The organism is Sphaerospermopsis sp. LEGE 00249 (assembly GCF_014299995.1).
Taxonomy (GTDB): domain Bacteria; phylum Cyanobacteriota; class Cyanobacteriia; order Cyanobacteriales; family Nostocaceae; genus Sphaerospermopsis; species Sphaerospermopsis kisseleviana.
The window spans coordinates 1-53,521 of the sequence record NZ_JACJUZ010000033.1; the positions used below are offsets into that span (position 1 = coordinate 1).

The following is a 53,521-nucleotide window of genomic DNA, read 5'->3' on the forward strand; positions in this document are numbered from 1 at the left end:
AACTAACACGAATAACTTTCTTCCTTAACATGATCTCGACCTCAATACTATAATCATAGCATACCACGAGGAGATTTGTGGAGGTTTTACCAGAAATGTTTAGGTATATAGCCTACAGTCCCAACCCTCGCTTTTTAAGCAGAAATTGGCCACCAGCATTTACAGAATGGAGTACCAAAGCTGTCCGCGATGCTTTTTTTGCATCTCCATTATTTCCCAGACTGTTGAATAGTGATGCTGTCAAAGAGGCCATCTCTCGCGGTGTTAAAGATGGAACTTTAGCTTATGTTGGTAAAACCAGCAATGGTTATGAACCATTTTACCACCAATGCACCTTTACCTCTGCGGAGGTGGAAATTTCTGAGGATATGTTCATCATCACCCAAGAAACAGCAGCAGCTTACCAAACAGCTTTAGCTGCAAGTGTAACAGTTTCTGAAACCCCATCAACGACACCGCAAACCGAGCCAACTGGTACTTACACCCCAGCTAATACTAACAGTGGTACTGCATCTGTTACAAACACTGTAGGAGAGAAACCTGCACCCTATGATAGTAATACGAAAAAATCACAAGATGAACCAGAACCAACAAAAGAACCTGAGATTATAACCCCAGTTGCATTACCCAAATTATTAAAGTGGAGTGGTGTAATTACACCGCAAAAATGGATGAACTTTTACACGAAAGTGCTGACCAAGTTTGCTACTAATAAAGACTTAAAATTAACATTAAAAGTGGAGGTTCTAGTAGAGGGAGAAATAGCTACCCAAAAGATTGAAGAAACAAAAGTAGCTCTGTCTGAGTTGGGGCTAAATAATGATGTTGAGACTGATATACACGAAAATCGCTAAAAGAATTTTACTGTTTACTTTCATATAATGGATATGCTACCAGATAGAAAAATTACTGAGATTAACCTCAGATTTCATAAATTAGGTTGGGATAAACAAAAAAGAGAGGAATATAATTAGGGCTTGCTAAATAAATACAAAAACTCCCCGCGTCGGGGAGAGGTTTGGAGAGGGGTTTATTTATACATTAAAAACTTTTCAAACATCCTCTTACAGGAAAATTTGCTACTTTAATGTAGTTACTCAATGTAGTAACTCTTCTACTTGATGCTGACTCCACAATTTTTGATATAATCCTGGTTGTTCCACAAGTTCTGAATGTTTACCAATTTGTACAATTTTACCATGATCCATAACCATGATTCTATCAGCAGTCGCCGCTGCTGAAAGTTGATGGGTAATGAAAATCACGGTTTTCTGTTTTGTACCGCTAGAGAGATTTTTCAGAATTTGGGTAGCAGTTTGATTATCCACACTAGAAAGGGCATCATCTAAAATTAAAACTGGAGCATCAATTAACATAGCTCTAGCTAAAGATGTACGTTGTCGCTGTCCACCGGAAAGGGTAATTCCTCTTTCACCAACAATTGTTTCATATTCCTGGGGGAAATTATTAATTTCAGCGGCTATTTGAGCAAGATTAGCAACAGCTTCTACCCTTTCTTGTTCACTAATGGGGTCGCCATAACGGATATTATTTTTAATGGTGGTACTAAACAAAAAACTATCTTGAGGAACGTAAGCGATCGCCCCTCGTAAATCATTTAATGCTATTTTTGTAACATCCAAACCATCTAAAAATAACTGTTCCTCCTGAATATCCAACAACCGTGGTAAAGCATTAGCTAAAGTAGATTTTCCCGAACCAATAGCCCCGACCACTGCTACCACTTCCCCTGGTTTAATAGTAAAGTTAATATCATCTAAAGCCGGGGTATTAGCACCAGGGTAGGTGTAACTAAAATTTTTGGCTGTAACTTCACCTTTAACTGTATTTGTGGGTAGAGAAATAGCATCAGGTGGATCTTGAATTTTGGGAATGATACTAAAAATTGATTCTAACCGATCAATACTAACTTCACCTCTTTGGTAAGCAGTAATGGTAAAACCTAATAAAGCCGTGGGGAAAACTAAACGCTCTACATAAATCAATAAAGCCAAAAAATCACCCACAGCCAGATTACCAGAAGATATCCGCATAGTTCCCAACCAAATAATAATTAGGGAACTAATATTAGCTAAACCACCAATCAGAGGAAACAGAGTACTGCGGGTTTTAGCTAATGTCAAGTTGGCTGTTAATAAAGCCTGATTTTTCTTTTGAAAAGCTCGACGCTCATTTTCTTCTTGAGCGTAAATTTTAATCAAAGAAATACCACTGATATCTTCTTGGATCAGTTCGCTAATATCCGAAAGTTGTTCTTGGACAGCAGCTTGTTGTGTGCGTAGGCGATCGCTAAAAAAATGCACCAACAAAAACATAAACGGATAAACTGCCAGAGAAGCTAAAGTCAGATCCACACTAATTGATAGCATTACTGGCAGCGTCAGAGTATAAGCAAAAAAAGTATTTGCTAAACTCAATACCGCAAAACCCAACAACCGCCTGATATTGTCCACATCGCTAGTAGCCCGACTAATAAGATCACCAGAAGTATTACTGGAAAAATAAGACGGTTCTAGTTGAAGTAAATGCTCAAAAATTCGCTGTTTCAGTTCAAATTCTACCTGACGACCCACACCAAAAATCCAGATGCGGGAAGCCATACGCATCATCCACATTGCGGAACTGAGGGCAATAATGATTACTACATAACGTAGTACCTGATCCAATCTAAAAGTTGTGGAAAGTGTATCCACCCCAGAGCGAATCAGCAAAGGGATATAAACGCCCAACCCATTGACAGACAATAAGGCAATAATGCCCAAAACAGTATCCTGCCAATGGGGACGTAAGTAACTACCGAGTTTAGCAAGCCGTCGAGATTGTGCCATTTAAGCAATTTTACACTTTGTCATCCTAAATCGCAAAAGTCAAGAGGCAAGAAGCAAGAGGTTAATTTCTTCTGACTGCTGACTCCTGACTCCTGTACGGGCGAAGTAGGGGCGAAGCATTCGGAAAATAACCTGTGATAAAAATTGATAATTAGTTGCCCGAATGCTTCGCCCTTACAGGAAAATAGCCTTTTCATAAAATTGATAATTGGTCACCCGAATGCTTCGCCACTAGGACTCCTGACTCCTTGCAGTCCTGACTCCTTGCTCTCCTGATCACGAGCGCCCACGCAAGAAAACGTAAATTTGATTAAGATAACTTTCCCAAACTTGGGTTGTGAGTTGCAGAGTTTCCGCATTAGGTACAAAATCTTCTACACGCAACCCCCTTGTACTGATAGCTTGAGGATTTTGTAGTAGATAAGATGGGATGTTCACATCACCCACAGGTAAGATGCCAGCAGTCATCACATCGGAGATGGTATTGGCACTGTTAATAGTTTGGTTAATAGCTGGTACTGTTGCTACCAATGTAGGAGGAGGCAATATAGCTGCAACTGGTGATCTAACTAAAAAGTAAGCAATAGCGGGTGTACTCGACAATAACAAAATTGTCAACGCCCAACCTAACAAATATCCCCCTGGTTTTTCTATGCCACCGCCTTTAATTTTTTGGGCAGCAAGCATCAACATTAAAGTGGCTGCGCCCAGAGGTTTGAGAGGAAACGAGATAAACCGCCACAGGGATGCCACCGCAGGTTCACCAGGATTAAAAAATGCCAAAGCTAAAACAACCAGTACAATCCCTAACACAAATCGGCCAACAAAGCTTACTGTTGGGTAGAATCTTTGGAACAAAGAATAGGCAACAACGCCAATTAATAGCCACAATAAGACCCGGCTGAGTAATTGAAACATAGATTAACTCTCTAATTTTCTTGTGCGGCTAGTCTATGAGGATCAGGTATAGCAACCACCAAGGCGGTTAAAACCTCAGTGTAGTAATGGAAGTCTGGCTAAAACAGGGTGTTACTCCTGAACGGCAGTTGCTTCACTTGGGGAGACCCCAAGACCGCACTGCCTCCTCCTGACTCCTTTACGGGCGAAGCATTCGGGCGACCAATTATCAATTTTATGAAAAGGCTATTTTCTGAATGCTTCGCCCCTACGACTTCTGACTCCCGCTATAAATGGGTTTATTTTATCGTCAAACTGCAATTTATCACTGACTTAAAAATAACTCTCACCTCACGCACACAGACTACCGTCGTAGTGATTTTAGAGCAAATTTTTGACACTGAGTGTATTATTTGGAATTTTTCAAAAGACTAACCTAACACCAGTGGCATAAATTAATTGAGTAGTCGTCGTCAACTCGTTAAAAGGAACAACTATGTCAACGCAAAAACCCACCATTTTGGTAACAGGGGGAGCAGGATACATTGGTTCTCATGCTGTGAAAGCCTTACTGCAAGCGGGTTATCAAGTGTTAATCTTGGATAATCTGGTCTATGGCCATCGAGATTTGGTAGAACAGGTTTTGCAGGTAAAACTCATTGAAGGTGATATAGAAGATCGTCCCCTGTTGGATCATCTGTTTCAAACCCACAAAATTGAAGCAGTTATGCACTTTTCTGCTTATGCCTATGTGGGTGAATCCGTAACTGACCCGGACAAATATTACCGTAATAATGTTGTGGCAACTTTGACGTTATTGGAAGCGATGCTGGCAGCGTCTATTAAAAAATTTGTCTTTTCTTCTACCTGTGCCACTTACGGAGTCCCAAAATTTATCCCTATCACTGAAGATCATCCCCAAAATCCCATTAACCCCTATGGTGCTACTAAGTTAATGGTGGAAAGGATACTCTCGGATTTTGATGTTGCTTACGGTTTAAAATCTGTATGTTTCCGCTATTTTAATGCTGCTGGTGCTGATCCTAGTGGTTTATTAGGAGAGGATCATAATCCCGAAACTCATTTAATTCCTTTAGTATTACAGACAGCTTTAGGTCAACGCCAATCAATTTCTATTTTTGGTACTGATTATCCCACCCCTGATGGTACTTGTATTCGTGATTATATTCACGTTTCTGATTTAGCAGATGCCCATATTTTAGGTTTGGAATATCTGCTTAAAGGTGGTGAAAGTAATGTTTTCAATTTAGGTAATGGTAATGGTTTTTCTGTGAGAGAAGTTATTGCTGCTGCCCAGGAAGTGACAGGAATAAATATATCAGTTCAAGAATGCGATCGCCGTCCCGGTGATCCTCCTTCTCTCATTGGTAGTAGCGAAAAAGCCAGAAAAATCTTAGGTTGGCAACCTATATATCCTAATATCAAAGATATTGTCACTCACGCCTGGAACTGGCATCAAAAAAGGCATAAATAGGAGATTGGTGATTGGTGATTGGTGATTGGTGATTGGTGACAGAAAAAGGCAAAAGGCAAGAGTTTATTCTTACCAATTATCAATTATCAATTATCAATTATCAATTATCAATTATCAATTATCAATTACCCATTACCCTCTTTTCAGTGTTTTCACTACAAAAACTAAAATTCCTATAGATAAAAGTAAAATTGCCACGATAATTATAGGTTGTACAAAACCTATAACCGCATTTTGTTGTTGATTATTCTGTTGATTATCTTCAATTACATTTTCTACTACTTGTGGTGTTGCTATTGCTTTACCTGCGGCCACAGTAACTTGAAACTTTAACTCAAAAGGTCGAAAACTCTCTGCTGTTGCTGGTTTTCCACTCAGTTGCAGTTCATAAACTCCTGGTTTGGGAAAAATTATGTCTGCTCCTGGTATGCCTTGATACCGTTCAGCATCAACGGATTTTAAAGGAGGTTCAAGCAGTGCCGGTTCTTCTGGTGCATGGGGTTCTGCATAAATAGCCAACTCACAATCACACTCTTTTAAAGGTAGAACTTTACCACCTTTACGAGTCAAAGCAAACCAAGTTGCCGCAGGTTCACCAGCACGGGGATTATCATTAGGTTCAATGTGGATAGTACCGCCAATATCACCTGATATTTTGACCGTATGGGCAGAAGCAACAGGAAGAGATGTAAATGTTATAAATAGCAAAAGTAGGAATAATTTGTAATTCATAATTGAAGGCAGGAGGCAGGAGTTTTCAATTTTCAATTTTCAATTTTCAATTGATTTGTCACCTTTCTTTGGAGGAACATAGAATTTTTCTAATTTTAAAATTGACCAAAAAAAGTGCGATCGCACTAACAAAACACCCAAAGTAATTATTACCAATAACAAAGCTGCTAATCTATTACCCCAAGTTAATCTTAAAGCACCCAAGTAATGAGAACCAATTAAGACTACATGAATAGTAGCCAACAGCAAAGCAGGAACGCTCAACAGATGGATTTGTCGCCAACGCTTACCTAATGACTTTTGCAGAAAATCAAAACTTGTGCAAGCTGCTGGACTCATCAATACTAAAGCTACAGCACCCGCACCCATCGCCCATTGAAATTCTAGCGGTAAGAACCAAACAGCAGCAAAATTCCATTCTAAAGAGTGTTCTATATTATGAATGGTATGTACCGCTGATAGCACAAACGCCCCTACTCCTAAAGCGCGACGGTAGCGCATAGATGATGGACAAAAACCACTGAGAGGACGAGCAACTAAGGCCAAAATTAAGCAAATTAGGGCAGCGTGTCCACTGTAGTCTACCATTGTATCACCCGTTCGCAATAGGGTAATGATGCCAATGATTAATGTCACCCAACCACCCAAGCGAAATAACTGACTGCGCCTATCTTTACTCATCAAGGAAGTGGAAACACCTACTCCTAACATCGTCGGCAAAGTTCCCAAACCAAAAGCTAACATGGTAATTGCACCTTGCCATAAATTACCCGTAGCAGCAGCTTTGATTTGAGCAGCATATAAAAATCCACAAGGCATTAAACCCCAGGTCATACCCAAAAGTGCTGGTGTCCACCATTTTGTATGTAAAGATAGTTTCACCATTCCCGCACTTAAACGGTTATGTAAATTACCTTTTAACAAAGGGTGTAATAAGGGAATATGCGGTATTAAGTCTGGTCTAACTTGTCCTAAACCAAACCAAATTAACATAATACCAGTAATTATAGCTATCCAGCGGCGTAAATCACTACCCACACCTGCTAATTGTCCACCTTCAACCAATGCCGAACCAAGAGCGCCAATAGCTGCACCTACTAGGGTATAGCTTAACAGTCTTCCTAAATTTAACAGAGTATGAAATTTTACTTGCTGTTGCCAATTTTGGGTTTCTTGTTGATGGGAAAGGGAAAAAGCAACTGCTAAAGGTCCACACATTCCAAAACAATGTCCAAAACTTCCCAAAAAACCCAGGAGCGATATAAGTAGTAAATCTAACATCATCTGATGATATATTATATGTTTTCAAAAATCAAATATGAGTCCTATATATTAATTAAGAGTTATTAATTCATAATTCATAATTCATAATTCATAATTCATAATTGTAAAGGTTTGATTCCCCTACCTTGGTAGACAGATCGGTTTCATCTGGGGTTGAAATCCTCATTTGAAACCTAATTATCAATTATCAATTATCAATTACCATTGGTGTTGTTTACTGTAAAAATTTAATGTATATTGACAAATTTGTCAAAAGACAAGCTGTCAAACTTGCCTTTATTGGCTATTGGCTGATTACCGATAACTGAATAATTACTTTTTAGGAAAAGTTAAAGTCCAGTTTTGGGGATTATTTAGTTGAAAATATAAACCTTGAAATATCATTTTGACAGCAATGCGACTTCTGATATACCTCCGAATTAAATGTGTTCCTGGTTCTGCAAAAACATCATCATAATTTTGGCGGTGTCCAAAAGGACGAGAACAGTATTTGTGATCGCCTGGAATTGATAACATAAAAAATTGCCTTTCTTTGTATTCATCAGGAACTTGAAATATACCATATACATTATGTTCACCCAGCCAAGGTTTAACCCTCACCTGTTTAGCTTGCACGTGAAAATTTTGTTTGTTTAATTTGAGTACAGTTACAAGTCCGCAATTAGAATCATTAACAGGCCACCAGATAATAATCATGATCAATGAAAACAAAAAAAGTAAACTATAGATCAAGGGAGGACGCATAAATTAACTACATGATTCAAGAAAAACAAAAGCCACTGATTTACCAGAAATTTGGTTATAATTACTATTAATCTATTCAACTTAAATTATTATTCACCCGGCTATTTTAAGTAACAACAGTAATTTTACTCCTGTACAGCTATTTCGCCCTCACGTCTCTACTTACTTCTCAATGCTTACGTTTGTTTACTTAATTTTAGTAGTCAAACACACCAATAGCAGGTACAATCAATTGAGTTAATGTGCAGTATAAAGATGATGTTAACAAAGAAAAGCTGGAAAAATTTCAAGATAGTTGCAGGTGTATTTAGTGCCATCGCATTTACTCAATTTTCGGGAGTCAATACTTCTGCACAAGCAGCAGATCAATTTCTAACTCCTGACTAATGACTAATAAATACAAAAAAGGCTTGGAAGAGAACCCAAGCCTAGACTTCACTCAGGGTAAAATATCTGATCACTATATCGACTTTCAGTAATTTAAACATCCATCTAAAGGAATAAAATTGAAGAAAGTCAGTAGTTTTACTGTTAAAAATATGCTACCTCAACCGTTTATCCCGCAACAACTCATCTATCCAAGCTGCATCTGCTTTTGCAAGTGCTGGTACTGGTTCTTGACTATAGTCTATGACCAAATCATAATCATAAATCTCATATACCTGATTTAACAAGGCTTTCAAATCTATTACTGGTTCACTATCACCTGCACACAAAGGTAAAGAAAAAGCTGGAATTATATCTTGTATATTAAAAGCATATAAATCTGCTTGAGGGCGGCGATTTCCCCGACACACTAAAATTCGATAATCACTTTCAATATTATCACCAAACATGGGCATGGGTTCGCCTTTGCGTAGTAAATCAATTTCTACTAAATTACTACGACTACCTAATACTTGTTGCCGTTTTTCTTGATATGCTTCTCTTCCTTTACCTGAACGTTTATTAGTAGGAGAAAGAATTTCAATTGTGGTAATTAATTTCTCTGTTCCAACTTCTTTAACTTCTAAATATCCTTCTTTAATATTAATTGGCATTGGTACGGTAACTGTTACAGATTTTGGTGCAGGTGCAGCAACAGCAACCTTTGTATTTTTGGTTTCACTGATATTTTTCCGACTTTTCACGATCACATCAGGAATACCTACTAATAATGAACTATCATCTATGGTTTCATAGGTTCTCACTTCTACGGCAACTCGATATTTAGGACGCAGTTGAGGTGATAAAAATCTGGCAATTTCGCTAATTAATAAGTGATGTAGTCCAGGAAATAAGTCTGGGTGTTCTAAATATGGGTTCATTCCGGGAAAGATAGAAGTCATTTCTTGAACTCCTTTGACAATTTTAGATTTTGGATTTTGGATTTTAGATTGCAAAATTCCCTATCAGCTTGTACTTTTCATCTACATTAAGAAACTTCTGTTCCAAATGCTATCCTCAGTCCCCAAAATACAATTAAAATTCCTATAGCTACCCAATCACCTGTTTTTAATTTTAATTCTTGCCATTTGACTCGATGTTCATTAGGACTGGTAAACCCTCTTACCATCATAGCATTTGCCATTTGTTCGGATCTTAATAGCAAATTTTCTAATAATCTTTCAATCACTATTAACCAAACTTTTGCACTTCCTTTTAATCCTAGTTTTTTCCAGTTAATTGCTCTTGTCATTACAGAACGTACTAGGTTTTGAATTTCTTCTAAAACTAAGGGTATAAACCGCAATGATAATGTTAAAGTGAGGGTAATTTCCGTGACGGGAATTTTGAATTTTCTCAACGGTTGCATTAAGCTTTCCATCCCAGATGTAATTTCTTCTGGTGCGGTTGTGAGTAAATATAAATTAGTGCTGTAAATTAAACTAAATACTATTGTACTCAAGCTAATTGCTAAATCCAAAGAACGACGATTTACTTTTATTGGTCCTTGGTGAATTAGCACATAACTGTATTCTTTATTACTATCTTCTATTTCTGGACTTACTTTGCTATCTTTAGCGGTTGGTGGTTGAGTTAAAACCTGTTGATTTGCTGGTAGGCGTGGTTGATAATTTATACTGTATCCGTCAGGGCTGATCGAACCGATCACCAATACCATCAATGATAGAACTAGCAACCAGCCCATTTGTTGCCGCCATACTCTCAGGGGAATTTTGGCAAATAAGGTAAAAATAATTAACATTATTACCAGTAGTACCCGCCAATAGTTGTTAGCAACTACATAGCTGGTGAGAAAGCTTAACAACCAAACTAACTTAACTCGTGGATCTAATTGATGTAGCCAAGTTTGCGGTTGTTCTAAATATAATCCGAGTGGGAGCGATCGCAGTAAGTCCATATTTCAATTTTAGATTTTAGATTTTAGATTTTAGATTTTAGATTTTAGATTTTGCAGGAGAAAACTTTTGTAACTATGAAAATTTTGGATTGTTAGCTAATTTATCCTAATCTAAATCTAAAATCCCAAATCCCAAATCCCAAATCCCAAATCCCAAATCCCAAATCCCAAATCCCAAATTCCAAATTTTAAACGCGAGTTGCGCGGTTGACACTACCAACTTCCATTTCCCGGACTTTTTTACTCCGCCATAATACGCGAATTGGTGTACCTTCAAAACCCAATTGTTTGCGAAACTGTCTTTCTATGTACCGACGATAATTGTCATTGAAGCGTTTTGCATCGTTGACAAATAAGGCAAATGTGGGCGGTTGGGTACTCACTTGCGTACCATAATAGATTTTACCTTGTTTCCCACTACGTGATGCTGGTGGGGAATGCCAACTCACTGCGTCTGTGAGAACTTCATTCACTACTGAAGTGCTGACACGGCGTTTGTGTGATTCAGCAGCTTTATTCACCAATTCTAAAATCTTTTCTACCCTTTGACCTGTCATGGCACTAACAAAAATTGTATCTGCCCATTCAGTAAAATGTAAACGTGCTTCTAAACTCTTTTCATAATCATAGATTGTGTAAGAGTCTTTTTCGACCGCATCCCATTTGTTAACAACAATAATGCAAGCGCGTCCATCTTCAATAATGCGCCCAGCTAATTTTTGATCTTGTTCTGTGACTCCATCTAAAGCATCTAAAACCAATAACACCACATCGGAGCGACGAATGGCTTTAAAAGCGCGGTTAATACTGAAAAATTCAGTACCGTAATCTATGTGTTTCTTTTTACGGATTCCCGCAGTATCAATTAAGCGGTAAGTTTGTCCATCCCGTTCAACTAAAGTATCAATTGTGTCGCGGGTAGTTCCAGAAATAGGGCTAACTATGGCCCGTTCTTCACCCACGAAAGCATTTAATAAACTGGATTTACCAACATTAGGACGGCCAATAATGGCAACTTTAATTTCGGTATTTTCTTCTAAGTCTTGAACGTGGGGAATGTATTTAATTAACTCGTCGAGGATTTCACCAGTACCACTACCATGAATAGCGGAAATAGGGTAAGGTTCTCCTAATCCTAATTCCCAAAATTCACTGGCTTGAATTATACCTTGTTCCGGTGATTCACATTTATTTACCGCCAGTAATACTGGTACTGTTTGTTGCCGTAACCATAGCGCAATTTCTTCATCTGCTGGGGTTAAACCGGCTTGTCCATCGACTACAAATATTGCTGCACAAGCTTCTGAAAGTGCCGTCATTGCTTGTTGACGAATCAAAGGCAGAAATTCCGTATCATCGTTAAATACTAAACCGCCTGTATCAACCACGACAAATTCCCGATCTTGCCAAAATGCTGGTCGATAAGTGCGATCGCGTGTTACACCAGGTTCATCATGAACTATTGCGGTTTGATCTCCAGCTAAACGATTTACAAAAGTAGATTTGCCCACATTCGGGCGACCGATAATTGCTACAATTGGCAGTGCCATAAACTAAACTTTCTTGTGCTGAGTGTTGTAGATGTGCTGAGTTATATATCTACGTTCTTCACCCAGCACGCTTTTAGAGAACTATTTATGATATCATATTTCCTCAACGATAGCAATTGTTATGTATTCACCTGGATATATCCCCAACTTCTTCAATAAGTCCGGTATCTGGGTATGATATTTTTCAGGTTGAGTGGTTGAATATTTCTAGTGTCAACTGTTGACAATTGATTGTTTATACAAATATACTTCAGTAAAAGTATCATAATTAAGCAGAATGAACAAAGGTAAATGGTTAGAAATCAGCCGGTATATCTATTTAGGTTTAATAGTATTGGGAACTATTGCTGCAACTGTTAATCAACAAGTGGTTTATGCAGTTATTCCCTTGATTTTAATCATAACAAATATAGCAACTTATTCCCAGTTTAATTATTCTCAATCCCAAGATAAGATTAAAGAAGTACAAACCAGTTTACAAAATATCACAGATCAATTTTACCAATTCAAAGAAACTATGAATACATCCAATGATCGCTTACAAAAAATTGAAGATTGGAAACAGCAGCTAAACCAACTTATTGATAACAAGATAGACCAAAAAATTGAAACATCAATGCAAAAAATACTCACAGAAATCAACGAATTTCCTCAACAAATTCAAAATATTAACTATCGCTTAAATCAATTAGACAGTTCTCTAGAAAATTTACATAAACAAATTCAGCAACAAGGTGAGAAATTAGATATTGTCCAAGAAATCCAATCTGAAGTTTTGCAGATTCATGAAAAAATGCAAAACATGGAAATTGTTAATTCTCAATTAACTCAGATTGAACAAACTGAGACATCTTTAAAAAATTGGAGTGAAATAAGTCAACAAGAATTAGCAGAATTAAGAGAAAATCAGCAACATCAAAGTTTAGAATTTACTCAACTTAGTCAACAACTTACTGATCTTAATTCTCTCTGTGAAAATATGGCTAATTCCATTCAGCAATTAAATCAATCTTGTGCTAGACAAGTTGAGGACTTGGATCAATTTAAACAAAATCAAAACAGTGAAAATTCAAGATTTAATGATAGTTTTGATTTTCTAAATCAATCCTTGACAGAATTAGATACTTCCTTTGATGCTTTAATTACATTTAATCATTTAACGAGACCGTTGGATAAAGCAAATAAATCTAATATGGAATCAGTAGAAGATTATAATGTAAAAGTTGAATTTAATCTAGCAGTTCCTAGCACATCTACATCAGCAGAAAACACAGAAGAATTATTATTTGTGGGAACTTTAAAAGGTCATGAATATAAAGTTTCTTCAGTTGCTTTTAGTCCTGATGGTAAGACTTTAGCTAGTGGAAGTGATGACAAAACTATCAAAATTTGGGATTTACAAACCCAGCAACATCGTACTTTTGCAGGACATAAAGATTCAGCATGGACAGGAGGTATTAACTCAGTTGCTTTTAGTCCCGATGGTAAAATATTAGCTAGTGGAAGTAATGATAAAACTATTAAATTATGGGATGTAAATACAGGAATAGAACTTTTCACATTGAGAGGACATGAAGAGAAGGTTAACTCTGTTGTATTTAGTCCCTTGGGAAAAATTTTAGCTAGTGGTAGTAAAGATCAAACAGTCAAACTTTGGTCTTTAGAACAGGGAAAAGAAATTTACTCTTTTAAAGGTCATACAGATGATGTTTTGTGTGTCGCTTTTAGTCCCGATGGTAAACTTTTAGCTAGTGGTGGAGGTAGGAATGATAGAAGTATTAGAATTTTACAATTAACTGAAAACACAGTCAAAACTTTAACGGTAAGTTCTGATTGGTTTACTGGTGGGATTAATGCTTTATCTTTTAGTTGTGATGGTAAGATCTTAGCTAGTGCTGGTAATGATAAAACTGTGAAATTATGGAATGTAGAAACTGGTGAGGAAATGAAAACTTTAACAGGACATTCTGAAGCGGTTTATGCAGTGGTATTTAGTCCCAATGGTAATATTTTAGCTAGTTCCAGTCAAGATAAAACTGTGAAGTTATGGGATGTAGATGTAGATAGTGTGGTGGAAATTTCCAGTGTTAAATGTGCTGATGATGGAGTTTATTCTCTTGCTTTTAGTCCTGATGGTAAAGTTTTAGCTGCTGGAAGTGCAGATAAAACCATTACTTTGTTTCCTTGTTAATGATTTGATCCCCCATAAAAAAGTAAGGGTTTAGCATTGCTAAAACCCTCGAAAATTCAGGGGTAAAACCTGAATATAGTGGTAGTTTTATTATTAATAAGGAAAGATGACTCTACCACCAGGCCTAACATCAGCATGGAAAAAGCCCTTATTTCTACCCATAAAAACAGCATCTCCTAAACCGGAAAATTGAGAAGCTCTTAACACATCCCACAGCTTTCTAAAATCTCCGTTCATTGGGATCATATCTATAGCTCGGAAATAGAGATGCTGACTATTACGAGCGCCTCCGACTGCTCTATTGACTGCGGGTGGACGATAACCAGAAGTAATACTAATGGGTGAGCCAAATTTTTCTCTCACTGGTCCCCAGGTTCTCGCTACTCTAATTGCATTTGCTACATATTCAGAACTAGTAGGAACACGAGTACAATTTTTCGTAACTTCACCCCAAGTCAAAGGAACACCGTCAACAATATATTGGTTAGCATAGACTATTTCGCCTCCAGGAAGTTTCATAGTCGCGCCTGTACGTGATCCGGCATTGGTATTAACTTTGATTTCTGAGGTATTAGTTTCTTCTTTGTCTCCTGCTGTTTCTTCTTTATCTTTTAGTTCCAGTAATTCCTTAGCGGTGCTGACTCCTAAACCCAAGGGATATTCTAATTGTTGTAGTGATTTAAATTCCGAGAATGCCTGTTTGGTGATGGGTCCGACTTTTCCATCTGCTTCTATTTTCAGGAGTTGCTGTATTTCTTTTACTAAGTCTGGATGAGCATCAGTGATAAATATAGCTGGAGAGTTGAGTTTTACAAACTCAGTGAGAGATGTGATATTTGCGGGATTGGATGTCATAAGTTTTTGTCAATAGATTTTGGTAGTTTTCCACATTATTCCTATGCAACTTTAATCTACACATAAAATAAGCGTGATTACTGTGGTCAATTGTTAATTTTGAATTAAATTTTACTAAATTTTACTAAATTTTACTAAATTTTACTAAATTTTACAGATTGCTGATAAGTTATTAGTTGTTAGTTATTTTTACCCAATCACCTATCACCAATCACCTATCACTGATCACCTGTCACCTCTTCAGTAATGGCTAAATAAGCTACTTTAGCCGCAGCTTGTTCAGCAGCTTTAATAGAGCGTCCCTTACCCTGTCCTAACATTTTTTCATGTAACCAAACTTCAGCTACAAAACGTTCATGACTACGGTGGGGTTGATTAACTTCTACAACTCGGTACTCTGGTAAAACTTTAAATTGTGCCTGAGTCCATTCTTGTAGAGCCGCTTTATAGTTTAATCTAGCCGGATCAAGGCGAATTTCTCTTGCTAGGTCTTGAAAGTGGGGATCTAACCAAGGACGAATGAGGTCTAAATTATGAGTGCTGAGGTAAAGCGCCCCCAGAACAGCTTCAAACGCATCCGCTAGACGTGACTCTTGACCAACAAGATCAGCAGTAGCACTACCAGCAACTAATAAGTATAATTCTAAACCATATTCTCTGGCTAACTTGGCGAGAATGCGATCGCTCACCAACACCGAACGAATAGCCGCAAAATCTCCCACAGCACAGTCGGGATAATTTTCCCATAACACCACAGCGGACACCAGGCGCACAACTGCATCACCGACAAATTCCAACTGTTCATAATTTGCCGACTCGGAAACAGTGGCGTGAGTTAGCGCCAAGTCCAGTAACGGCCACTTGATGGGGCTATCTGGTGATAAACCTAACTTTTGAACTAAACTTTCAAGTTGCCGTTGACGGCGAGGATAAACGCGGGACATTAAAACAAGATAGTAAATATGTGCAACTCAATCATTAATAACTAATAGACATCTGGTGGTAATTAAATGTGTATAACCTGAAACCCATTCTAAAGACGTTCTATAGAACGTTTCTACATAGATTTTCACCAGAGGTCTAATAACTAATAACCAATAACTAATGACTAAAAAAAGAGAGAGCAGGACATAAGCCGGATTCTGTTCTCTTGCGAGGGCGGTTATCTATCTGGGATGTTTGTTACCAAACACCTCTAGCGGCGCTCATTTACTGGAACTGGTAAAAGACCAACCGTAGTTCCTCCGGCCTTGCTCCCAACCGGGGTTTACCGAGCCAACGCCTCTCGACGTTGCTGGTGCGCTCTTACCGCACCTTTGCACCCTTACCAGGGATTAGGTATTGGGGATTGGGATTGGGAAATTTCTTACCCAGTCCCTAGTCCCTAGTCCCCAGTCCCTAGCCCTGGCGGTATCTTTCTGTGGCACTATCCTCACGATCGCTCGCACTGGACGTTATCCAGCAAGTTTGGTCTTTCGGGAGTCCGGACTTTCCTCAAACCAGTCTTGATGACTGATCTGCAACCACCTGCGCCTACTCTCTCCCCTATCTAGTTTAAGCTTTAATTGCCTCTTCTGTGTTATTCAGTTAGCAGGAAATAGGGAATAGAAGGCAGGAAGCAGGAAGCAGGAGGCAGGAGTTATGTATTTTGGATTTTGGATTTTGGATTTTGGATTATTTATTTTTGTCAACTCCAATCTAAAATCTCAAATCTCAAATCTAAAATTTTTCTCCCCATTTACCAGTTCCTATCATCTTTTCTTATTCCAAGGTAGAGCATAGGTCCAGGGTAATTTCTCGATAGTGAAAGGACAATTGATAATAGAGATAGGAGGAACATTCACACCCGGAGCCAAACCGACACGCAACTCAGATATTCTTAATACCAGTTGAAAAGAAAATTCTACTTTCTTTTTACCATCCATAAAATCTTTATACAAACCCTTAAAAGGCTTTTGATCTTTCATGGCAACTATATCAATTAAAGGTTCTCCAGGTTGATATGTTCCTGTTTCTTTGTCCCTTTTTAAAATATCTTCTGCTGTCACACTTTCAGAAATTGTTTTCTTAGGAGCAATAATCGTAGGAACTTGTGGTATTGCTAAGTCACGGCTTAGGTCTGGAGATTTGCGAATCACACGGCGAGATTTTTTGCTATGTTCAATGACCCAAGAACTATTATCCCAGTCAACATATACAGCTAAAGCCTCTGATTTATTATCAATGCTAATTGATAATTCTTTCAAGTTGTCTTTTAATTTCTCCAAAGAATATGTATCTGTTTTAAAGGAAATCCCAATTTTTTCATCCAGATTTTGTTCTTTCAATTGTTCCTCAACGGCACTCTTTTGAAAATTTAGCACCACCATGTCATCCACAGATTCAATCATGCGATTGAATGTGTAATAAACTCCCAATATATAAACCATCAAAACAAGAAGATTTTGATCGCCACTTTGTACTGCCATAAAACTACTAATAACTCCTTGGAAAATTCGCAAACTTTATTTTTGATTGATTTCAAATGAATTGTCAAGCCAACCCCGTCTCCAAAAAAAGAAAATTAACCCACTAGCAATTGCCGCCATTAATCCCAAGCATAGCGGATAACCCCAATACCAATTTAATTCCGGCATATTATAAGGTGATTTTTCGGTATTGAAATTCATTCCATATATTCCCACTACAAAAGTTAAAGGAATAAAAATTGATGAAACAACAGTTAGTAATTTCATGATTTCATTCATTTTATTACTAACCGCTGAAAGATAGACATCCATTAATCCTGATGCTAATTCTCGGTAAGTTTCCACCATATCCATCACTTGTACCGCATGATCATAACAATCTCTCAAATAAATTCTCACCTCCTCACTAATTAATTTACTACTATCACGAATCAAAGAATTAATCGCATCTCTTTGTGGCCAAATAGCTCTTCGTAGTTGTAATAATTCTCGCCTAATTTGATATATTTGTTTTAGTGTTTGGGGATTTGGACTAACTATTACTTCTTCTTCTAATTCGGCAATGCGTTCTCCATACAATTCTAAAACAGGAAAAAATCCATCAATAATTGCATCTAACAAAGAATACGCTAAATAATCACTTCCTTGTCGGCGAATAATTCCTTTACCTCTGTCAATTCTCATCCTCACACTATCAAAACAATCATGCTCAGGTTCTTCTTGAATTGTCAATAAATAATGTCTACCTAAAACTAAGCTGACTTGTTCACTATAAAAACTACCATGATTGGGATTAGGCACAACCATACGAGCAATAATCACTAATTGGTCTTCATAGTCCTCGATTTTCGGGCGTTCCCCCATATTAAAAACATCTTCTAAAATCAGCGGATGTAAATCAAAAGTTTGCCCCAAACGGTGAATAATCTCTTTGTTTCCTAAACCTTGTACATCTACCCAGGAAACAGATTCTGTATCCAAGTAATTGCTGCATTCTTCTGGATGTTGTATTTGTTTGTGAGTTAGATTAGTTTGGTTATAGTCAACCAAAAAAATATTTGGTTGTTCAGCATCTTCATCAATAATGAGTGTACCCGGAGGAGTTCCTGGTTCATGATAGTATTCGTTTTCAAATGGCTTATTTACTTTTTCTTTGTTGATAACTTTATTTATGACTTTGGGTAGACGACGATGTTTTTTAGCCATTAAGTCTCACCTTAATATTTATCTTGCTGAAAAACTTTTTTCTTCAGGAGTAGTAGGGGCGAAGCATTCGGGCGATAAATTATCAATTTTCTGAAAAGGTTATTTTCCTGTAAGGGCGAAGCATTCGGGCGATAAATTATCAATTTTCTGAAAAGGTTATTTTCCTGTAAGGGCGAAGCATTCGGGCGATAAATTATCAATTTTCTGAAAAGGTTATTTTCCGAATGCTTCGCCCCTACTTCGCCCGTACAGGAGTCAGGAGTCAGGAGGAGGCAGTGTGGTGAATTGCATATCATATTTTTACAAAATTAGGATGCTCTCCTATTTGATAATTTACTAATTTATAGCAGATTGCTGGTAAATAAGACATAGGATCTAAATTCACAGCCAAACTCCTGAATTTTCACATAAATTTTCCCAAAAAAAGTTTGTCTTTTGGTAAAGACAAACTGTAGAAAAATTTAAAATTTATTGACTTTGATTGAATTTGATTGATTTGGGCAAGTGGTAGTTAGAACATACCCATACCACCCATACCACCCATACCACCCATACCGCCCATACCGCCCATGCCGCCCATGCCGCCCATGCCGCCCATGCCAGCATCAGGAGCAGCAGCTTTCTTTTCAGGCTTTTCTACTACTATTGCTTCGGTGGTTAAAACCATACCCGCAATAGAAGCGGCGTTTTGCAATGCAGAACGAACAACTTTAGCAGGATCAATAATACCTGCGGCGATTAAATCTTCAAATTCTCCGGTAGCAGCGTTGTAACCGATGTTAAAGTCGGTTTCTCTGACTTTAGAAACAATGACTGAACCTTCTGCACCGGCGTTATCTGCGATTTGGCGTAAAGGTGCTTCTAAGGACTTTTGTACAATGTCAGCCCCAATTTTTTCTTCGGCATCAAGGCTGTTTTTAATGGCATCTACTTTTGTAGACAGGTGAATTAAGGTTGTACCACCACCAGGAACGATACCTTCTGCTACTGCGGCTTTGGTGGCGTTGAGAGCGTCTTCAATCCGCAGTTTACGATCTTTGAGTTCGGTTTCTGTGGCTGCTCCCACTTTAATTACTGCTACACCACCAGCAAGTTTGGCAATACGTTCTTGCAGTTTTTCTGTATCGTAGTCAGAATCAGTTTCTTCTAACTGTTTGCGAATTTGGGCAATACGCTTTTGTACTTCTGGTTTGTTGTCAGTACCAGAGACAATGGTGGTATTTTCCTTGTCAATGGTGATTTTCCGGGCTGTACCCAGCATTTCTAAGGTAGCTGTATCCAAGCTCAAACCAATTTCTTCAGAAATCATCTGTCCATCGGTGAGAATGGCAATATCTTGTAATAAGGCTTTGCGACGCTCGCCAAAACCAGGGGATTTAATGGCAGCAACGGCTAAAACTCCCCGTGCTTTGTTGACTACCAAGGTTGCTAAAGCGTCACCTTCGATATCTTCAGCAATGATTAATAAAGGTTGACCTAAACGGGCTACTTTTTCCAGTACAGGTACTAAATCTTGAATGGCGTTGATTTTTTTGTCGGCGATGAGGATGCGGGCGTTTTCAAATTCTACTGTCATCCGGTCGTTGTTGGTGATGAAGTAGGGAGAAATATAACCGCGATCAATTTGCATCCCTTCTACTACTTCTAGTTCAGTAGTTAAGGATTTTGATTCTTCTACGGTGATCACACCATCTTTGGTGACTTTCTCCATTGCTTCGGCCAGCATATTGCCGACTTCTTCATCGTTACCGGCGGAAACGGTGGCAACTTGAGCGATCGCACTTCCTTCTACTGGTTTGGCTATTTTGGCAATTTCTGCTACCAATGCTTCTACGGTTTTATCTATACCCCGTTTTAAGGCAATGGGATTTGTACCAGCAGCTACGTTTTTGAGTCCTTCCTTGACTAAAGCCTGTGCTAAAACTGTAGCTGTTGTAGTTCCATCACCTGCGGTATCTTTGGTTTTAGATGCCACTTCTTGGATCAGTCTTGCACCAGTGTTTTCTAAAGGATCTTCTAGTTCAATTTCCTTGGCAACGGTGATACCGTCGTTGACAATTTGGGGTATACCAAATTTTTTTTCTAACAGGACGTTGCGGCCTTTGGGTCCCAAGGTGATTTTAACTGCATCCGCTAAGGCGTTAATGCCTTTTTCTAGCGATCGCCGTGATTCCTCATCAAATGAAATAATCTTAGCCATGTTTGTTTTCTCTATCTCTTCCATTAGACAATTTAGCACTCACAAGACAGGAGTGCTAACTATTCCAACTATTGAATTTAACAAATAACAATAAAAAATTGATTAAGATTACAGGTGATAATTATTTTGGACATTAGCACTAATGATTGTATCGGGAGATGAATTTAGACAACTCCCTTAGATCCCTTGGCATTGCTAACCCTAGCGGCTCCGGCTGGTTGGCGGTAGTATTTACTTTTATTTTGGCTTGGCTGGTTACATGGCGTTTAATTCCGACTATCCGTCAATTTGCTTTGCGGGTAGGTTGGGCTGATCAACCAAACGCCCGACGACTTAACCGAGAACCTTTACCTAATGCGGGAGGTTTGGCTATCTATGCTGGCGTTATTGCGGCTGTGGTCGTTGCTAGTCTGCTACGACCTATTGAACTTCAAGGCGTATTGGCTCAGGTACTCACAATTTTGTTAGGAGGTTCTATTCTCGTCTTGGTTGGCTTTATTGATGATCAATTTGGCTTACCTCCTTCTGTGCGTTTGTGGGCGCAGATGATCACAGCCCTTTTGTTGGTGGCTAATGGCATCAGTGTGAAAGTTACTTTTGGTACTCCTATTGACTCCTTGCTATCAATGGCTTTGACAGTTTTATGGGTAGTGGGTATTACCAATGCCATTAACTTGATGGATGGGATGGATGGTTTAGCTGGTGGCATCAGTTTTATTACAGCCATGAGTTTGTTGGGGGTTTCTGCTCAGTTTGATAATCGAGCAGCAGCAACCCTGGTATTAGCTGCTTTGGGTGGTGCTGCACTGGGCTTTTTACGCCACAATTTTCATCCTTCACGGATCATTATGGGTGATGCGGGGGCGTATTTTTTCGGTTATGTTCTAGCTGCCACTAGCATTTTAGGCAAGTTGCAACAAAGTACAATTTATGCCCTGATACCAACGGTTTTATTTCTCATGTTGCCGGTGTTAGATACTACTCAGGTTTTTGTTAGGCGACTTTTAGCCGGAAAAAACCCTTTGAGTACACCTGGTAAGGATCACCTACATCACCGCTTGCTGGACTGGGGTTTTTCCCAACGTCGGGCGGCTTTTACTTTGTGGTCTGTCACCTTGTTTTTTAATGTACTGGCTATGACGGTACAAGGTATGACTTTACCTGTGATCCTGGCTTCTGCTGCTAGTATTGTTCTGCTGTTAGGTGCTACGGTTTTACAAAGAATACATGGTAATTCGTAATTACAACAGGAGTCAGGAGTCAGGAGTCAGGAGTCAGGAGTCAGAATGAAGATTTTTCTATTCCCTATTCCCTATTCCCTATTCCCTATTCCCTATTCCCTTCTTTACCAATTACATTACCATCCCACCATCGACGTTAAAGACTTGACCTGTAATGTAAGCTGCGGCGGGATCAGCTGCTAAAAACCTCACCATACCAGCAATTTCTTCTGGTTCACCAAACCGCCCCAAGGGAATAAATTGTAATATGTTATCAGCTTTGATATCGCTGGTCATGTCAGTTTTGATAAAGCCTGGTGCTACGGCGTTAACGGTGATACCACGGGTAGCTAGTTCTTTGGCGATGGTTTTGGTAAAACCAATCACACCTGCTTTGGCGGCGCTGTAGTTTGCCTGTCCTGGATTGCCCATTTGTCCGGCTACAGAAGCAATGTTGATAATTCTGCCAGAACGTTGTTTGAGCATGATTTTACTGACGGTTTTTGTACATAAAAATACACCTGTTAAGTTGAGGTCTATAACAGCTTGCCAGTCTTCTAGCTTCATCCGTAATAACAATGTATCGCGGGTAATACCTGCATTGTTGACTAAGATATCAATGCGGTTAAATTTTTCTAAGGTTGTGTTTATCAGTGTATCTACTTGATCTGCTTGGGAAACATCTGCTTGGAGGGCGATGGCTTCTCCTCCTGCTGCTGTAATTTCTGCTACTACTTGTTCTGCTGCGGTGCTGGAACTGGCGTAGTTAACGACAACTTTCGCGCCTTGGGATGCTAGTTGGAGAGCGATCGCACGTCCAATACCTCTAGATGCTCCTGTTACAATTGCGACTTGGTTTTGTAATAATGTCATTGAATTTTTCTCTGGGAAATACCGCGTTAATTATTTTATGGTGATTTGGGGATGATTTAAGTATTTAGTTTTAGATTCTCAGCCGTTGAGGTTAATAGGTTTTAAATTGATTTAACGCAGATGAACGCAAATAAACGTAGATCAAGCGGTCAATGATTGAGCATTTGTTGAAAATTAAATATCTTGGTGATCAGTATTTACACAACTTTACTTATCTACATAATATTTCAAAATTTCAAATCAAGCATTTCTATTTAGAGATATATAGAAATTAATTAAGTTTCACGATTGACACGGTTGATTACTTTGTATAAAATACAAATATAAGGTTAAACATTAAAAAATAAAATTATATGATTAATAAAGTATTAGGACTTACGCATTGACAGAATAACAAAATAGTGCATTGATAAATAAGGGTCGTCTAGTAATGGGTATGAGAGAATGAGAGAAATTACTAAACCCTCGACAGCACAATGCAATCTAGACATCTACACCTTATTTTTACTGTCAGAGCCAAAGTATGGAGGGTGCAGTAGGTTAGCCGAGATATTGGGAGATGTTTCACATGATAGTGTCAATCGCTTTTTATTGAGAGAGAGATACGAACCAAAAGATTTATTCAGCATAATAGAGAAAATTATCAACCTGGTAGGGGGGATATTAAGTGTAGATGATACAGTCATAGAAAAGATTTACAGCGACCCTAAAAATGCGGAATTAATCAGTTATTTTTGGTTAGGGAAAGCCCATAAAACTATTATTGGCTTAATTAAATTTAATCACTATTAAATCACTAATTTTTATTTCAATCTTTTTGAACTTTCTTAATCTTAATTAATTCCAAGACTCTTTTGTGATAATCACTTCAGACTGTTAATTAGTATAACATTATCGTCCGCTATCCGGTTTATTTATATTATTTTACCATAACCACTCTAGTAGAGCCAGGAATTTGTAAACCAAAAAGCTAACGGATTTGTTGGTTTAAGATACTTTGTTATGGAAATATTAGGTGATAAACAATACGATTTTGGTACAAGTTTTGATGTCATAAACGAATTAATACGTAAAGGAGAAATACAAAAACATGAAGTGACTTCACCACACACAGGGAATAAAGTTCCTGCTATGCTACTTGGGTTATTACTTTATTGACCCATTTATTTCCCAAACTTCACCCTAGCGTTCACGAAGTGCAGCGTAGCTATCGCTCTTCCTCATAACTAGCCACTTGGGTTATTATAGAGATTTGAACCAATAAAATCATAACTTGTGAGTCAACAAGACAAGCTATTAGCTAAAATTTTATCAGGCGCATCTGATACAAATATATCCTTTGAGCAACTGTGTCAACTATTAATCAAATTAAACAAGTCCGTGAAGTTTTACTCAAATATCAGCTAGGAGGTCAAGATGACTCTACGGTATGAAATTATTATTTATTGGAGTGAAGAAGACCAAGCATTTATCGCAGAAGTTCCAGATTTACCGGGATGCGCTGCTGATGGAAAAACTTATCAAGAAGCACTGCAAAATATAGAAATTATTATGCATGAATGGATAGAAACTGCTCAAGAGTTAGGTCGAAAAATTCCTGAACCTACACAGCGTTTAATGTCTGCTTAATTGAGGATGTAGGGAGTGCGATCGCTGCATTTAATTAACAATAATTAACTCATCAATTGATTTAAAACCCACATTCCGCACCCTCAACTGTCACAGATCAAAAAAGCCATTAAAGTAGTACATAATAACTAAAGGTAACTTAAAAGTTAAGAGGCTTAATAAGAGTAAATAGCATTAAGCTGGGTATGGAGTGAGAAAGTGAAACTTCGTAACGGGACACAGAGAGAAGATTCAATAGGAAAAAAATGAATTGATAACAAAACAATAAATGAGAAAATCACAACAGAAGTAATAGAGGAAGCTGTTGTGAAATTAAAACCTCAAGAAATAGAAATTCAGAACATAGACCATCTAGGGATAGTAGCAGGAATAATAGACGCGATAGGAATAGTAGAAATAATAAATGAATTAATAGGAGTCGAAAAGGGCGAAAAAGTAAATGCAGGTCAAGTAGTAAAAGCCATGATAATAAACGGTTTAGGATTTGTCTCCAAACCGTTATATATGTTTCCCGAATATTTTGAAACAATAGCCTGTGAACATCTAATATTTTAGCATACTATGTACTGAAGAACCCTATTTATATGAACAGGCATTTAGTAATTTAGAATTTACCTATGCTTGTACAATTGGCTTGGTGTTATTTTTAATCATTTTAGGATTATCACTTTTGCGATTAGCAATTAATCAGCAAGATGGTAATAATCTAGGTGTGTAATTAAGGGTTGCTGAAAATTTTCAGCAACCCCTAATTATTTCGGCACAGACCAAGAACGAACTTGACCTAAAGTTACAGGAATTCTGTCACTAACATCAATAGTAAACAGAAAAACTCTCTTCGCTCTACGTCCATTTTCCGGGTCAAAAAACTTTAATTTCACATCCCAACAATCACTATTAATGCGACAGAAAGGACTTTTTTCCACTTCAATACTATCAAGCTGCATCCCTGTAGAAATAGCTTGAGAAAAACTAGAAGCAGCTTGAAAAGCATTAGTTACAGAAAAATTTAACGCCCGATCTTTAGCCAATTGTCCTACATTTTGCAAATCATAGTAAACTCGATTTAAGAAACTACTCAAAGCCTTTCTCATAGCTATTTCTTGGGCTGGTGCTGTGCCTTCTGTAATTACAGTTTGCATTGCCATATCTACCAAACTATTGACTTTCCAGCCATACATTCCCCTAGTATTAGTTAGAGTAATTACAGGCACAACTTGACCAGAAAATAACTCTACAGTTCTATCTGTTAACCTTGCAGGAATACTCACCCGTTCCACAAAATCATCACTATTTTCTGGTTGAATTTGTCCCTCTAACATTAAAATGAGAGTTTCATAGATATCTGCGGCAAAACCACTCACAGGTTCTAAAGCATAAATGGGAGTTAGTTCTTGGTTAAGAGTCCAAATTAAAGGTTTAGCTTCCGTAGGATTTGCTGACAAGTAATCAACCATTTGCCGGCTATCATAGGGGTTAGCAGGGATAATTGCCCCGTCCATATTCACTGCTGGCATTAATTGTTTAAAAGAGTCCCTTCTGGCTTCATCACCAAAGTCATAACCAATAGTACCCAAAGCATAGACAAGTTTAGAAGCCGCACTAGGGGTAATAGAATCAGTTGAGGAATTAATTCCCTGGCTAATAACTAAAGTTTCTCGTTCCCAGTCTCCGGCTGGGAATGCTGCCTCCAAGGCTCTGCCTGACGGTATAGTTAGAGGCAGAGCCTCTGATGTAGCATTCCCAGGTAGAACCTGGGAACGAGAGATTGTTACTCCCCTCTCCTCATAGGAGAGGGGTTGGGGGTGAGGTTCTTGTACTCCCTGGTAGGAGAGGGGTTGGGGGTGAGGTTCTAACCTTTCTCCCGTCAATAATTGAAACGCACCGGGAATATTCAACTTACCTAATAAACAGCGTTCCGGTTCTTCCACTTCTTCGGGGTTACAGGGAATAGCACTATTTAAAATCGCTTCCCGCACTGCTTCGGCGTTGGGTTGTTCACCCCGTTGCAATTGCATACTCATTAATAAGGCAGAAATACCTGTGACAATGGGTGCAGCGCAACTTGTACCTTTTTGTTTGATAGGTTCTTCCGTTCCCGGTTGGGCACCTAAAATATTTTCACCGTTGGCCATTACCCCTTTATTTTGATATTCTCCGCCATAATTACTAAATTTAAACGGTTGACCATCATCTCGCATTGCACCCACTGTAATCACACCAGGAAGAATAGAGGGAATACACCAACATTCCCCTTTATCATTACCACCTGGGGCAACAATTAACATATTGTTATCTTGGCATTGTTTCACAGCACGGGCAAATAAATCTGGTGCTACTCCGGTTTGGGTAGGGTGACAAGCAGCGATATGGATGATATTTGCACCCCATTGCAAAGCTGTATTAATGGCGTGGGTGAGGTTGATGGGGGAAATAAAATCATCACCAGCGAAGGAAATGGGAATATTTAATGCTGTACATAAAGGAGCAATCCCTGGGGCGGGTGTGTTGTGTTGCCCTAAGATAGTGCTAGAAATGTGGGTAGCATGACTTGATAATTCTATCCGTCGTCTAATAGCAGGAGGAAAGGAGGCAAAAAATGCTTCTCGTTCTTTTTTCGCTTCTTCTTTGTCGTGGTCTGGGTCGTCTTTTTTATCTTTTTGTTGTTGGTTAAATTCTAAATGTAACTTGAGATAATAATAATATTCTTCGTTGAGTTCAATATCTTCTGACCAGTAGGGTTTAAATTGACTAAAATTTGCACCTTGAAAACAACTACGTTCTAAGTCCGCAGCACCGTCAAGGATAGCAATTTTAATCCGGGGGTCGCCTTTTGTGCGTGTCCAAATTTGGGAAATTCCGGGGATGTCTGTCAGGTTAGGCATGGTTTTGATTGTGTTGTTGTAATTGGTGTTATAATAATTAAGGGTAAAAAGTATTCTTTAAAAGTATAATTTTACATAAAGTTAATGCCAGCTAAAGATATTTTTCATGATGCTGTTAGGATAGGGTTATAAAAAGAGGGTTGGGTGATTACAGATGATCCTTTAAGGATAGAAGTCGGTGATGTGGAAATGTATATTGATCTCGATGCAGAGCAAGTTTTAGCTGCTGAAAGAGAAGGAGAAAAAATAGCGGTGGAAATTAAGAGTTTTATTGGTACATCTAATATCTCTCAATTTCATGAAGCCATTTGACAATTTTTTAATTATCATTTGGCATTAGAAGAACAACAACCACAACGAGTTTCATATTTAGCTGTTCCTTCAGGAATTTATTACTCTTTCTTTCAATTGCAGTTTATTAAAACAGTTGTTGAGCGTTCCCAAATTAAAATCATGATTTATGATCCAGTTCAGGAGGTAATTGTAGCATGGAAAAACTAGAACAATATCGCAATTATGTCAAACAAGTGATCACAGAATATGCTCAATTAGGTTCAGCTAAAGATGAAATTGAACAACAATTGATTTTTGATACTTTTGGTGATCATTATCAATTGATGTATGTGGGTTGGAAAAATAGAAAACGGCAGCATGGTTGTGTTTTGCATTTAGATATTAAAGATCATAAAATTTGGATACAACATGATGGAACTGAAATTGGTATAGCGGATGAGTTAGTTAAATTAGGAGTGCCAAAATCAGATATTGTTTTAGCATTTCATGAACCTTTGGTGAGACAATATACAGGTTTTGCTGTTGGTTGATTTTCATATATAGCAGGGAACAGGGAACAGGGAACAGAAGTGAAAGTTCTTCTGTGTATGGTTTTTGGTTAAATTCTGTATCTCATTCAAGTGCATACCGCTATAAGATTTTTACATGAATTTTACATCATTCTTGGAAATATTTACATTATGTCATACAGTGATTTTACCCTCAGAAAAGTCAAGCAAACCTTTGGCATAAACACCATTGAAGATCAAAAGTTTCTGCCAGAAATCCAACCAATAGCTGCTAGTACAACCCTGACTGATTTTTTAGTGGAAAGTTTACCATTAGCTATAGCGACAGGAAGTGAAAAAGCACGTTCTGAGTTAATCATTAGTCCGGTTTTACTAGAGGTTCGTAAGATATTACAAAGAAAAATTAGTCTATTCTCTGGTACAGATTTTACTGTAGATTCGGCTTTAGGATTGAATGGAGTTTGTGATTTTGTTCTGAGTCGTTCACCCGAACAGTTAGAAGTGGAAGCACCAGCAGTTATGATTGTGGAAGCTAAAAAATCAGACTTAAATCCGGGTATTGGCCAGTGTATTGCGGAAATGATTGCTGCTCAAAAATTTAATGAAATTAATAATCAACCCATTCCTACAATTTATGGTAGCGTCACTAATGGTACTGTTTGGCGATTTCTACAATTAACGGAACAAACTGTAACAATTGATTTTACAGATTATCCCCTTCCTCCTGTTGATGTCATTTTAGGAATTTTAGTTTGGATGGTAACTGCTGCTAACTAGATAATCTACTAATAAAATTCTCATGTTCTGGACTTGCTAAACCCTGCTGGACAACGGTTAACACTTTTCCTAAATCTCCTCCTAATAATGCTATTTTATCTAACCATAAACCTGGGAATATTTGGGAACAAATTATATTATCTGCATTGGGTTGAAGTTGAATATACTCCCCTTGTTGTAACCTAAACCAATCAAATTGATAGTCATAAACTCGCCAGATTAAATATTCTTGGACTTGATTACGACGATAAACTTTGAGTTTTTCATGTAAATCATAGGAAGCACTAGAAGCAGCAATTTCTACTATTAATTCTGGCGCACCTTCTACATAATCATCTTGATTTATTCTTGATTGTCCTCCTGCTTCAATTCTTAATAAAGCATCCGGTTGTGGTTCGTTATCTGTATCTATTAGCACTGTGGCATTATCGGCGAAACCTATGCCCGGTGTAGCTGCTTTATAAACTCCCAGCCAAGTCATAATATAAGCATGGGGTTCTCCATGACTTTTGATTCTTAATGGTGATGCCACGTAAACTACTCCTTCAATTAATTCGGCTTTTTTGAGATTCGCCATGGCATGATAACGCCGTTCAAATTCATGACGGGTTAATTTGTCGCCGTTTTCTAGGGGAGGAATAGTTAAGATGGGAGAAATTGCAGTAGTAGATATCATAAAATTTGCTCAAATTTTGCAGAAAATGAAATTGTCACCAATCAGGATATCCAGGATTTCCAGGATGTTAACCAACATTTCGGTGATTTTGTGATTTAATGTTGTTGGGTTGCGCTGTCGCTTAACCCAACCTACATCTAACCAATAGATATCATTATTGTCAGATTATGTCTTTTTTAAGTTATTTTTTGTAATATTTGGGGTTGGGGTATGGGCTTACCGATTTGATTATAGCCATACACCAAATCTTCTAACACTTCCTTGGCATTTTCTAGAGCTTCTTCATAGCTTTCTCCGTGGGTTTTAGCATATTTTCCCCACTCAGGTAAAAAGGCAATATAGGCTTGATCTTCGTCAGACCATTGAATTAAAATACTATATTTCATAGTTTATCTGCTTTTTCTAATTGTTCAAGTTCTTTGATACTTTCTATTATATCTTTCTCTTGATAAGGTTTTGCATCTTTGCTGTCTTTGCCAGATAGAACTACAGGTTTTGGTAAAAGTGGATGAATCCAGTAAGAATGACTACCTTTTCCCCGCTTTGGTAATAATGTAAATCCTGCTTTTTGCAACATCTGTTTTAATTATCTAATTTTTTTGGGCATTTAGTTTTATTTATTTGGACTTCTGGAAATTGCATTTTAATGATGTTATTTAACGTTTTGGTGATTTTGTGATTTAATTTTGTTGGGTTGCGCTGTCCCTTAACCCAACCTACATTTTCTTATTAGTTTTTGTTGGTGGTTATAGGAGAACTCATTTGATAATACAGATTCAAATTTTCTATCCTCCCAGCTATTATTTCATTTTCCCGTAGTCCTACAATTGTTCCCTGTACAGGTTGTTCTCGATAATAGGCATGAACTCGGTTAGCTAAATCATTGCGTAAATTAGCAATAAAGTTATTAGGGTCACTGGTACGATAATAAAGGATTTTTTCGGGGTTGCCTTGGCTAAAACCAATAATTAATGACCAACAGCTATCTAAAAGTTGTAAAGCCTGGGGTGACAGAACTTTGGCTAGTTGTTGAAATTTTTCTTTGCTAATACTGGGATAAACCTCGATTTCACTACCACCATTGAAGTCAAAGTCAAAGCCAATGACAACGGAATTATCTACCAAAAATGGTTGCAATTCTTCAGCAGATTGACATAGGGATATTGCCTTGGCTAATTTTTGGGGATAATCACTGATGATAAACCAAAATTTGAGGCGAGAAGCACTAAATTCTCTTCTTAAATCAATACCTACTAATATCTGGTGGACTTTACTGAAATCGAAATCATTGCCAACAAAATTCTCAATGAGATGATAAGTTATTTTAACATCTGTCCTGGCTGCTACTTGCTGAAAAAAATTAATAGCTGTCTGATAATCTTGCCAATTTGGTTGATTACGAAATAAATTAAATCGAGCCGGATACAGTTGATCTTTTTGGATTTTACAAGAACATTCTAATCCCCAATGTGTAACTTTTTGAGTAAAATCATCGAAAATATTCAGGGTGTAGAGATGGTCAACATCAAAGATATGTTTATGTTGATTGATGTAATGTAGATTTTTTTGGCTACCTATAAATAAATTCTCAGAAATAGTCATTTATAATTCCTTCTTGTGCCTAGACAACCTCGAAATTTACAGTCTGGATACTCTTATCACATTACCACCCGTTGCAATAACCGCAAATTCAAATTATCACGGCGGGAATGTCGGGAGGTGTTTCTTTATGCAATAAAAAAGGCTTTGGATAAATACAATTTCCAGCTTTATGCTTTGTGCATTATGTCAAATCATGTTCATTATTTGATTGCACCTAAACAGCCAGAAGAGTTACCCAAAATTATGCACTTCCTCAACTGGTACACGGCGATGTGTTTTAATCGGATGTTAAGAAGAACAGGACATGGTTCGACTTCGCTCACCACAAGCTTTTGGGAGAAACGATATTACTGTGATGGGTTTCCTTCTTCAGATAGAAACAGAGTATTAAATACTTTACGGTATATTCACGCTAATCCTAAAGCTGCCAAAATGCGCCAGAGTTTTTTCTATGACTTCAGCAATTATGGCAGTTATGAACGCTTAACCGATGATGGTTTAACTCAATGGCATCCGGCTTTTTTACGACTGGGAAACAGCTTAGAAGAATGTGCCAAAAAGTATAAAGGCTTTTGTCAAAAGTATAAACCCAAGGAGAAGACCCCAACCCAATACCACTGGGGTAGTAAGCTGTTGGCTGGGGTTCATCTCACAAATCAGGGTTCAACCACCAACCCCAAAAAATCTAAGTCTCGTTTTTCACCTCCCCCGTCGTGCCAGGTATCGGAAACCCCGGAACTGACAAGGGTTGTTCGTCAATTCATCGAGGCGAACCGTGCGCCAAGGGATGTAGAAAAAGACTTTTGATATTTTTGGAGGTGGGTGATAGATTAAGGTGAGTTACTCCGCGTCGTCGCCTGCAAATGGGAAGTAAGAGACCCCTTGAGCCGAGGGTGTTACCTGACCACTTTGATCCTTAGAAGTAGAGATGGTTTCCCGTTCTACGGGAGCAACTTGTTGGGGGCGGATGTTTTTCTTAGTCATGGTGTTTTTTTCCTTTTTGTTTGTTTAGATCACTTCTTCGATGTGAAGAAGACTGGTTTGGTGAAGGCGTTAAATTGATTTTGAAGGGTAATTTAACGAGTTGTAATTCACCAGAAGCTTTTTTATAGTGATTTACCAAATCACTAAAGGGTAGAAATCAGCTATTTTTCGATCTGCTGTAATAATAGAGGCTTGGTTTATTTTGGCAACGGCTACAACTACTCTATCAACAGGATCTTTGTGTTCCCATTCTAATTTGACACTTTCTAGCCAAATTTCCTCATCAATTGGGACAATACGAATAACATTAGACTTTTTGAGAGTGGCAATATAGTCATCAATATCTACACCTAAATCTAATTTCTGGTTTTTACTTTTGATGACTAAGTGAAGCTACCTTGATTTCAATAGTACAGCCAATTATGATTCAACGCAAGACATTATTCATAATAATTTCTTATAGTAGATTAGAGCTATTGACATTACTGTTTAGTTGCTATTGCATGACGAGGAAATCACTGTCAAAAATTTTAAATACTAATTTTAAGCCACAGCAAAGGAGAAAATTAACACTTATTAAAACCGTTTTTTTTTTGACATAATAAAAAATTATATACGTTAAAATATGTAAATTGAGTTGACATTTCAGCCGAATCAATATGACAATTACTTTTGTGTTCTGGAAAGCACTATCGTAATAAAAATGCCATAAAATAGACATTTATGGCGGAAAAAACTATTTAGGCGAATAATTAACAAATTAAATGCCAAAATCCTCAATTAAAACGGAAATCCAGAAATTATGGAACTTGACACAGGGTGATTCACAAATATGTGTAGCCATACTCGACGGATTGGTTGATCAATCTCATAGTTGCTTTAATGCAGCAAATTTAACAAGATTGCCAACACTTATTCAGGGAGAAGCTACTGCTAACGGATCTATGTCTGGACATGGAACTCATGTCGCAAGTATCATATTTGGTCAACATAATTCTTCAGAATTACAGGGAATAGCTCCCCAATGTCGAGGGTTAATCCTCCCTATTTTTGGTGACAATAATAGGAAACTTTCTCAACTAGATTTAGCTCGCGCCATTGAACAAGCCGTCAATGCTGGAGCGCATATTATCAATGTCAGTGCTGGACAACTCACCGATAATGGTGAAGCAGAAGGCTGGTTAGATAGGGCTGTGCAACTATGCAAAGATAACAATGTTTTAATTGTGGCTGCTGCTGGTAATGATGGTTGCGAATGTCTGCACGTCCCCGCATCCTTACCCACTGTATTAGCAGTAGGGGCGATGGATGACCAAGGTAAACCCATAGACTTTAGCAACTGGGGAGAAATTTACCAAAATCAAGGCATCCTTGCCCCAGGGTCAAACATCTTAGGGGCAAAACCCGGAGGAGGGACACAAAAACTCAGTGGTACTAGCTTTGCTACTCCCATTGTTTCCGGTGTCGCTGCTTTACTCCTAAGTCTGCAAATTCAACGCGGTGAAACACCCGACCCCGCTAAGGTGAGAACCGCCTTATTAGAAACTGCCATACCTTGCACAACCAAGGATACCGACGATGTGAGTCGCTGCTTGCTAGGCAAGTTAAATATTTCCGGTGCATTGCAATATTTCACAGGAGGAACAATGTCTGAAGAATTAGATACTATTGACACCGTGGACAGTATAGAAGCTGCTGGTTGTGGTTGCGGTGGCATAGATACAACAAACATCACTGAACCCGAACCCAACCCGGAGGAATTTATCCCAGATGAAATAGCAGAAGTTGTTCCGGCTATACCAGCGACAATTTCTGCAACTTTAACAACTGCAACTATATCAAATTCCAGACCTACAACACCTACAACTATGTCAAACCGCACATCTAACTACATCACCGCCAGCCAAGCACCCAGCGACCTCGCTGAAGTTAACCTAGTTTATGCTTTAGGTACACTGGGTTATGATTTTGGTTCAGAAGCCAGAAGAGACTCTTTTAAACAACTAATGCCGGGAGTACAAATAGACGGAACAGCAATTCCCGCTAACCCTTATGATGCGCGGCAGATGGTAGATTATTTAGGAGATAATCTTTCTGAGGCTAAATCCTTAATTTGGACATTGAATTTAGAATTAACTCCTATCTATGCCATAGAACCAGGTGGGGCTTTTGCCAGAGATGTCTATGAAATTTTACAACAATTATTATCGGGACAAATTCAACCAGAAGACAGCGAGAATTATGTAGAGAGAGTCAGTATTCCCGGTATTTTATCTGGACGCAGTGTAAAACTCTTTTCTGGTCAAGTTGTGCCTGTAATTGAAGTTCCCAACACACGGGGGCTTTACGGTTGGAAGGTTAACACCTTGGTTGAGGCTGCTATTCAGACAGTCCAAGCACAAGCCACAGAAGCCCAAGAAGAGTCTATTCGCCGCACTTTGGGTAGTTTCCTCAGCCGTATTTATTATGATTTACGCAATTTAGGTACAACTTCCCAAGACCGGGCGTTAAATTTTGCTTCTACGAATGCTTTCCAAGCGGCTTCTACCTTCGCTGAAGCTGTGGCTACAGGTATGGAATTGGATAGTATTACAGTAGAGAAAAGTCCTTTCTGTCGTTTAGATAGCGATTGTTGGGATGTAAAATTGAAGTTCTTTGATCCTGAAAATAGCCGTCGTGCGAAGAAACTATTCCGGTTTACAATTGATGTGAGTGATATTATTCCTGTGACCTTGGGTGAAGTCCGTTCTTGGTCTACTCCTTATTAATTAAGTAGTAGTAGGTTGGGTTAAGCGACAGCGCAACCCAACACAGTTTTGATCATGTTGAGTTTTTTAATGTTGGGTTTCCTTGCGTCAACCCAACCTACAATCTAAAATCTACAATTGATTATGAGATTACCTAAACTTTCCCCACCAATAAAAAGACCGGATATTATTTATCCTCATCGGTCTGTTGATGTGATTCATGGCAGAGTTGAAGATTTAGTTCATATTCGCATGGATTTATTACATGGTGCTAACTATAATGATCCTGCTGCTTTTCAAAATCGCAGTTATCAGCAAATTAAGTCCTCTTGTAGATGTACGTTTTAGGAATTATCAAAATTATGAGTATACCAAAGAAAACTCCCGCAAATTCCAGCCAACCAGAACCTCAACTACCAGCAGAAATTGAACGCAAATTATTATCTACTGGTTTAGAGGATTATGGTTTTTGGTCACAGGAAATGGCTAGACAAAAAGCCCAGCAAACTGAACCTGATAAACCTTTCCGTCGTGGTCGTATTTGGTGTTAATCTTCAGAGATGCGACTTCTTAAAGTGTATTGATATCAATTCCTTTAGGCTGATTTCAATAATGGACAATTAACAATGAACAATTGAAAATTACCTCTCCCTTGAAAGGGGAGGTTTTAAACCTTGAATGAAACAATTATCAATTGTCAATTGATAATGCTTGTCCATTTAATTTCTTTTACTGGAATTTTCTGGCTGTATTCTGGATTCTGCGTTTTGCGTTCTGTATTCTTACTTGTTCAGACTCAAACATCAATATTAATTAGTAACCATGAAAACCTTAATTTCTTGTTTAGTCGTCTTAGGAATTGGTGCAACTGTGTTAGTTTCTGATCAGAGTATTGCCCAATCATCTAAAATTGAAGAATTTGTTGCTAGGGGTACAGAACCATTTTGGAGTGTGACTGTTGGTAGACGAGGAATTATTTACAGTTCACCAGGAAACAGAGATCAAACTTTCCCGTATACAGCACCATTAACAGCCCAAGGAAGACCAAATGATTTAGTTAGAGTATACCGCTTTAGAGGTCGGGAAAACAATATGTTAATTCTGAGAAAAGTTAATAGTTGTAGTGATGGGATGTCAGATAAAAATTACCCTTATTCGGCTATTTTGATGTTAGGAAATAGGGTTTTAGAAGGTTGTGCTGAGAAAAAATAATATCATTCATTTGGTAATTGGTAATTGGTAATTGGTAATTGGGAAAAATAAAATGATTACCTAGTCCCCAGTCCCCAGTCCCCAGTTAAAATCTTCTTTCAAACTCAATAATTGCCCGACTATCATCAGTTAAATTTGTGGAAGCACGAACACGAAAATCATCATTAATTCTGTAATTAATACCCCATTGAAAGGGGTCACTAGCGGTTAAAATTTTGATCGTAGAAAAGGAAAATTTGCTAGAAATATCCACACCTGCTTCTAATGCTAATTCTATAGTCGAGTTGCTTTTACCTGCTTCGGGTTTATCAGAAAGAATGGTAGGAAATATCCGCAGTTCACTTAAACCAAAAGCATCTCCAATTTGGCTAAATGCAGCTTGAAAGTTATTGAAAACAGCCGAACCAGCAATATTAATTAAACCCAATGTTGTGTCACCACGTCCTTGGGTGTCTACAAACCCACCTCCTAACAAAGTGACAATTTCTGTTTGTGAACGTGAGGGACTACTTTTTAATTCTAAATTCTCATTTAGTTGACTAGCAAGACCTTTAACTATTGCTTCGACGCGGACGGTTTCTAATTCTGATAACCCTGTCGAAACTTGTCTGCTGAGATCAATTGTTTGGATTCCATCTAACACTTTAGCAAACAGTTTAATATCTAACTCAGGATCACGAGGATCAGAAGTTCTAAAAGTTGCAGTATGTTTATAGTTACGAGCTAAATTGAATTGGGTAGTAAATAAATTTACGCCACCTTTGGTTAATCTGATAGTTCCTGCGGGTATAGGATTATTTAAAGTACCACTTACATTTAAATCACCAGTTGCTAGGAAGTTGAAAACAGGTGGACGAGCTATTTCTACACTTTTTCCTAGCTTGATTTGCAAATTATTTAATCTGGTTATTCCGCTTTCAATATCACTGGTTTTGTTTTGTTTATTATCTGCAAAAATTGATAAATCAGAACCTGTTTGAGATAAGGTTTGTGTATCAGATTCTGTTAGTAAAACTTGACCATTAGATAATTCTATACCACCACTAATTGCTGGTTGTAATACTGAACCTGTAATTTCTAAATTACCACTTGCACCACCTTGATATAATCCCTTGAGATTTAATACTAATTGTTCTAGTTTCACACTCAAGGGTTTATCTATTTGGATGTTTTGACTGTTGAAAATTGGTATTTCTCCTGTGGCTTCTATTTTACCATTGCTAAACTGCCCTTGGAGGTTTTCTACTAATACTTTATTAAAATCAAATTCGGCTTTTCCAGACACATTGGTTAGTTTACCTTGTAAAGCTTGGGCTGCAAATGTGGCGTTATTAAGAGAGGCAGTACCTTTAACTAATGGTTGTTGTCTAGTTCCTCTGACAGCTAAATCTACTTCTCCTTCACCGTTCTCAAAAGCTATTTGATCGGTGAACAGATTTAATAATCCTAAACCTTCATCTTTGACTTTGACATCTAGGGTAATTTGATTGTTGTCTGGTGTTACTGATGCAAATGGTAATTTGTAGGGAATATCACCAGTAATGTTAACTGGTTCGTTTCCTACTGCTATGACTTGACTGCCAAATTTCAAACGTCCATCAGCATAACTAAAACCTGCGTTGGCTGACTGTATTGGTTTTTGATTGAGTGTTCCTTCTGTGATTTTTAATTCTCCTCTAGCTTGGGGGTTGGCTATATTACCAGCTATAGCAGCATCAATGTTGAGATTACCACTAATTCCTACGGGGATTTTGACAAAGTTATTTAATAGTTGAATCGGGAATTTTTCGACTGTTAATTTTCCTGATTGTTCTTCACCACCAACATTACCAGTAAAGGCTATTAGTCTATCTTTCGCTTCGATGCTCAAAGGTTGTAACCGCAAAACACCTTTTTCAAAAGCACCTTTAGCAATGACTTTTTCGGCACGATAAAACCGATTAGGTTCTGTTTCTCGACCCCAAGTAAAGTTTTGTCCTTGTAAGTCAAATTGTGCTGTTAGTCCGTTTTTTGTAGCGGTGTTGATGGCAATTTCTCCGTTGAAAGTTCCCTTTAAGTCTTTTAAATATGGTATTGGTTTTGATTCTAGCCGTTTTTGTTCTTCCGCAACTAGAAGTGCTTCAATTTCTGCTAAACGTTGAATTTGATTAAATAAAGGTTGATTTGGTAAACCTCGCGGGTTGGTGGTTAAATCTGCTGCTGTACCGTAGGTGGGAGGTGTTAAACCTCTTTGTAAATCTTGGATTTCAAATATTTGGGCAACGGTGAGTAAATCTTGAATTTTGCCTTGGTTGATGTTAATTTTGGCTTGTACTTGGGGACCTTGAGGAGTTTGTTTGAGGTTAGCATCAAACAGGTAGCGACTTTGATCGTTGATAAATTCGCTGTTTGTGAAGGCGGCTAAATTATTGTTGTATTGAAATTCGGTGGTGAAGCGATCGCCTTTAATTCTACCAAGTTGCGGTTTGGCGATCGCAATATTTCCCCGTGTTGCTAATGTCTGTTGATTTATTTGCAAATCTCCCGTTAACAAACCAGCTAATGCACCTTGACCCAAAATCGGATTATTAGGTAAGTTTAAATTTAAGTTTAAATTTAACACTTGTAAGGGGAAATTATTAACTTTAACTGCCCAATTTTCGCCTTGAGATTGACCTGTAGCTGATGCTTGTTGCCACTGTACTAAAAAGGCGCTAGGTTGATTATTGGCATTTAATTTAGCTGCTAGTCTGTCTCTTTTACCAGCAACATCTAAACTTAAACCCCTTCCTTGCACTAAATTAATGTTACCAGTTAATAATGGTTCAAAGGCAAACTTTTGTATTTTGCTTTGCACTTGCAAATTTTGCAAACCCAAAGATCCAATAACATTCGGTGCTGTGATTTTCCCGGTAATTTGTCCTTTAAAATCTGCTTTTCCAGCTACATTGATCGCATGAGGTAATTGCAAAGGTAATTGTTTAAGGTCATAATTTTGCGCTTGAACATTGAGATTTAATTGAGTAATTTCTGGTATACCTGGTTGTTTAGCATCAGCTAAAATATAACCACTGGCGTTTAAATTTGGAGTTCTTGCTTGGGGAATAGTTAATTGTTGACCATTCCAAGAAACTACAGCATTTAAAGGAGAATTTATTCCCGGAATACCTCGACTAAATTGCACTTGACCAGTAGCACGAATATCAGCTAATTTCGCAGACCCAACAATACCAGCAACTTTTAACTGACCTGCAAATTTACCTGATAATTGTTGATTTAAACGTTTTAATTGTACACCAGAACTATTAACTAATGCTTGGTAACGACCATTAGCAAGTTGAATATTAGACGCTGTAAATGTTCCCCCGGCAAGATTTAACTTTGCTTGACCATTTGCTTGAATAGTTTCAGGTTGAAAAGATGTAACATTACCAGCAACATTAAACTCACCAACTAATGCACCTTGTATTTGAGGTGGAACATTTGCTAATCTCTGCACAGGTACATTTTCTACTGCAACTTGCGCCTTGTAGCGACCATTACTAACTTGAATATTTTTAGCTGTAATTGTGCCATCATTAACTTTTAAACTGCCTTCACCAATAGCACCAAAATTATTGAAGTTGAAATTTTCGGTATTACCTGCAATAGTAAATTTCCCGGCGATGGGATTATTGAAAATGGGGGGAGATTGTTTTAAGATTGTTCCCAATCGTACATCTTGAGCTATCAAGTCAGCAATAAAGTTTTTATCTTCCAACTGAAAACGAGAAATGGCAATTTTACCGCCAGCAATATTAATCTTGGCATCTTCTGGACGAATATTAGTAATTTTAAAATTTTCAGAAGTTCCTGAAATGATTAATTTACCGTTAAATGCTGCGTTATTTAAAGAGATATTTTCTAATTGTTCTTCTTTGAGAAATGGTGTTAATTTTACACCTGAAGCTTGAGCGACAGCTTGCCAACTTTGAGGATTATAATTACCATAAACCCGGATTATATTCCCAGCAATATTAACAGCAACATTACGAAAATCAACTGTACGATTTGAGTTAATAATTGTTTCACCAGTAGCAGCATAGCTTGCTTGGGGAGCTTGCCATTTTACAAAAGTTTGAATATTGTTAGCTGTACCAATAAGCTTAGCTGTAGCTGAGACAGTGCCAATTTTGAATGTAGAGTTAATATGATCATTATAAAGTTTAGCGATCGCATCCCCTGGAACATTTTTAGCAGTTAAATTCACATTGATTTGCGGTATTTTCCCCAGGGCAATTTTTCCCGCCCCGCTAACTTCACCACCTAATTTTGTTTGTCCTTGAATATCTTTGAGAGTCAGCAGAGCATCACGAGTTGAAAGCTCAAATTTACTACTAACTTTCTCAAAATCAACTTGATCAATTTTAGCAGTTTTGATATTAGCCACAGTTCCTGAAAGCACAGGTTTGTCAATATTTCCTAATATCTGCAAATCGGCTTTAACCACCCCACTCACAGGGAAAGGTGATTGCACTTTCAGAGTTTCTAAGGCATTTGATACACTTACAGCATTGACACGCCCTGATAAATTAAAACCTTTTTCTCGGTCAATCAAACCTTTAGCAGTAAGGGGAATTTTACCATAATTACTAACTACATTATCTAACTCTATAGCTAATCCTTGAAACCTGACATTTCCCTGAGTATTGCTTAATAGTTGTGGGACTTGGGGAATTTGTAGAGTTACCCCTTGTAAAGCAGCAGTACCATCTAATAAAGTTTGTTGATTTGGTATTAATTGAATTTGTAAATCACCATTTACCCGACCAGCTTGTAAATTTATTGGTAATTGAATCAAACGAGTAATATCTGCGGCTAATAAATCTTGGGTTTTTACCTTTAAATTACCTTCTAAATTTGCCTGGGCGCGGAGATTTCCTTGCAGGAAAATATTACCACCGTTCTCTGGTTTTCCGGCTACGTCAAATTTAATCAGTCGGTTATTTTCTATCAGTTGGGCAGTTCCGTATAGTCCTGAAAATGTTACAGGTATTGGGGACTGGGAACTGGGGACTGGGAAATTGATATTTTTCCTTTGTTTCTCTGCTGCTTCTGCTTCCCCTGTTGCCTGGGTTTTCTGGTTTCCTACTAATATTAACTTGGCGTTGCGAACGCGCAGTTTATCTAAATCGGTTTTAATCAGTCCTGGTTTTCCTAGTGGGGCGATAGTGGTAGTGATCCAGCGTCCTTGGTTATCCTGTTGAATATAAATATCTGGGTTAATTAAAGTAACATCTAATTTTAATTGACGATTAACAACTAACTGCCAAGGATCAAAACCCACATCTACCGCTTCTATTGTCACCCGATCTGTATCCGTGGGTGTGGGGGGGATAGCTGAAGCAGCAAACCTAACTCCTGTGAGGGAAAATTCTTTGACTTCTCCCAATTCAACTGGACGGTTGAGGATATTCGTAAGATTTTGTTGTGCTAGGGGTGCTAACTCTGTTTGGATAAAATTTCTTAAACGCCAAATACCACCGATGATTACAATTAGCAAAAATGCGCCTAACGCCATGCTACCACGACTCAATATGATCAACCATAAGCCTTTGCGGCTTGCGGTTGGGGTTTCTTGATCTTTTTTGGAAGTGTTAGACATGGGTTTGCACTCTGGAAATTGCCGGAGTTAGTGGTCAAACATCCTCTTATAATTAGCACAATATTTAGCTGTGCCACTGGTAGGGTACAGACCAGTTTACATATTTCCCCAGGTTTAGCCAGAGATTACCACAATTAGGGTTTGATTTGCCTGAAATCTTGAAAAATATACCTTTCGTCTATTATTGGCTTTCCCAGAGGCACAATCTCGAACTTTAATAGAAATAATATAAACGTCAAGTCAAAGGATTAAAGAATTAAAGATGCGTGTTTTTGTACTACTATTCAATGCGGGAACTGATAATGAAGGGATTCACTCGATTCGGGTGGGCGATCGCAATACAATCATGATGTTTGAATCAGAAGATGATGCCACCCGCTTTGCTTTAATGTTAGAAGCGCAAGATTTCCCGACACCGACGGTTGAGGGAATGGATGACCAGGATATCATAGACTTTTGCAAAAGTGCGGATTTTGGCTGGGAACTTGTGCCAGAAAATAGTAATACCGTGGTGACACCTCCAAAACAGAACGTAGAAGAAACTGATTGGAAACCAGAAAGTCAAACTCAAAATAACTATGATAACTATAGTTCTCAGTCAGAAGAACAGCAAATGTCTGATTCTGAACTAGACAGCTTCCGTCGCCGACTAGAAGGGTTATTGTAAGTAGTCATTAGTCATTAGTTGTTGGGAAAGTAGGGAATAGGGAATAGGGAATAGGGAATAGGGAATAAGTAAAGAATTTTCTACCCAGTCACCAGTTACCAGTCACCAGTCATCAGTCACCAGTCACCTGTTCCCTTACCTGCTATATAAAACCTAGACAAAACTAGACTTTACTTTCTACTTCAACGGGAGCATGGGAGCAGTTATCCCTCAGTAGACTTTCACGCCTTAGCCAGACGCGATTGTGTTCCAATTAAGTTTCTGAAAAAGACTACCACCATCATTGCTTGGTTTTCGCGTCGGCAATAGTCTCAATTCAATACTTGATATCACCGTATTATATATCAAGTAGTTGATTTTTTCCTAAAAATATATTGATTTTTGTCAATACAAGTATAGTTTTGTCTATGAAATTGTCAACTTAGGACTTGCTCACCAATAAATTCTCAACTAAAATAGGATTGCTAGATTGCTATATGCGAATTTTGCTAGTTGAAGATGAACCAGGAATAGCCCAATTTATCAGTCAAGGACTCAGAGAGATGAGTTACGCTGTTGATGTGGCTCATGATGGTGAAGAAGGTAAGGAATACATCTTTGCTGCTGAGTATGACATTATCATCTTAGATATTATGCTACCCAAAATTGATGGGTTAAAGCTACTAGGAGAATTTCGCCAGCAAAAAATTAAAACTCCAGTCTTACTTTTAACAGCACGGGATACTGTAGAAGATCGGGTAAAAGGATTAGATCATGGTGCAGATGATTATTTAGTCAAGCCATTTGCATTTTCAGAATTACTGGCACGGTTACGAGCTTTGCAACGTCGCCCACCATTACAATTTAACACCATTTTACAGGTTAGTGATTTAACTATGGATGTAGTCACAAGGGAAGTTCAGCGTGGAGGACGTTTCATTGAACTTAGCCCCTTAGAGTTTAAACTTTTAGAGTATTTATTGCGTAATTCCAATACAGTAGTTACCCGTACACAAATAGGTGAACACGTTTGGGATTTTGATTTTTATAGTGATTCTAATGTTGTAGATGTATATGTTGGTTATTTGAGACGGAAAATAGATCGGGGTTCTGATCAGCCACTACTGCATACAGTTAGAGGAGTAGGATATTGTCTCAAGGGAATAGGTGATAGGTGACTGGGGATTGGTGATTGGGGAAAAATATTTACCTCCTGACTCCTGACTCCTGACTCCTGACTCCTGACTCCTTGAAATCCTGACTCCTGACTCCTGACTCCTGCTGTATGTTTTCTCAACGATTTAATCAAAGTACAATTAGAACTCGTCTAACAACATGGTACATACTGCTTTTGGGCTGTACGCTAGTAGTTTTCGATACCTATTTATATATTCAATTAAAACATAGTTTACTTGGTCAATTAGATACAGCTTTGCAGGTTGCAGCTTCGGAAACTTTTGCTGAAGTGATTCAGGTAAATGGTCATCCTACTTTGAAGATCAAACAACAGTCTGAAACTATTACCCGTAAGTTAACTAATGCTGGTTTTTCCGTGCGTTTGGTTTCTCCCCAAGGTGAAATTTGGGATGGTATCGGTAGTTACAAAACCATATCACCGATGATGCCCGTAAAAATCGGTTATACCAGTGTTACTGAATACGGCAAGATTTGGCGAGTTTATACTCAACCATTATCTTTATCTTCCACTGCTGGTTGGTTACAAGTTGCCCAATCTCTAGATCCTATTTCTGAAGCTTCAGAACATCTGCTGACTTTGATGCTTTTGAGTTTTCCTTTAATTCTCTTAATTGCAGCTTGTGGAGGTTTATTTTTAGCGGATCAAGCGTTACGTCCTATTGGTCGCATTATTCGCACTGCCCAGGCAATAAGTCCTAATGATTTCACCCAGCGCATCGGTTATCAAGGTTCAACAGATGAAGTGGGAAGATTAGCTATCACCTTGGATGGGATGTTAGATCGCTTGCAAGCTGCATTTGAGCATGAACGCAGATTTACAGCCGATGCTTCTCATGAGTTACGCACACCTTTAACAGTGATTAAAGGCAGACTGGGTGTAACTTTAAGTAGAGAGCGTACACCAGAAGAATATCATCATACCTTACAAGAATTACAACGGGAAGTTGATCGTTTGATTCGTCTTGCTAATGGTTTGCTTTTTCTCACTCGTTTGGATCAAAGTGAATCTGAATATCAATGGACTTTGACAAATGTTGATTTAAGCGAGTTACTAGAAGTTCTCATTGAGCAAATTCAGCTTTTAGCAGCAGATAAAAATATTACCATCTGTGCAAGTATAAAACCCTTACTTTACATTACTGGCAATTCTGATCACTTAACCAGTTTGTTTTTAAATTTACTAGATAACGCCATTAAGTACACATCCCCGGAAGGTAAGATTAGTGTAGAAACATATCGTGAAAATGAACAGGTGAAAGTAACTATCACTAATACGGGTAAAGGAATTGCATCGGAACATTTACCCCATTTGTTTGAGCGTTTTTATCGTGCAGAAAGCGATCGCTCACGGTATACAGGTGGATCAGGATTAGGTTTAGCGATCGCCCATGAAATTGTTCGCTTACACAGTGGTAAAATTTATGTCACCAGTAACCCCCATCAATTCACCACATTCACTGTAGAATTACCATTTTGATACTGCCAACTTAATTCTAAGAAAATTCTTAATTTCTTCTCATGCTTTTCTTAAAATTTGTGGACTAATTTAGAGGGTAGTTCATAAAGTTTTCTAATGCTGAGGAAAGAAAAAATCAATGGATGGCAGTTTAATTCTTTTTAACATTCTCAATCCCCCTGTGTTGTTCTTCTTTTTGGGAATGCTGGCGGTTTTTTTAAAATCAGATTTAGAAATTCCCCAACCCTTACCAAAATTATTTTCACTGTATTTGCTGTTATCCATTGGTTTTAAAGGCGGACATGAACTAGCAGAAAGTGGCATTAACTCGCAAATAGCAATGACGCTGATAGTTGCTATTGTCATGGCTTCTATTGTACCAGTATACACCTTTTTTATTCTCAGAATCAAGCTTGATCATTACAATGCAGCTGCTATCGCTGCTACCTACGGTTCTATTAGTGCAGTCACCTTTATTACCGCTAGTTCTTTTCTAGAAAAACTGCACATTCCCTATGGGGGACACATGGTAGCAGCATTAGCTTTAATGGAATCTCCAGCTATTATTATCGGCTTAATTCTGGTGAGAGCATTTGCACCCAAGACAGAAGGTGAAGAAGGATTTTCTTGGGGAAAAGTGATGCACGAAGCTTTTTTAAATGGCTCAGTGTTTCTGTTAATTGGTAGTTTGCTAGTTGGACTATTAACAGGAGAAAAAGGTTGGGAAAAATTACAACCATTTACTCAAGGAATTTTCTACGGTGCGCTGACTTTCTTTTTACTGGATATGGGATTAGTAGCAGCCAGAAGAATTAAAGATCTAAGTAAAACAGGTTCTTTCTTAATTGGTTTTTCTGTTTTCATTCCTGTTGTCAATGCTATCTTAGGAATTTTGATTGCAAAAGTCTTGGGAATGGGAGAAGGAAATGGACTTTTATTTGCGGTTTTATGTGCCAGTGCTTCTTATATTGCCGTACCGGCAGCGATGAGATTAACTGTTCCCGAATCTAATCCTAGTCTTTATGTTTCTATGGCTTTAGCTTTAACATTCCCCTTTAATATTATTGTGGGAATTCCTCTTTACTTACAAATTTTAAAACTTGTTGGTGTATAGCTCATTAGTCTTTTGACCATAGATTTACAAACATGAAATTACAAACATCAGAAATTGCTGTTTTCTGTCCAATAGGTATTAGTCTAGGTGTTATTTATGGAACTCGTTAACCGAGTAGAAATCATTGTCAGCACCCTGGAACAAAGAGAAGTTATAGATATCCTTAATTCTGTGAAAGTTCCTGGATATACATTAATAGAAAATTCTTACGGTAAAGGGGATAGGGGGATTTGTTATAACGATTTGGGGCGAGAATTTAGCAATAGTTATATTTCTACTATTTGCACCAATCAAATACAATTTGAATACCTGCTCAGAGATATTTTACCCATCCTCAAAACCATTGGTGGTATTTGTTTAATTACCACAAGTAATTCTCTGATATCAGATACCTTTTCCCCCAATCTAACAAGTCTAAATTTATCAATCCCTATTATGCAAGAAGTCCAAAAAGTAGAGATTGTTATTGATACATCTCACATTGAAGATGCTCTGAACATTTTAGAAATCGTCTCTGTTTCTGGATATACAATTATTAAAGATACCTCTGGTAAAGGTGATCGAGGTTTAGTATCTTCCGATATTGACTATGAATTTAGTAATAGTTACATTATGACAGTTTGTACCAATCAAAAACAATTAGATAATTTAGTGGAAAAAATCACCCCTCTGCTGAAAAAAATCGGAGGTGTGTGTTTAGTAACTGATGCAAAATGGGTTAATCACTAAATAATTAAGGAGTCAGGAATCAGAATTTTTGATCAATAAGTAGATTATTAAATTTCTAGGATGTTGCAGATACCAAAAGAATAAAAACACTAAAACGAAAATCACATGAATTCTACAATGCCAATGAAAAGAATTATCAAAGGACTGAACGAATTTCAAACTAACTATTTCACAATTCATCAGGAAATGTTCCGCCAATTATCTCAAGGACAAACTCCTGAAATTCTCTTTATTACTTGTTCTGATTCTCGCATTGATCCGAATTTATTAACACAAACTAAACCAGGAGAACTGTTTATTATTCGGAATTTGGGTAATATTATTCCCACTCATGGAAGTCCTAATAGCAGTGAAGGTGCGGGAATTGAATATGCTGTTTCTGCTTTAAATATTAAGCATATTATTGTTTGTGGTCATTCTCACTGTGGTAGTATGAAAGCACTCCTACAATTAAATAATTTATCTGATGAAATGCCTTTAGTTTATGATTGGTTAAAACGCAATGCCGAGTCTACCCGTCGTCTTTTGCGAGAAAACTATCAAAACTATGATGGGGAAACATTGCTAAAAATAGCTGTAGAAGAAAATGTTTTAACTCAAATTGAAAATTTAGAAACCTATCCTGTGATTCGTTCTAAATTACATGGTGGTAAAATATCTCTCCATGCTTGGGTTTATGAAATAGAAACAGGACAAATTTTTGCTTACAATGCTAATGATAGTAAGTTTGTGCCTTTAAGTTCTGACGCTTTCCCTGTTCCCGATCCTTTAGCTTGTTTAAAAGCAGGTTAATTGAGAAAATATTTATTTAATATTTATTTTTTGATGAGGTAGAAAAGTTAAAGTTGATAAATACATAAACTTTGGATTTAAAAAATCAATTTTTATCAATTAATTCAAAGTTTATCTACCTCATTATTTGATTTTTTTTAGGAAACATTTAGCCATCTACCATCAAAATGAAAAATTACGTAAATTCAGATTTTTCAGATAAAATAGCTGAAGAAAATAATTACCTAAATATAGGGAGTCAATGGTTTTTACGCACACCAGAAAGAGCATTAGAACAAGCATATAAAATGGCTTTAAAAATTAAAGATATTGAATTAGAACATTTTGCAGGGGATAAAGTATCTAGTCAGTCAGGTGATTACAGTCAAAATGTTTTAGATTGTTTTCAGACAGATGTGGAAAAATATTTAAAGATTATTAAAATCAGAGTTGTAGAATTTAAGGTGAGTCGATTTTTTATCAAAAACTCTAATTACGCTTTTTTGGATAAACTAAAATTAATTGATGAAGTTCTCTCCAGATACAAAAATGAGGATTTAGAATTATCTAATTCTAATGTTGTAGCTTATTCTCAAAAACCAACTCTTACCAAGCTAGAATCTCACCAACAACCACCAAAAAATTCCTCTCAACTAACATCAAAACTCAGTTTAGAAAATATTGAACCAGTCACCAAAAAAACTGGTATTTTTCCCAGATCCATTGGTAGAACATTTCGTAAAATTACCAATGATATGAGTCCAAGTTCTGAACAGGAGGTATTGCGGAATTTTCAAGCATCGAGAAAAATTACCAAACGAGCTATTAACTGTTTGTTGTTATTAATTCTCATTCCCTTGTTAACTCAAGAATTGTCTAAAAAGTTTTTCATACTTCCTGCTGTAGAACATTTTCGCAGTGTTGAAAGTACACCTATTTTTCTGAACTGGGAAATGAAAGAGGAAGCACTAAAAGAATTGCAGTCTTTTGAGGAAGAATTAAAATTTGACAATTTATTGAAACATTCTCCTCAAATTTCTGCCGAAGCTATGGAAGAAAAAATTTCACTTAAAGCAGAAGAATTAGCAGAAGAATTTAAACATAAAAGTAATAGTGCAGTGGCAAATGTTTTTGCGGATTTATTAGGTTTATTTGCTTTTGCAGTTGTGGTAGTCATCAATAAAAAAGGGGTGATAGCTATTAAAAATCTGCTGAATGAAATTATTTATGGTTTAAGTGATAGTGCCAAAGCATTTATCATTATTTTATTCACAGATATTTTTGTAGGTTTCCATTCTCCTCACGGTTGGGAAGTGATTTTAGAAAGTATTGCTAGTCATTTGGGTATTGCCGCAGATAGAAATGCTATTTTCCTATTTATTGCTACATTCCCAGTAATTCTAGATACTATATTCAAGTATTGGGTTTTCCGTTATCTGAACCAGATTTCACCTTCAGCAGTAGCAACACTGAAAAATATGAATGAATAGGTAATTAATTGATAATTGATAATTGATAATTGACAATTGTTTCATTTAAGGTTTAAAACCTCCCCTTTAAAGGGGAAAAAAATTTCCCGTGGGTTGCGTTATCTCGTAACCGAAATTACAATATCAATTATTTTGTAACCTAACCGAGTAGTATTGACTGATAACGGATAACTGATAACTGATAACTGAGAAATGACAAATTTACAAGAACGCGGACATCTACTCACAGAACAAGTAAATCCTAATAGTCTGAATTTAGACCAACTAAACTCTTTGGAATTGGTAGAATTATTTAATACTGAAGACCAAAAAGCGGTAGTTGCTGTTGCCAGTGCAAAGGTTCAGTTAGCCGCAGCTATTGAAAAGACGGCTGAACGTTTACATCAAGGTGGACGTTTATTTTACATCGGTGCGGGAACAAGTGGACGGTTAGGGGTGTTAGATGCGGCTGAATGTCCACCTACTTTTTGCACATCTCCAGAGTTGGTACAGGGTATTATTGCTGGTGGTGCGGGGGCGTTGTTACGCAGTTCTGAGGGTTTAGAAGATTTAGCGGAAGATGGTGAAAGTGCGATCGCCCAACACAAAATTAATCAACTGGATGTAGTCGTCGGTATCACTGCTGGGGGTACTACTCCCTATGTTCAAGGTGCATTAAAAGCAGCACGTCAAAGGGGAGCTTTAACAGTTTTTATCGCCTGTGTTCCCGCAGAACAAGTTCCCTTTGATGCAGATATTGATATTCGCTTGTTAACAGGACCAGAAATATTAGCAGGTTCAACTCGGTTGAAAGCTGGTACTGCAACCAAACTGGCCTTAAATATCCTTTCTACCAGCGTGATGGTGAAATTAGGGAAAGTTTACGGTAATAGAATGGTGGATGTTGCGGTAACAAATCAAAAATTACGCGATCGCGCTTTAAGAATTTTACAAGATTTAACCGGTTTAAGTCGAGAAGCCGCAGGTTTCTTATTAGAACGTAGTGGTAAATGGGTGAAGTTGGCTTTATTAATGCACTGGACAAATTTAGATAAAACCGCAGGTGAGGAACTTTTAGCAGTGCATAAAGGTAATTTGCGTGTGGCTGTGGATACTTATCACAGGAGTCAGGAGTAATACCTTGTTATCTCGTTTATCTCGTTATCTCGTTCCCAGTCTCCAACTGGGAATAGACCTCTCCAAAATAGAATGTATTAATTTGTCATAAGTTGTAGGGGCGAAGCATTTGAGCGATAATTTAACAGAAAAATCAGACATCTAGATATCCCAAATGTATTAATTTGTCATAAGTTGTAGGGGCGAAGCATTTGAGCGATAATTTAACAGAAAAATCAGACATCTAGATATCCCAAATGTATTAATTTGTCATAAGTTGTAGGGGCGAAGCATTTGAGCGATAATTTAACGGAAAAATCAGACATCTAGATATCCCAAATGCTTCGCCCTGCCCCCATAAATAGGTTCCATAATTTCTTTTCTGGAGATGTCTAATGTCTGTATTCCTTCCCTGTTCCCTCTCCCAAATATAAAATTTATTTTGCACGACTACTTATTACAAATTCTTTTTTGACAATGTTTCAATCTTCTGGGCAAAATATATCTCTTGATGTTTAAGTTGTCTGGCTATTTCTAACCCTTTTTCAAACGCTGCTAATGCTTTTCCCTCTTCTTTCTTTTCTAAATACATTTCTCCCATTTGATCATAAGCTTGCATCAAACCATAAAAATTAGTCGCTAATGTTTCCGTTTCCAACAAAATTCTACTAGCTTGCAAAGCTTCATTAATTTGATTTTGGGAACGATACAACCTAATTAACTTTTGCAAAGCTTCACTAGCAGTCACATACTGTTCTAATTTCCAAGCAGTAACATAAGCTTCTTGATAATTATTAAAAGCTTCTTGCAGAAAATTGGGATTTTCTCTGACCAAAAATTGATAATTTTCTGCTATTTTGATTTTTAAAGCCGGAACTTGAGTAAGATTGTTATTTCTATTATAAATTGCCGCTAACTTATTCAAAACATTGATCGCTTGTCGAGGTTGTTTACCCAGTTCATAAATATAAGCTAGTTGTTGCAAATATGCTAATTCATTGTTTCTATCACCTCTATTAATAGCCAAATTGAGCAATTCTTCGTAAGTTTTAGCAGCTTGAGAATAATCAAACCAACTTAAATGTAATTCCCCCAGAGTATTTAAAGTTGCTAATTCAGTATTAACATCTTTTTGTTGTCTCACCAATGTTAAAATCTGCTCGTAAGCACCTACAGCTAATTTGGGAATACGCACATTTTGGTAAGCTTCACCAAGCGATCGCCATAATTGTAAATCTGTACTTTTCTCCTTTAACATCTGTTTTTCAATCTCTTGCAACCGCTTAGTAATATACATTACCTGTTCACGCTCATTTTCCTGCCACGCGATCGCCCCCACCCTTGATAAAGCTTGCACCTGGACTAAAGAACCTAAAAAGCGCCGCAGTCGTAATTCTCTATTCCAAATATCAAAAGCAGCGGTTTTATCTCCCCTTTGAAAAGTCGTTATCGCTTCTTGGTTTAACTCATCCAGTGCAGTTTTCAACTGTTGCAGTTCGTCAGTAGTTAACGGTTGTTTTTTCCATGAACTCCTTACCAGAGGATCAGGTGTAGTCATTTCCAAAGGACTCGGAGGAAACCACCTCATTTGTTCTGGTTTTTTATTTTGTGCCAGTGTGACAAAACTGCACAGATGCCAGACAATAATAGTAGTAACTATAAAACTCAAGCGTCTTACCATAAACAACTCACTTTTTTCTTGTCCTGTTGAAAATAGTCTAGAAAATTTACCCGTCATATCTTGTACCAGCATCTTCTTGCTAATATCCCAGTTAACATCCTAGACTTTAACCCTGATTATGGACTAAGATGATCATTACTCACCTGACATGATTGAGAATCATAACAGATGTGAGATTACCAGCTTATTTGACGCACACCTATTTATTATGTTTCTCAATCATTCAATTTTAGATTTTAGATTTTAGATTTTAGATTTTAGATTTTAGATTTTAGATTTTAGATTTTAGATTGAATCACAACATAAATCCCTATTCCCTATTTCCTATGAGTAAAATAATTCCTGCCATCCGAGTTAAAAATTTTAGCTTTTATTACGGAATTCAAAAAATCATTGAAGATGTCTCAATGGATATTCCCCAAAATAAAATTACCGCGATTGTGGGACCTAGCGGTTGTGGGAAGTCCACATTTTTGAAATCTCTCAATCGCATGATTGAACTAGAAGGAGAAATACAAGTTGAAGGGAACATTGAATTTTTTAGTCAAAATATTTATGGTCGTCGTGTCAACTTAAATCGCCTACGTCGTCAAATTACTTTAATTTATGGTAAACCAAATCTTTTTCCCATGAGCATTTATGATAATGTAACCTATGGAGTAAAATTAATCGGATGGCATCCCAAAGCAGAATTAGATGAAATTGTCGAGTTAGCACTAAAAGCTGCCGAACTCTGGGAAGAACTCAAAAATAAACTTCATAAATCGGCTTTAGAATTATCCTTTGGACAACAACAAAGGTTGTGTATTGCCCGTGCTTTAGCAGTTAAACCGCAAGTCCTCCTTATGGATGAACTTTGTGCAGGACTTGATCCCATTTCTACCATGAAAATTGAGGAACTTATCGAATGTTTGCGTTCTGAATTAACAATTGTATTTGTCTCTCACAACATCCAACAAGTTTCTCGTTTATCAGATTTCACAGCTTTATTTTACTACAATAAAAATCATATTGGGCAGTTGCTAGAATTTGCCCCTACCAAGAAACTTATCACCCATAACTTTGATTATCGCCTGCGAGACCATGTTTTTGCACGTTTCCACTAAACCTGGTTTCTATCATATAGTGATCCGATTTGATTCATGAATTTTTCGTAGAGGCAGGGAACGCTTAATTGATAATTCATAATTGATAATTCATAATTGATAATTCATAATTAAATTTATACTTTACTCAGGGACTTAAACATTACCTGTAGGATACACGACAGGGGAATAAAACCCTTTTTAATTATTAATTAGGGTTTGCTGAATAAACCTAAAACCTTGATATATCAAAGGTTAGAGGCTGATAAACACAGAAATTAGTCCAAGGGTTTTGAAGGGTATACCGGAAAAAGTGTGCATTTTTTGGGATTTCAAGAGATGGCAAAGAAATTTTCAAATCTCCTCCTGACTCCTGACTCCTGACTCCTGACTCCTATGCCCTCACGGAAA

At 37.5% G+C, this 53,521-nt stretch carries 46 protein-coding genes, 1 other RNA gene and 4 pseudogenes; 26 read left to right on the forward strand and 25 right to left on the reverse strand.

The window, feature by feature from the left end; genetic code table 11:
- Positions 1-95: 95 nt before the first annotated feature.
- Positions 96-854 (forward strand): hypothetical protein, encoded by a 759-nt coding sequence (locus tag H5968_RS12890; RefSeq protein ID WP_187040274.1) that lies wholly within the window; start codon positions 96-98, stop codon positions 852-854.
- Between the two features lie 243 nt (positions 855-1,097).
- On the opposite strand, the gene H5968_RS12895 is transcribed toward H5968_RS12890, so the two are convergent.
- Positions 1,098-2,849 carry an ABC transporter ATP-binding protein gene (locus H5968_RS12895; protein WP_187040275.1) on the reverse strand — a complete coding sequence of 584 codons (1,752 nt, stop codon included), beginning with the start codon at positions 2,847-2,849 and terminating at the stop codon, positions 1,098-1,100.
- A gap of 276 nt (positions 2,850-3,125) precedes the next feature.
- Entirely contained in the window at positions 3,126-3,767 is a 642-nt protein-coding gene (locus H5968_RS12900; protein WP_187040276.1) for a hypothetical protein, read from the reverse strand.
- A 475-nt stretch (positions 3,768-4,242) separates the two neighbouring features.
- Here H5968_RS12900 and galE point away from each other — a divergent pair, with 475 nt between their 5' ends.
- The gene (gene galE, locus H5968_RS12905; protein ID WP_187040277.1) at positions 4,243-5,241 is read left to right on the forward strand and encodes a UDP-glucose 4-epimerase GalE; all 999 of its coding nucleotides are present in this window, start codon (positions 4,243-4,245) and stop codon (positions 5,239-5,241) included.
- A gap of 132 nt (positions 5,242-5,373) precedes the next feature.
- Here galE and H5968_RS12910 read toward each other — a convergent pair whose 3' ends face one another.
- The 3 genes from H5968_RS12910 to H5968_RS12920 all read right to left on the reverse strand — a co-directional run bounded on the left by H5968_RS12910 (position 5,374) and on the right by H5968_RS12920 (position 8,001).
- The gene (locus H5968_RS12910; RefSeq protein WP_187040278.1) at positions 5,374-5,973 is read right to left on the reverse strand and encodes a hypothetical protein; all 600 of its coding nucleotides are present in this window, start codon (positions 5,971-5,973) and stop codon (positions 5,374-5,376) included.
- A 39-nt stretch (positions 5,974-6,012) separates the two neighbouring features.
- A complete protein-coding gene (locus tag H5968_RS12915) occupies positions 6,013-7,254 on the reverse strand; it encodes a sulfite exporter TauE/SafE family protein (protein WP_187040309.1) in 1,242 nt (413 codons plus the stop codon).
- Positions 7,255-7,569: 315 nt separating this feature from the next.
- The gene (locus H5968_RS12920; protein WP_187040279.1) at positions 7,570-8,001 is read right to left on the reverse strand and encodes a hypothetical protein; all 432 of its coding nucleotides are present in this window, start codon (positions 7,999-8,001) and stop codon (positions 7,570-7,572) included.
- Between the two features lie 255 nt (positions 8,002-8,256).
- On the opposite strand from H5968_RS12920, the gene H5968_RS25685 reads away from it, so the two are divergent.
- The gene (locus tag H5968_RS25685; RefSeq protein WP_255427121.1) at positions 8,257-8,388 is read left to right on the forward strand and encodes a hypothetical protein; all 132 of its coding nucleotides are present in this window, start codon (positions 8,257-8,259) and stop codon (positions 8,386-8,388) included.
- Between the two features lie 155 nt (positions 8,389-8,543).
- Here the strand turns inward: H5968_RS25685 and H5968_RS12925 are convergent, their stop codons facing one another.
- From H5968_RS12925 to der, 3 genes are all read right to left on the reverse strand, one after another.
- Positions 8,544-9,329: a DUF4058 family protein gene (locus H5968_RS12925; protein WP_137668356.1), complete on the reverse strand. Its 786-nt coding sequence runs from the start codon at positions 9,327-9,329 to the stop codon at positions 8,544-8,546.
- Between the two features lie 86 nt (positions 9,330-9,415).
- Positions 9,416-10,345: an energy-coupling factor transporter transmembrane protein EcfT gene (locus H5968_RS12930; protein ID WP_187040280.1), complete on the reverse strand. Its 930-nt coding sequence runs from the start codon at positions 10,343-10,345 to the stop codon at positions 9,416-9,418.
- Between the two features lie 188 nt (positions 10,346-10,533).
- Positions 10,534-11,895 (reverse strand): ribosome biogenesis GTPase Der, encoded by a 1,362-nt coding sequence (gene der, locus H5968_RS12935; RefSeq protein ID WP_137668358.1) that lies wholly within the window; start codon positions 11,893-11,895, stop codon positions 10,534-10,536.
- Between the two features lie 277 nt (positions 11,896-12,172).
- Here der and H5968_RS12940 point away from each other — a divergent pair, with 277 nt between their 5' ends.
- Positions 12,173-14,086: a WD40 repeat domain-containing protein gene (locus tag H5968_RS12940; RefSeq protein ID WP_187040281.1), complete on the forward strand. Its 1,914-nt coding sequence runs from the start codon at positions 12,173-12,175 to the stop codon at positions 14,084-14,086.
- A gap of 93 nt (positions 14,087-14,179) precedes the next feature.
- On the opposite strand, the gene H5968_RS12945 is transcribed toward H5968_RS12940, so the two are convergent.
- The 7 genes from H5968_RS12945 to groL form a co-directional block, all read right to left on the reverse strand.
- Entirely contained in the window at positions 14,180-14,941 is a 762-nt protein-coding gene (locus H5968_RS12945; protein ID WP_187040282.1) for a D-Ala-D-Ala carboxypeptidase family metallohydrolase, read from the reverse strand.
- 218 nt (positions 14,942-15,159) lie between these two features.
- On the reverse strand, positions 15,160-15,885 hold the full coding sequence (gene rnc, locus H5968_RS12950; protein ID WP_187040283.1) for a ribonuclease III: 726 nt from the start codon (positions 15,883-15,885) through the stop codon (positions 15,160-15,162).
- 171 nt (positions 15,886-16,056) lie between these two features.
- Positions 16,057-16,482, reverse strand: an RNA gene (gene rnpB, locus H5968_RS12955) — RNase P RNA component class A.
- A gap of 210 nt (positions 16,483-16,692) precedes the next feature.
- Positions 16,693-17,409 carry a hypothetical protein gene (locus H5968_RS12960; RefSeq protein WP_187040284.1) on the reverse strand — a complete coding sequence of 239 codons (717 nt, stop codon included), beginning with the start codon at positions 17,407-17,409 and terminating at the stop codon, positions 16,693-16,695.
- 36 nt (positions 17,410-17,445) lie between these two features.
- Entirely contained in the window at positions 17,446-18,615 is a 1,170-nt protein-coding gene (gene corA, locus H5968_RS12965) for a magnesium/cobalt transporter CorA (protein WP_187040285.1), read from the reverse strand.
- A gap of 11 nt (positions 18,616-18,626) precedes the next feature.
- Positions 18,627-18,911: a hypothetical protein gene (locus tag H5968_RS12970; protein WP_187040286.1), complete on the reverse strand. Its 285-nt coding sequence runs from the start codon at positions 18,909-18,911 to the stop codon at positions 18,627-18,629.
- Positions 18,912-19,126: 215 nt separating this feature from the next.
- Positions 19,127-20,815, reverse strand: a complete 1,689-nt coding sequence (gene groL / locus H5968_RS12975; RefSeq protein WP_187040287.1) for a chaperonin GroEL — start codon at positions 20,813-20,815, stop codon at positions 19,127-19,129.
- A 158-nt stretch (positions 20,816-20,973) separates the two neighbouring features.
- Here groL and H5968_RS12980 point away from each other — a divergent pair, with 158 nt between their 5' ends.
- Complete coding sequence (locus H5968_RS12980; RefSeq protein WP_187040288.1) at positions 20,974-22,056, forward strand: MraY family glycosyltransferase; 1,083 nt, start codon at positions 20,974-20,976, stop codon at positions 22,054-22,056.
- 111 nt (positions 22,057-22,167) lie between these two features.
- Here H5968_RS12980 and fabG read toward each other — a convergent pair whose 3' ends face one another.
- Entirely contained in the window at positions 22,168-22,908 is a 741-nt protein-coding gene (gene fabG, locus H5968_RS12985; RefSeq protein ID WP_096567195.1) for a 3-oxoacyl-[acyl-carrier-protein] reductase, read from the reverse strand.
- Between the two features lie 444 nt (positions 22,909-23,352).
- Here fabG and H5968_RS12990 point away from each other — a divergent pair.
- From H5968_RS12990 to H5968_RS25690, 4 genes and pseudogenes are all read left to right on the forward strand, one after another.
- Positions 23,353-23,679 (forward strand): annotated as a pseudogene (locus H5968_RS12990) (IS701 family transposase); the annotation flags it as partial.
- Between the two features lie 645 nt (positions 23,680-24,324).
- A complete protein-coding gene (locus tag H5968_RS12995; protein WP_137666895.1) occupies positions 24,325-24,537 on the forward strand; it encodes a type II toxin-antitoxin system HicB family antitoxin in 213 nt (70 codons plus the stop codon).
- A gap of 306 nt (positions 24,538-24,843) precedes the next feature.
- Positions 24,844-25,086 (forward strand): annotated as a pseudogene (locus H5968_RS13000) (DUF4277 domain-containing protein); the annotation flags it as partial.
- Between the two features lie 28 nt (positions 25,087-25,114).
- Positions 25,115-25,255: pseudogene (locus tag H5968_RS25690) on the forward strand (sugar ABC transporter permease); the annotation flags it as partial.
- Between the two features lie 34 nt (positions 25,256-25,289).
- On the opposite strand, the gene H5968_RS13005 reads toward H5968_RS25690, so the two are convergent.
- Positions 25,290-27,422, reverse strand: coding sequence for a PatA/PatG family cyanobactin maturation protease (locus H5968_RS13005; protein WP_187040289.1), 2,133 nt, complete (start codon positions 27,420-27,422; stop codon positions 25,290-25,292).
- A 144-nt stretch (positions 27,423-27,566) separates the two neighbouring features.
- Between H5968_RS13005 and H5968_RS13010 the strand changes: the two are divergent.
- The 3 genes and pseudogenes from H5968_RS13010 (at position 27,567) to H5968_RS13020 (ending at position 29,002) form a co-directional block, all read left to right on the forward strand.
- Positions 27,567-27,923, forward strand: a pseudogene (locus tag H5968_RS13010) (XisH family protein).
- Positions 27,911-28,246 (forward strand): XisI protein, encoded by a 336-nt coding sequence (locus H5968_RS13015; protein ID WP_187040290.1) that lies wholly within the window; start codon positions 27,911-27,913, stop codon positions 28,244-28,246. The pseudogene H5968_RS13010 and the gene H5968_RS13015 overlap by 13 nt, the downstream one beginning before the upstream one ends.
- 150 nt (positions 28,247-28,396) lie before the next feature.
- Entirely contained in the window at positions 28,397-29,002 is a 606-nt protein-coding gene (locus H5968_RS13020; protein ID WP_187040291.1) for a hypothetical protein, read from the forward strand.
- Here H5968_RS13020 and H5968_RS13025 read toward each other — a convergent pair.
- From H5968_RS13025 to H5968_RS13040, 4 genes are all read right to left on the reverse strand, one after another.
- Positions 28,995-29,678: a Uma2 family endonuclease gene (locus H5968_RS13025; protein WP_187040292.1), complete on the reverse strand. Its 684-nt coding sequence runs from the start codon at positions 29,676-29,678 to the stop codon at positions 28,995-28,997. The two genes, H5968_RS13020 and H5968_RS13025, sit on opposite strands and share 8 nt — an antisense overlap.
- Before the next feature lie 176 nt (positions 29,679-29,854).
- Entirely contained in the window at positions 29,855-30,064 is a 210-nt protein-coding gene (locus H5968_RS13030; protein WP_187040293.1) for a type II toxin-antitoxin system HicB family antitoxin, read from the reverse strand.
- Positions 30,061-30,255, reverse strand: a complete 195-nt coding sequence (locus H5968_RS13035; protein WP_187040294.1) for a type II toxin-antitoxin system HicA family toxin — start codon at positions 30,253-30,255, stop codon at positions 30,061-30,063. Before H5968_RS13035 ends, H5968_RS13030 begins: the two co-directional genes overlap by 4 nt.
- Before the next feature lie 152 nt (positions 30,256-30,407).
- Complete coding sequence (locus H5968_RS13040; RefSeq protein WP_187040295.1) at positions 30,408-31,280, reverse strand: LynF/TruF/PatF family peptide O-prenyltransferase; 873 nt, start codon at positions 31,278-31,280, stop codon at positions 30,408-30,410.
- A gap of 15 nt (positions 31,281-31,295) precedes the next feature.
- Here H5968_RS13040 and H5968_RS13045 point away from each other — a divergent pair, with 15 nt between their 5' ends.
- The gene (locus H5968_RS13045) at positions 31,296-32,087 is read left to right on the forward strand and encodes a transposase (RefSeq protein WP_187040296.1); all 792 of its coding nucleotides are present in this window, start codon (positions 31,296-31,298) and stop codon (positions 32,085-32,087) included.
- Between the two features lie 33 nt (positions 32,088-32,120).
- Here the strand turns inward: H5968_RS13045 and H5968_RS26100 are convergent, their stop codons facing one another.
- On the reverse strand, positions 32,121-32,264 hold the full coding sequence (locus H5968_RS26100) for an anacyclamide/piricyclamide family prenylated cyclic peptide (protein ID WP_187040297.1): 144 nt from the start codon (positions 32,262-32,264) through the stop codon (positions 32,121-32,123).
- Between the two features lie 132 nt (positions 32,265-32,396).
- Positions 32,397-32,645, reverse strand: coding sequence for a PIN domain-containing protein (locus H5968_RS13055; protein ID WP_187040310.1), 249 nt, complete (start codon positions 32,643-32,645; stop codon positions 32,397-32,399).
- A 383-nt stretch (positions 32,646-33,028) separates the two neighbouring features.
- On the opposite strand from H5968_RS13055, the gene H5968_RS13060 reads away from it, so the two are divergent.
- The 4 genes from H5968_RS13060 (at position 33,029) to H5968_RS13075 (ending at position 36,223) form a co-directional block, all read left to right on the forward strand.
- On the forward strand, positions 33,029-35,032 hold the full coding sequence (locus H5968_RS13060; protein ID WP_187040298.1) for a PatA/PatG family cyanobactin maturation protease: 2,004 nt from the start codon (positions 33,029-33,031) through the stop codon (positions 35,030-35,032).
- A gap of 123 nt (positions 35,033-35,155) precedes the next feature.
- Positions 35,156-35,359, forward strand: a complete 204-nt coding sequence (locus H5968_RS13065) for a cyanobactin biosynthesis system PatB/AcyB/McaB family protein (RefSeq protein WP_187040299.1) — start codon at positions 35,156-35,158, stop codon at positions 35,357-35,359.
- Positions 35,360-35,373: 14 nt separating this feature from the next.
- On the forward strand, positions 35,374-35,562 hold the full coding sequence (locus H5968_RS13070) for a cyanobactin biosynthesis PatC/TenC/TruC family protein (protein ID WP_255427122.1): 189 nt from the start codon (positions 35,374-35,376) through the stop codon (positions 35,560-35,562).
- Positions 35,563-35,833: 271 nt separating this feature from the next.
- Positions 35,834-36,223 (forward strand): COG3650 family protein, encoded by a 390-nt coding sequence (locus tag H5968_RS13075; protein ID WP_187040301.1) that lies wholly within the window; start codon positions 35,834-35,836, stop codon positions 36,221-36,223.
- An 85-nt stretch (positions 36,224-36,308) separates the two neighbouring features.
- On the opposite strand, the gene H5968_RS13080 is transcribed toward H5968_RS13075, so the two are convergent.
- The gene (locus H5968_RS13080; RefSeq protein ID WP_187040302.1) at positions 36,309-41,846 is read right to left on the reverse strand and encodes a translocation/assembly module TamB; all 5,538 of its coding nucleotides are present in this window, start codon (positions 41,844-41,846) and stop codon (positions 36,309-36,311) included.
- A gap of 262 nt (positions 41,847-42,108) precedes the next feature.
- Here H5968_RS13080 and H5968_RS13085 point away from each other — a divergent pair, with 262 nt between their 5' ends.
- From H5968_RS13085 to murQ, 8 genes are all read left to right on the forward strand, one after another.
- Positions 42,109-42,513 (forward strand): DUF3110 domain-containing protein, encoded by a 405-nt coding sequence (locus H5968_RS13085; RefSeq protein ID WP_187040303.1) that lies wholly within the window; start codon positions 42,109-42,111, stop codon positions 42,511-42,513.
- Positions 42,514-42,989: 476 nt separating this feature from the next.
- On the forward strand, positions 42,990-43,670 hold the full coding sequence (locus tag H5968_RS13090) for a response regulator transcription factor (RefSeq protein WP_096565724.1): 681 nt from the start codon (positions 42,990-42,992) through the stop codon (positions 43,668-43,670).
- Positions 43,671-43,777: 107 nt separating this feature from the next.
- Entirely contained in the window at positions 43,778-45,166 is a 1,389-nt protein-coding gene (locus H5968_RS13095; protein ID WP_187040304.1) for a cell wall metabolism sensor histidine kinase WalK, read from the forward strand.
- 118 nt (positions 45,167-45,284) lie between these two features.
- Positions 45,285-46,259, forward strand: a complete 975-nt coding sequence (locus H5968_RS13100) for a sodium-dependent bicarbonate transport family permease (RefSeq protein WP_187040305.1) — start codon at positions 45,285-45,287, stop codon at positions 46,257-46,259.
- 96 nt (positions 46,260-46,355) lie between these two features.
- On the forward strand, positions 46,356-46,988 hold the full coding sequence (locus tag H5968_RS25140) for a hypothetical protein (RefSeq protein ID WP_222620668.1): 633 nt from the start codon (positions 46,356-46,358) through the stop codon (positions 46,986-46,988).
- A gap of 105 nt (positions 46,989-47,093) precedes the next feature.
- Positions 47,094-47,780 carry a carbonic anhydrase gene (locus tag H5968_RS13110; RefSeq protein WP_370569769.1) on the forward strand — a complete coding sequence of 229 codons (687 nt, stop codon included), beginning with the start codon at positions 47,094-47,096 and terminating at the stop codon, positions 47,778-47,780.
- A gap of 167 nt (positions 47,781-47,947) precedes the next feature.
- Positions 47,948-49,249 (forward strand): proton extrusion protein PcxA, encoded by a 1,302-nt coding sequence (locus H5968_RS13115; RefSeq protein ID WP_187040306.1) that lies wholly within the window; start codon positions 47,948-47,950, stop codon positions 49,247-49,249.
- Positions 49,250-49,441: 192 nt separating this feature from the next.
- Positions 49,442-50,365 carry an N-acetylmuramic acid 6-phosphate etherase gene (gene murQ, locus H5968_RS13120; RefSeq protein ID WP_187040307.1) on the forward strand — a complete coding sequence of 308 codons (924 nt, stop codon included), beginning with the start codon at positions 49,442-49,444 and terminating at the stop codon, positions 50,363-50,365.
- Between the two features lie 436 nt (positions 50,366-50,801).
- Here the strand turns inward: murQ and H5968_RS13125 are convergent, their stop codons facing one another.
- On the reverse strand, positions 50,802-52,025 hold the full coding sequence (locus tag H5968_RS13125) for a lipopolysaccharide assembly protein LapB (RefSeq protein WP_187040311.1): 1,224 nt from the start codon (positions 52,023-52,025) through the stop codon (positions 50,802-50,804).
- Positions 52,026-52,351: 326 nt separating this feature from the next.
- Between H5968_RS13125 and H5968_RS13130 the strand changes: the two genes are divergently transcribed.
- Entirely contained in the window at positions 52,352-53,131 is a 780-nt protein-coding gene (locus tag H5968_RS13130) for a phosphate ABC transporter ATP-binding protein (RefSeq protein WP_187040308.1), read from the forward strand.
- The last annotated feature ends 390 nt before the right edge of the window (positions 53,132-53,521 follow it).

What these genes read in the sequence shown, in the direction of transcription:
- H5968_RS12890 (WP_187040274.1), top strand. Translation starts at nt 96, where the DNA reads ATGTTTAGGTATATAGCCTACAGTCCCAACCCTCGCTTTTTAAGCAGA.
- H5968_RS12895 (WP_187040275.1), bottom strand. Translation starts at nt 2,849, where the DNA reads ATGGCACAATCTCGACGGCTTGCTAAACTCGGTAGTTACTTACGTCCC.
- H5968_RS12900 (WP_187040276.1), bottom strand. Translation starts at nt 3,767, where the DNA reads ATGTTTCAATTACTCAGCCGGGTCTTATTGTGGCTATTAATTGGCGTT.
- galE (WP_187040277.1), top strand. Translation starts at nt 4,243, where the DNA reads ATGTCAACGCAAAAACCCACCATTTTGGTAACAGGGGGAGCAGGATAC.
- H5968_RS12910 (WP_187040278.1), bottom strand. Translation starts at nt 5,973, where the DNA reads ATGAATTACAAATTATTCCTACTTTTGCTATTTATAACATTTACATCT.
- H5968_RS12915 (WP_187040309.1), bottom strand. Translation starts at nt 7,254, where the DNA reads ATGTTAGATTTACTACTTATATCGCTCCTGGGTTTTTTGGGAAGTTTT.
- H5968_RS12920 (WP_187040279.1), bottom strand. Translation starts at nt 8,001, where the DNA reads ATGCGTCCTCCCTTGATCTATAGTTTACTTTTTTTGTTTTCATTGATC.
- H5968_RS25685 (WP_255427121.1), top strand. Translation starts at nt 8,257, where the DNA reads ATGATGTTAACAAAGAAAAGCTGGAAAAATTTCAAGATAGTTGCAGGT.
- H5968_RS12925 (WP_137668356.1), bottom strand. Translation starts at nt 9,329, where the DNA reads ATGACTTCTATCTTTCCCGGAATGAACCCATATTTAGAACACCCAGAC.
- H5968_RS12930 (WP_187040280.1), bottom strand. Translation starts at nt 10,345, where the DNA reads ATGGACTTACTGCGATCGCTCCCACTCGGATTATATTTAGAACAACCG.
- der (WP_137668358.1), bottom strand. Translation starts at nt 11,895, where the DNA reads ATGGCACTGCCAATTGTAGCAATTATCGGTCGCCCGAATGTGGGCAAA.
- H5968_RS12940 (WP_187040281.1), top strand. Translation starts at nt 12,173, where the DNA reads ATGAACAAAGGTAAATGGTTAGAAATCAGCCGGTATATCTATTTAGGT.
- H5968_RS12945 (WP_187040282.1), bottom strand. Translation starts at nt 14,941, where the DNA reads ATGACATCCAATCCCGCAAATATCACATCTCTCACTGAGTTTGTAAAA.
- rnc (WP_187040283.1), bottom strand. Translation starts at nt 15,885, where the DNA reads ATGTCCCGCGTTTATCCTCGCCGTCAACGGCAACTTGAAAGTTTAGTT.
- H5968_RS12960 (WP_187040284.1), bottom strand. Translation starts at nt 17,409, where the DNA reads ATGGCAGTACAAAGTGGCGATCAAAATCTTCTTGTTTTGATGGTTTAT.
- corA (WP_187040285.1), bottom strand. Translation starts at nt 18,615, where the DNA reads ATGGCTAAAAAACATCGTCGTCTACCCAAAGTCATAAATAAAGTTATC.
- H5968_RS12970 (WP_187040286.1), bottom strand. Translation starts at nt 18,911, where the DNA reads ATGATATGCAATTCACCACACTGCCTCCTCCTGACTCCTGACTCCTGT.
- groL (WP_187040287.1), bottom strand. Translation starts at nt 20,815, where the DNA reads ATGGCTAAGATTATTTCATTTGATGAGGAATCACGGCGATCGCTAGAA.
- H5968_RS12980 (WP_187040288.1), top strand. Translation starts at nt 20,974, where the DNA reads ATGAATTTAGACAACTCCCTTAGATCCCTTGGCATTGCTAACCCTAGC.
- fabG (WP_096567195.1), bottom strand. Translation starts at nt 22,908, where the DNA reads ATGACATTATTACAAAACCAAGTCGCAATTGTAACAGGAGCATCTAGA.
- H5968_RS12995 (WP_137666895.1), top strand. Translation starts at nt 24,325, where the DNA reads ATGACTCTACGGTATGAAATTATTATTTATTGGAGTGAAGAAGACCAA.
- H5968_RS13005 (WP_187040289.1), bottom strand. Translation starts at nt 27,422, where the DNA reads ATGCCTAACCTGACAGACATCCCCGGAATTTCCCAAATTTGGACACGC.
- H5968_RS13015 (WP_187040290.1), top strand. Translation starts at nt 27,911, where the DNA reads ATGGAAAAACTAGAACAATATCGCAATTATGTCAAACAAGTGATCACA.
- H5968_RS13020 (WP_187040291.1), top strand. Translation starts at nt 28,397, where the DNA reads ATGTCATACAGTGATTTTACCCTCAGAAAAGTCAAGCAAACCTTTGGC.
- H5968_RS13025 (WP_187040292.1), bottom strand. Translation starts at nt 29,678, where the DNA reads ATGATATCTACTACTGCAATTTCTCCCATCTTAACTATTCCTCCCCTA.
- H5968_RS13030 (WP_187040293.1), bottom strand. Translation starts at nt 30,064, where the DNA reads ATGAAATATAGTATTTTAATTCAATGGTCTGACGAAGATCAAGCCTAT.
- H5968_RS13035 (WP_187040294.1), bottom strand. Translation starts at nt 30,255, where the DNA reads ATGTTGCAAAAAGCAGGATTTACATTATTACCAAAGCGGGGAAAAGGT.
- H5968_RS13040 (WP_187040295.1), bottom strand. Translation starts at nt 31,280, where the DNA reads ATGACTATTTCTGAGAATTTATTTATAGGTAGCCAAAAAAATCTACAT.
- H5968_RS26100 (WP_187040297.1), bottom strand. Translation starts at nt 32,264, where the DNA reads ATGACTAAGAAAAACATCCGCCCCCAACAAGTTGCTCCCGTAGAACGG.
- H5968_RS13060 (WP_187040298.1), top strand. Translation starts at nt 33,029, where the DNA reads ATGCCAAAATCCTCAATTAAAACGGAAATCCAGAAATTATGGAACTTG.
- H5968_RS13065 (WP_187040299.1), top strand. Translation starts at nt 35,156, where the DNA reads ATGAGATTACCTAAACTTTCCCCACCAATAAAAAGACCGGATATTATT.
- H5968_RS13070 (WP_255427122.1), top strand. Translation starts at nt 35,374, where the DNA reads ATGAGTATACCAAAGAAAACTCCCGCAAATTCCAGCCAACCAGAACCT.
- H5968_RS13075 (WP_187040301.1), top strand. Translation starts at nt 35,834, where the DNA reads ATGAAAACCTTAATTTCTTGTTTAGTCGTCTTAGGAATTGGTGCAACT.
- H5968_RS13080 (WP_187040302.1), bottom strand. Translation starts at nt 41,846, where the DNA reads ATGTCTAACACTTCCAAAAAAGATCAAGAAACCCCAACCGCAAGCCGC.
- H5968_RS13085 (WP_187040303.1), top strand. Translation starts at nt 42,109, where the DNA reads ATGCGTGTTTTTGTACTACTATTCAATGCGGGAACTGATAATGAAGGG.
- H5968_RS13090 (WP_096565724.1), top strand. Translation starts at nt 42,990, where the DNA reads ATGCGAATTTTGCTAGTTGAAGATGAACCAGGAATAGCCCAATTTATC.
- H5968_RS13095 (WP_187040304.1), top strand. Translation starts at nt 43,778, where the DNA reads ATGTTTTCTCAACGATTTAATCAAAGTACAATTAGAACTCGTCTAACA.
- H5968_RS13100 (WP_187040305.1), top strand. Translation starts at nt 45,285, where the DNA reads ATGGATGGCAGTTTAATTCTTTTTAACATTCTCAATCCCCCTGTGTTG.
- H5968_RS25140 (WP_222620668.1), top strand. Translation starts at nt 46,356, where the DNA reads ATGGAACTCGTTAACCGAGTAGAAATCATTGTCAGCACCCTGGAACAA.
- H5968_RS13110 (WP_370569769.1), top strand. Translation starts at nt 47,094, where the DNA reads ATGAATTCTACAATGCCAATGAAAAGAATTATCAAAGGACTGAACGAA.
- H5968_RS13115 (WP_187040306.1), top strand. Translation starts at nt 47,948, where the DNA reads ATGAAAAATTACGTAAATTCAGATTTTTCAGATAAAATAGCTGAAGAA.
- murQ (WP_187040307.1), top strand. Translation starts at nt 49,442, where the DNA reads ATGACAAATTTACAAGAACGCGGACATCTACTCACAGAACAAGTAAAT.
- H5968_RS13125 (WP_187040311.1), bottom strand. Translation starts at nt 52,025, where the DNA reads ATGGTAAGACGCTTGAGTTTTATAGTTACTACTATTATTGTCTGGCAT.
- H5968_RS13130 (WP_187040308.1), top strand. Translation starts at nt 52,352, where the DNA reads ATGAGTAAAATAATTCCTGCCATCCGAGTTAAAAATTTTAGCTTTTAT.